At 72.3% G+C, this 56,981-nt stretch carries 56 protein-coding genes (1 of these 56 running past the window's edge); 43 read left to right on the forward strand and 13 right to left on the reverse strand.

Annotation, left to right across the window (positions count from 1 at the left end; genetic code table 11):
- Positions 1–311: 311 nt before the first annotated feature.
- A complete protein-coding gene (locus AB0H12_RS23900; RefSeq protein ID WP_499625368.1) occupies positions 312–1,250 on the reverse strand; it encodes an aminoglycoside phosphotransferase/kinase family protein in 939 nt (312 codons plus the stop codon).
- A gap of 128 nt (positions 1,251–1,378) precedes the next feature.
- On the opposite strand from AB0H12_RS23900, the gene AB0H12_RS23905 reads away from it, so the two are divergent.
- The gene (locus tag AB0H12_RS23905; RefSeq protein WP_499625370.1) at positions 1,379–2,230 is read left to right on the forward strand and encodes a hypothetical protein; all 852 of its coding nucleotides are present in this window, start codon (positions 1,379–1,381) and stop codon (positions 2,228–2,230) included.
- Here AB0H12_RS23905 and AB0H12_RS23910 read toward each other — a convergent pair.
- Entirely contained in the window at positions 2,217–5,474 is a 3,258-nt protein-coding gene (locus AB0H12_RS23910; protein ID WP_499625371.1) for an ATP-binding protein, read from the reverse strand. The genes AB0H12_RS23905 and AB0H12_RS23910 overlap by 14 nt on opposite strands.
- A 175-nt stretch (positions 5,475–5,649) precedes the next feature.
- On the opposite strand from AB0H12_RS23910, the gene AB0H12_RS23915 reads away from it, so the two are divergent.
- From AB0H12_RS23915 to AB0H12_RS23995, 17 genes are all read left to right on the forward strand, one after another.
- Entirely contained in the window at positions 5,650–6,810 is a 1,161-nt protein-coding gene (locus AB0H12_RS23915) for a trypsin-like serine peptidase (protein WP_499625373.1), read from the forward strand.
- Positions 6,811–7,119: 309 nt separating this feature from the next.
- Positions 7,120–7,416, forward strand: a complete 297-nt coding sequence (locus AB0H12_RS23920) for a hypothetical protein (RefSeq protein WP_499625375.1) — start codon at positions 7,120–7,122, stop codon at positions 7,414–7,416.
- 152 nt (positions 7,417–7,568) lie between these two features.
- Positions 7,569–8,762 (forward strand): NAD(P)/FAD-dependent oxidoreductase, encoded by a 1,194-nt coding sequence (locus tag AB0H12_RS23925; RefSeq protein ID WP_499625377.1) that lies wholly within the window; start codon positions 7,569–7,571, stop codon positions 8,760–8,762.
- A complete protein-coding gene (locus AB0H12_RS23930; RefSeq protein WP_499625379.1) occupies positions 8,762–9,019 on the forward strand; it encodes a (2Fe-2S)-binding protein in 258 nt (85 codons plus the stop codon). Before AB0H12_RS23925 ends, AB0H12_RS23930 begins: the two co-directional genes overlap by 1 nt.
- On the forward strand, positions 9,012–10,418 hold the full coding sequence (locus AB0H12_RS23935) for an FAD/NAD(P)-dependent oxidoreductase (RefSeq protein ID WP_499625381.1): 1,407 nt from the start codon (positions 9,012–9,014) through the stop codon (positions 10,416–10,418). Before AB0H12_RS23930 ends, AB0H12_RS23935 begins: the two co-directional genes overlap by 8 nt.
- Positions 10,415–11,347 (forward strand): dihydrodipicolinate synthase family protein, encoded by a 933-nt coding sequence (locus tag AB0H12_RS23940; RefSeq protein WP_499625383.1) that lies wholly within the window; start codon positions 10,415–10,417, stop codon positions 11,345–11,347. The genes AB0H12_RS23935 and AB0H12_RS23940 overlap by 4 nt, the downstream gene beginning before the upstream one ends.
- A gap of 1 nt (position 11,348) precedes the next feature.
- Positions 11,349–12,350, forward strand: a complete 1,002-nt coding sequence (locus tag AB0H12_RS23945; RefSeq protein ID WP_499625385.1) for a proline racemase family protein — start codon at positions 11,349–11,351, stop codon at positions 12,348–12,350.
- A gap of 173 nt (positions 12,351–12,523) precedes the next feature.
- Positions 12,524–13,192 carry a GntR family transcriptional regulator gene (locus AB0H12_RS23950; RefSeq protein WP_230565214.1) on the forward strand — a complete coding sequence of 223 codons (669 nt, stop codon included), beginning with the start codon at positions 12,524–12,526 and terminating at the stop codon, positions 13,190–13,192.
- A 322-nt stretch (positions 13,193–13,514) separates the two neighbouring features.
- Positions 13,515–14,774 (forward strand): beta-L-arabinofuranosidase domain-containing protein, encoded by a 1,260-nt coding sequence (locus AB0H12_RS23955; RefSeq protein ID WP_499625387.1) that lies wholly within the window; start codon positions 13,515–13,517, stop codon positions 14,772–14,774.
- Positions 14,775–15,085: 311 nt separating this feature from the next.
- On the forward strand, positions 15,086–15,781 hold the full coding sequence (locus AB0H12_RS23960) for a hypothetical protein (RefSeq protein ID WP_499625389.1): 696 nt from the start codon (positions 15,086–15,088) through the stop codon (positions 15,779–15,781).
- 190 nt (positions 15,782–15,971) lie between these two features.
- Positions 15,972–17,435 carry a S8 family serine peptidase gene (locus AB0H12_RS23965; RefSeq protein WP_499625390.1) on the forward strand — a complete coding sequence of 488 codons (1,464 nt, stop codon included), beginning with the start codon at positions 15,972–15,974 and terminating at the stop codon, positions 17,433–17,435.
- A 57-nt stretch (positions 17,436–17,492) separates the two neighbouring features.
- Positions 17,493–18,632, forward strand: a complete 1,140-nt coding sequence (locus tag AB0H12_RS23970; protein WP_499625391.1) for a hypothetical protein — start codon at positions 17,493–17,495, stop codon at positions 18,630–18,632.
- A 161-nt stretch (positions 18,633–18,793) separates the two neighbouring features.
- Complete coding sequence (locus AB0H12_RS23975) at positions 18,794–19,723, forward strand: ABC transporter ATP-binding protein (protein WP_499625393.1); 930 nt, start codon at positions 18,794–18,796, stop codon at positions 19,721–19,723.
- Positions 19,716–20,576 (forward strand): hypothetical protein, encoded by an 861-nt coding sequence (locus tag AB0H12_RS23980; protein ID WP_499625395.1) that lies wholly within the window; start codon positions 19,716–19,718, stop codon positions 20,574–20,576. Before AB0H12_RS23975 ends, AB0H12_RS23980 begins: the two co-directional genes overlap by 8 nt.
- Positions 20,573–21,484 (forward strand): ABC transporter ATP-binding protein, encoded by a 912-nt coding sequence (locus tag AB0H12_RS23985; RefSeq protein ID WP_499625396.1) that lies wholly within the window; start codon positions 20,573–20,575, stop codon positions 21,482–21,484. Before AB0H12_RS23980 ends, AB0H12_RS23985 begins: the two co-directional genes overlap by 4 nt.
- Positions 21,481–22,203, forward strand: a complete 723-nt coding sequence (locus tag AB0H12_RS23990; RefSeq protein ID WP_499625398.1) for an ABC transporter permease — start codon at positions 21,481–21,483, stop codon at positions 22,201–22,203. The genes AB0H12_RS23985 and AB0H12_RS23990 overlap by 4 nt, the downstream gene beginning before the upstream one ends.
- Positions 22,204–22,269: 66 nt before the next feature.
- On the forward strand, positions 22,270–22,503 hold the full coding sequence (locus AB0H12_RS23995) for a hypothetical protein (RefSeq protein ID WP_499625400.1): 234 nt from the start codon (positions 22,270–22,272) through the stop codon (positions 22,501–22,503).
- 93 nt (positions 22,504–22,596) lie between these two features.
- Here the strand turns inward: AB0H12_RS23995 and AB0H12_RS24000 are convergent, their stop codons facing one another.
- Positions 22,597–24,174 (reverse strand): MFS transporter, encoded by a 1,578-nt coding sequence (locus tag AB0H12_RS24000; RefSeq protein ID WP_499625402.1) that lies wholly within the window; start codon positions 24,172–24,174, stop codon positions 22,597–22,599.
- Between the two features lie 69 nt (positions 24,175–24,243).
- Here AB0H12_RS24000 and AB0H12_RS24005 point away from each other — a divergent pair, with 69 nt between their 5' ends.
- Together AB0H12_RS24005 and AB0H12_RS24010 are read left to right on the forward strand one after the other, a co-directional pair.
- Positions 24,244–24,819, forward strand: coding sequence for a helix-turn-helix domain-containing protein (locus tag AB0H12_RS24005; protein WP_499625404.1), 576 nt, complete (start codon positions 24,244–24,246; stop codon positions 24,817–24,819).
- Between the two features lie 109 nt (positions 24,820–24,928).
- A complete protein-coding gene (locus AB0H12_RS24010; RefSeq protein WP_499625405.1) occupies positions 24,929–25,786 on the forward strand; it encodes a class I SAM-dependent methyltransferase in 858 nt (285 codons plus the stop codon).
- Positions 25,787–25,840: 54 nt separating this feature from the next.
- Here the strand turns inward: AB0H12_RS24010 and AB0H12_RS24015 are convergent, their stop codons facing one another.
- Positions 25,841–26,407: a class I SAM-dependent methyltransferase gene (locus AB0H12_RS24015; protein ID WP_499625407.1), complete on the reverse strand. Its 567-nt coding sequence runs from the start codon at positions 26,405–26,407 to the stop codon at positions 25,841–25,843.
- Complete coding sequence (locus AB0H12_RS24020; protein WP_499625409.1) at positions 26,404–27,552, reverse strand: substrate-binding domain-containing protein; 1,149 nt, start codon at positions 27,550–27,552, stop codon at positions 26,404–26,406. Before AB0H12_RS24020 ends, AB0H12_RS24015 begins: the two co-directional genes overlap by 4 nt.
- 96 nt (positions 27,553–27,648) lie before the next feature.
- On the opposite strand from AB0H12_RS24020, the gene AB0H12_RS24025 reads away from it, so the two are divergent.
- The 4 genes from AB0H12_RS24025 to AB0H12_RS24040 all read left to right on the forward strand — a co-directional run bounded on the left by AB0H12_RS24025 (position 27,649) and on the right by AB0H12_RS24040 (position 30,647).
- On the forward strand, positions 27,649–28,380 hold the full coding sequence (locus AB0H12_RS24025) for an ABC transporter ATP-binding protein (RefSeq protein WP_499625410.1): 732 nt from the start codon (positions 27,649–27,651) through the stop codon (positions 28,378–28,380).
- Positions 28,377–29,168 (forward strand): ABC transporter permease, encoded by a 792-nt coding sequence (locus AB0H12_RS24030; RefSeq protein ID WP_499625412.1) that lies wholly within the window; start codon positions 28,377–28,379, stop codon positions 29,166–29,168. Before AB0H12_RS24025 ends, AB0H12_RS24030 begins: the two co-directional genes overlap by 4 nt.
- A gap of 232 nt (positions 29,169–29,400) precedes the next feature.
- Positions 29,401–29,982 (forward strand): RNA polymerase sigma factor, encoded by a 582-nt coding sequence (locus AB0H12_RS24035; RefSeq protein ID WP_499625413.1) that lies wholly within the window; start codon positions 29,401–29,403, stop codon positions 29,980–29,982.
- Positions 29,979–30,647, forward strand: a complete 669-nt coding sequence (locus AB0H12_RS24040; RefSeq protein ID WP_499625415.1) for a hypothetical protein — start codon at positions 29,979–29,981, stop codon at positions 30,645–30,647. The genes AB0H12_RS24035 and AB0H12_RS24040 overlap by 4 nt, the downstream gene beginning before the upstream one ends.
- 68 nt (positions 30,648–30,715) lie before the next feature.
- Here AB0H12_RS24040 and AB0H12_RS24045 read toward each other — a convergent pair whose 3' ends face one another.
- Entirely contained in the window at positions 30,716–30,979 is a 264-nt protein-coding gene (locus tag AB0H12_RS24045) for a DJ-1/PfpI family protein (protein WP_499625417.1), read from the reverse strand.
- Positions 30,980–31,398: 419 nt separating this feature from the next.
- Here AB0H12_RS24045 and AB0H12_RS24050 point away from each other — a divergent pair, with 419 nt between their 5' ends.
- Entirely contained in the window at positions 31,399–32,394 is a 996-nt protein-coding gene (locus tag AB0H12_RS24050; RefSeq protein ID WP_499625418.1) for a phosphotransferase family protein, read from the forward strand.
- Positions 32,395–32,421: 27 nt separating this feature from the next.
- Here AB0H12_RS24050 and AB0H12_RS24055 read toward each other — a convergent pair whose 3' ends face one another.
- Positions 32,422–32,877: a DUF1877 family protein gene (locus AB0H12_RS24055; protein WP_499625420.1), complete on the reverse strand. Its 456-nt coding sequence runs from the start codon at positions 32,875–32,877 to the stop codon at positions 32,422–32,424.
- Between the two features lie 145 nt (positions 32,878–33,022).
- Positions 33,023–33,625, reverse strand: coding sequence for a hypothetical protein (locus tag AB0H12_RS24060; protein ID WP_499625422.1), 603 nt, complete (start codon positions 33,623–33,625; stop codon positions 33,023–33,025).
- Positions 33,626–33,822: 197 nt separating this feature from the next.
- Between AB0H12_RS24060 and AB0H12_RS24065 the strand changes: the two genes are divergently transcribed.
- Entirely contained in the window at positions 33,823–35,064 is a 1,242-nt protein-coding gene (locus AB0H12_RS24065; protein WP_499625424.1) for a PQQ-dependent sugar dehydrogenase, read from the forward strand.
- A 96-nt stretch (positions 35,065–35,160) separates the two neighbouring features.
- On the opposite strand, the gene AB0H12_RS24070 is transcribed toward AB0H12_RS24065, so the two are convergent.
- Both AB0H12_RS24070 and AB0H12_RS24075 read right to left on the reverse strand, forming a co-directional pair.
- A complete protein-coding gene (locus AB0H12_RS24070) occupies positions 35,161–36,600 on the reverse strand; it encodes a carboxylesterase/lipase family protein (protein WP_499625426.1) in 1,440 nt (479 codons plus the stop codon).
- A gap of 25 nt (positions 36,601–36,625) precedes the next feature.
- Complete coding sequence (locus AB0H12_RS24075; protein WP_499625428.1) at positions 36,626–37,543, reverse strand: MBL fold metallo-hydrolase; 918 nt, start codon at positions 37,541–37,543, stop codon at positions 36,626–36,628.
- Between the two features lie 128 nt (positions 37,544–37,671).
- Here AB0H12_RS24075 and AB0H12_RS24080 point away from each other — a divergent pair, with 128 nt between their 5' ends.
- Positions 37,672–38,574 (forward strand): helix-turn-helix domain-containing protein, encoded by a 903-nt coding sequence (locus AB0H12_RS24080; protein WP_499625429.1) that lies wholly within the window; start codon positions 37,672–37,674, stop codon positions 38,572–38,574.
- 18 nt (positions 38,575–38,592) lie between these two features.
- Here AB0H12_RS24080 and AB0H12_RS24085 read toward each other — a convergent pair whose 3' ends face one another.
- Positions 38,593–39,621, reverse strand: coding sequence for a LacI family DNA-binding transcriptional regulator (locus AB0H12_RS24085; RefSeq protein ID WP_499625431.1), 1,029 nt, complete (start codon positions 39,619–39,621; stop codon positions 38,593–38,595).
- Between the two features lie 172 nt (positions 39,622–39,793).
- On the opposite strand from AB0H12_RS24085, the gene AB0H12_RS24090 reads away from it, so the two are divergent.
- From AB0H12_RS24090 to AB0H12_RS24115, 6 genes are all read left to right on the forward strand, one after another.
- Complete coding sequence (locus tag AB0H12_RS24090) at positions 39,794–41,959, forward strand: alpha-galactosidase (protein ID WP_499625433.1); 2,166 nt, start codon at positions 39,794–39,796, stop codon at positions 41,957–41,959.
- Positions 41,956–42,846 carry a carbohydrate ABC transporter permease gene (locus AB0H12_RS24095; protein ID WP_499625434.1) on the forward strand — a complete coding sequence of 297 codons (891 nt, stop codon included), beginning with the start codon at positions 41,956–41,958 and terminating at the stop codon, positions 42,844–42,846. The genes AB0H12_RS24090 and AB0H12_RS24095 overlap by 4 nt, the downstream gene beginning before the upstream one ends.
- 11 nt (positions 42,847–42,857) lie before the next feature.
- Positions 42,858–43,748 (forward strand): carbohydrate ABC transporter permease, encoded by an 891-nt coding sequence (locus AB0H12_RS24100; protein ID WP_499625436.1) that lies wholly within the window; start codon positions 42,858–42,860, stop codon positions 43,746–43,748.
- Positions 43,749–43,784: 36 nt separating this feature from the next.
- The gene (locus tag AB0H12_RS24105; protein ID WP_499625438.1) at positions 43,785–45,131 is read left to right on the forward strand and encodes an ABC transporter substrate-binding protein; all 1,347 of its coding nucleotides are present in this window, start codon (positions 43,785–43,787) and stop codon (positions 45,129–45,131) included.
- 36 nt (positions 45,132–45,167) lie between these two features.
- Positions 45,168–47,774 (forward strand): carbohydrate-binding protein, encoded by a 2,607-nt coding sequence (locus tag AB0H12_RS24110; RefSeq protein ID WP_499625439.1) that lies wholly within the window; start codon positions 45,168–45,170, stop codon positions 47,772–47,774.
- Positions 47,775–47,982: 208 nt separating this feature from the next.
- A complete protein-coding gene (locus tag AB0H12_RS24115) occupies positions 47,983–48,549 on the forward strand; it encodes a hypothetical protein (RefSeq protein ID WP_499625441.1) in 567 nt (188 codons plus the stop codon).
- 162 nt (positions 48,550–48,711) lie between these two features.
- Here AB0H12_RS24115 and AB0H12_RS24120 read toward each other — a convergent pair whose 3' ends face one another.
- A complete protein-coding gene (locus AB0H12_RS24120; protein ID WP_499625442.1) occupies positions 48,712–49,164 on the reverse strand; it encodes a MarR family transcriptional regulator in 453 nt (150 codons plus the stop codon).
- Between the two features lie 72 nt (positions 49,165–49,236).
- Here AB0H12_RS24120 and AB0H12_RS24125 point away from each other — a divergent pair, with 72 nt between their 5' ends.
- Positions 49,237–49,566 (forward strand): hypothetical protein, encoded by a 330-nt coding sequence (locus AB0H12_RS24125; protein WP_230565250.1) that lies wholly within the window; start codon positions 49,237–49,239, stop codon positions 49,564–49,566.
- Positions 49,567–49,600: 34 nt separating this feature from the next.
- Entirely contained in the window at positions 49,601–50,065 is a 465-nt protein-coding gene (locus AB0H12_RS24130) for an anthrone oxygenase family protein (protein ID WP_499625444.1), read from the forward strand.
- Positions 50,066–50,068: 3 nt separating this feature from the next.
- Here AB0H12_RS24130 and AB0H12_RS24135 read toward each other — a convergent pair whose 3' ends face one another.
- Positions 50,069–51,001, reverse strand: coding sequence for a helix-turn-helix domain-containing protein (locus AB0H12_RS24135; RefSeq protein WP_499625446.1), 933 nt, complete (start codon positions 50,999–51,001; stop codon positions 50,069–50,071).
- Between the two features lie 513 nt (positions 51,002–51,514).
- Between AB0H12_RS24135 and AB0H12_RS24140 the strand changes: the two genes are divergently transcribed.
- The 8 genes in view from AB0H12_RS24140 to AB0H12_RS24175 are tightly spaced (at most 36 nt apart) and all read left to right on the forward strand, a layout consistent with a single transcriptional unit that may run on beyond the window.
- On the forward strand, positions 51,515–51,973 hold the full coding sequence (locus tag AB0H12_RS24140) for a nuclear transport factor 2 family protein (protein WP_499625447.1): 459 nt from the start codon (positions 51,515–51,517) through the stop codon (positions 51,971–51,973).
- The gene (locus AB0H12_RS24145; protein WP_499625449.1) at positions 51,961–52,374 is read left to right on the forward strand and encodes a nuclear transport factor 2 family protein; all 414 of its coding nucleotides are present in this window, start codon (positions 51,961–51,963) and stop codon (positions 52,372–52,374) included. The genes AB0H12_RS24140 and AB0H12_RS24145 overlap by 13 nt, the downstream gene beginning before the upstream one ends.
- Before the next feature lie 36 nt (positions 52,375–52,410).
- A complete protein-coding gene (locus tag AB0H12_RS24150) occupies positions 52,411–53,682 on the forward strand; it encodes a beta-ketoacyl-[acyl-carrier-protein] synthase family protein (protein WP_499625451.1) in 1,272 nt (423 codons plus the stop codon).
- Positions 53,679–54,893: a beta-ketoacyl synthase N-terminal-like domain-containing protein gene (locus AB0H12_RS24155; protein WP_499625453.1), complete on the forward strand. Its 1,215-nt coding sequence runs from the start codon at positions 53,679–53,681 to the stop codon at positions 54,891–54,893. Before AB0H12_RS24150 ends, AB0H12_RS24155 begins: the two co-directional genes overlap by 4 nt.
- A gap of 11 nt (positions 54,894–54,904) precedes the next feature.
- A complete protein-coding gene (locus AB0H12_RS24160) occupies positions 54,905–55,153 on the forward strand; it encodes an acyl carrier protein (RefSeq protein ID WP_499625454.1) in 249 nt (82 codons plus the stop codon).
- Positions 55,143–55,937 carry an SDR family NAD(P)-dependent oxidoreductase gene (locus AB0H12_RS24165; RefSeq protein ID WP_499625456.1) on the forward strand — a complete coding sequence of 265 codons (795 nt, stop codon included), beginning with the start codon at positions 55,143–55,145 and terminating at the stop codon, positions 55,935–55,937. The genes AB0H12_RS24160 and AB0H12_RS24165 overlap by 11 nt, the downstream gene beginning before the upstream one ends.
- 14 nt (positions 55,938–55,951) lie before the next feature.
- Positions 55,952–56,854 carry an aromatase/cyclase gene (locus tag AB0H12_RS24170; RefSeq protein ID WP_499625458.1) on the forward strand — a complete coding sequence of 301 codons (903 nt, stop codon included), beginning with the start codon at positions 55,952–55,954 and terminating at the stop codon, positions 56,852–56,854.
- Positions 56,855–56,856: 2 nt separating this feature from the next.
- Positions 56,857–56,981: the beginning of an MBL fold metallo-hydrolase gene (locus AB0H12_RS24175; RefSeq protein ID WP_499625460.1), read on the forward strand. 802 nt of this gene lie beyond the right edge of the window; 125 of the gene's 927 nt are visible here — the first part of the coding sequence; it begins with the start codon at positions 56,857–56,859; the stop codon falls past the right edge of the window.

The raw sequence follows: 56,981 nt of genomic DNA on the forward strand, positions 1-56,981 counted from the left end.
ACGTCACCACCGAGCATGGGATCACCACGAACCGGCGTCGGGGATCTTGTCCGGCGTGTCTCCAACCCGGTGAACGTATGTGGTCAACGCACTAGCCGATGACGTCACCGGTCGCCTTCCGCTCGAGCTCCGGCAGCGCGGTCGACGACGGCTGGTGTGCGCGGATCACGTTCGGTCCACGGCTCGTGCTGGACCGCTGCCTCGGCCGCCCGCCACGGCCGGAGAAGCAGGCGATCCGTCTTGAGCACGACCTCGCGCCCCGGTGTCACCTCGGCTGCGACGACCGCGACCTCTCCCTCGGCCGGCCGGCTTCACTTCGCGGCGAAATCCCCATCCTGCCAGGGCTCGGTGGCCCGCCAGGCCGCCAGCGACGAGGACAGGCCGTCGACCAGGAGCGGGAGTTGCGGGGCCAGCGCCAGGCAGGCGACCACCTGGAGGTCGCGCAAGCGCTCCATGGCGCGCAACACGCCCGTGTCGACCGTGCGCAGGCCCAAGTCGGCTGCGGCGGCGTTGTAGGAGGAGATCGCCTCCTCGCCGGTGCGCGCGAGGTCCCACTCGACCGGGGCGACGCCGACGTGCTCGTAGTCGGAGTACAGCAGGGCGTCGGCGGTCTCGATCAGGTTGTAGAACGGGGCGTCGCCGTGGACCACCTGGACGGGGACGCCGGGGAACGCCCGCGCGAAAGCGGCGGGCGAGGAGATGACGGGCGACAGGACGGCCCACTCGGCACGGGCACGGGCCAGGTCGGCGGCGGGCAGCAGGTCTTCCCGACCTTCGAGGTCGTCGAAGGCGAGGTCGACGTACCCCTGCATCCCCGGGAAGAAGCCGGTCTCGCCCGGGTACTCGGCCAGGATCGAGTGCAGGCGGGCGACGACGGGCATGCGCTTCACCACGTCGTAGTCGGTGGGGGTCGCGCCCTCGACCTTCTCCCAGAAGGTCATCGCGAAACCGTCGCGCTCGACGGGCTCCGCCGGGACGAGTCCGCTCGGCACGACGGTCGGCTCGCCGCGTGCGGCCAGCCACCTCGACACGTCGAGTTCCGTGCGCTGGAAGCCCGTCGACGTGGTGCCGCGGGGGGTCACCACGGGCACGCGTGCGACGACGGGAGCCGGCGCGAGGTCCACCACCACCGAGAAGACGTCGTACAGGACCTCCGCCTCGGAAGCGTCCAGCCCCAGCGCCGTCGCGGCGGCGACGGCGGCGTCGCAGGCGCGTCGTGAGCGGGCGGCGCGTTCTTCCTCGGTGATCATGAGCGCCACTCTAGGACTTCGCACCGGAGGCGGCCGGCCAGGCGACTTTAAGACCACCGTAATCCGCGGCCCCATCCTGGTTCGTGGCGTCGCGGGTCACGGCCGCGCGCGGAGATCAAGGGGGATCGATGACGAGGACGACGTGGTGGACGCGGGTGGCGACGGGCTGTCTCGCGGTGGGGCTGGCGACCGGGCAGGCGAGTGCGGCGACCGCCGCGTCCGCCGCCGTGGACGTCCAACTGGTGGAGGCGGTGAGTCCGTCCACCGACTCCGACAAGTCCGTGAGGGCGCTGTGCCCGCGAGGCACGAAGCTGTACTCGGCGGGCGGTGCGGTCGACAACCGGTCGGGGGACGTGGTGATCGACTCCATCTGGCCGGTGGCGGACCTGTCGGGGGTCGTGGTGCGGGCCAGGTCGCGCACGACGACGTCCGCGTGGGCGGTGACGGCCTACGCCCTCTGCGCCGAGGGCAACCCCGAGCCGGCGCGCGAAGAACCGTTCGGCACGGCGTCGGTCGACCTCAAGGAAGCCTCGGACCACTGCGCGGTCGCCGGCAGCCTGACCGGTCTCGGTGGCAAGATCGTCGGGAACGACGCCGAGGACAAGGCGGCCCTGTACGGGCTGGTGCCCGACGAAGGGTTGACCACCGCCACCGCGATGGGGTCCGGGCCGGCGAACGCGCAGTGGACGGTGGAGGCGACGGCGATCTGCGACGCCACGATGGCCGGCAGCCTGGTGCGCGTGGTGGCCGAGGCAGGCGAGTTCCCCGACGTCGAGCCGCAGAAGGCCACCGCGACCTGTGACGACGGGTTCCAGCTCATGGGCGGTGGCGGCCTGGTGACCGGTGAGACGCCCGACTCCGATGCGGTCCTGGTGAGCGCCAAGCCGGACCCCGGTGCCGACTCGATGACGGTGATCGCGCCGGACGGCGCCAGCCGGTGGAACGTGGAGGCCTACGCGATCTGCCTCAAGGAGGCGTGAGCCCGGCGCCGCGCGGCGGCGTGGAGTCGGGGAAGGGACTCGGCTCCACGTCGATCTCGCGCATCCGCGACACGTATGCCCGGTAGCGTCGCCGCGCTTCGCCGTGGCTGCCCGACGCCGTCAAGGCCCGGACCAGCGTCAGGTGCGCGGTCTCGTCGTGGCCGTCGCGTTCCAGGACGCGCAGGCAGTACCGGGCGGTCGCGACGTGGTCGCCGGCGGCGGCGACGTGCTCGGCCAGCGCCGAGGCGACCTGGAGGTAGGTGAGGCGGGTGTCCTCGCGCAGCTCCGCCGCCCAGTCGGCGTAGGGGTCCTCCTCCAGGAAGTCGCCGGTGTAGGCGGTCTCCGCCGAGGCGAGCAGCGCAGGTGACCGGCCCGCCAGCCCGGCCTTCGCGTCGGCGTGGAACCGGAGCACGTCCACGTCGACCACGGCCGGGTCCAGGCGCACCTGGTCGGTGTCGGCGACGATGCCGTGCCGGTCGCACCGGTCGGGGTCGAGCACCAGGCGCGCGGTGGACAGCGCCACCGAGAACCGGTTGGCCACGCGTTCCGGCTGCTCGTCCGGCCACAGCAGCGCCATCAGCGCCTCGCGGGTCGCGGGCCGCCCCTGGCGCGCGACGAGGATCTTGACCAGGTCGCGCGCCTTCTTCGACTGCCACGCGGTGGCCGGGACCGCCGCGCCGCGGATCAGCACCTGGAACCCGCCGAGGGTCCGGATCGACACCGCGGGCCCGGTCGACCGGCGGCAGGACTCGGCGACGGCCGCGGCTTCCGCGACCAGCCCGCGGGCGCCGATGCGGCCGGCGGCCTGGCCGGCCACGGTGACCAGCGCCAGCCCGTCCGCCCCGCCGAGCACCCGCGCCTTGGCGATCGACACCTCGATGCCGCCGATGGGGTTGCCGATCTCGGCCCACGCCGCGGCGGCCTGGGCCAGCAGCGACAACGCCTCGTCGCGCCCGCTCCGGGCCCGGCCGAGCAGTTCGAGTGACGCGGCGACGGCGGCGCGGTCGCCACGACGGGCGGCCACCGCGTGGGCCCGGCCCGCGTGGGAGGCGGCCTCGTCGGGCTCACCCCGGGCCAGCGCCAGCCGGGCGGCGGCCAGCAGCGCCGCCGGGTAGCCGGGGCCGGTGCCGCACGACAGCGCGCGGCGCACCAGGTCCTGGGCGGTCCCGGGCTGCTCGTCGGCCAGCACCCGGGCCAGGCCCGCCAGCGCGGGCACCAGCTGCGGCACGGCGTCGTTCTCCTCGGCCAGCCGCACCGCCTCGGTGAAGGCGTCCCGGGCCAGCGCCCGTTCGCCCCGGAGCCGGTAGACCTCCCCGAGCGACTCCAGCGCCAGGCTGGCGAGTCGCGAACCCGTCCTGGTGTACACCTTCCGCGCCGCGTGCAGGTCGGCCGCGGCTTCGTCGAGCCGCCCCAGCCCCAGCCACGCCGCGCCCCGGTTGTTCAGCGCGAGCGCCCGGTAGCTGGTGAACCCGGTGAGGTCGGCCAACCGCAACGCGGTGTCCAACTCGGCCAGCGCCTCCGCGTGGTCCGCCTCGTGCACGAGGTGGGCGGACCGGTTGACCCGGATCCTGATCTCGGCCAGCACGTCGCCGGCGAGCCGGGCGTGCGCCAACGCCCGCGCGTAGTGGTCCGCGATCGCCGGGCGGTCGCCCTCCGCGTCGGCGATCATGGCCAGCACGGTGTGCGTGGCCGCCAAGGCCGCGTCGTCGCCCGCTTCTTCGGCCAGCGCCGACGCCGCGGCGATCTCGGCCCGGCTCGACGCGACGTCGCCCCGTGCCCAGTGCGCGCTCGCCGCCAGGCCGCGCACCCTGGCCTCGGCCGCCGGGTCGGCTCCGGTCGTCGAGCACTCCTTGCAGGCCGCCAACGTCCGGTCCGGCGCACCGCTGAAGTAGTGCATCGCGGCGATGCGGGCCGCCAGCGCCGGGGGTGTGCGGGCTCCCGGCGGCGTCGCGCGCCGCAGGCACGCCAGCGCCAGGCCCCACTCGCCGCGCACCTGGTGCGCCACGCCGGCCAGCTGCCACGTGACCGGGTCGCGGTCGTCGGGCGGGATCTCGGCCACGGCGGCGATCACGGTGTCCGCACCGCCCCGCTGCAGCAGCTCCTCGCCGCGTTCGGCCAGCAGGGCGCCGACGACCCGGTGCTCGCCGAGCCCGGACAGCGCGGCGAGCGCCTCCCCGAGGCGGCCGTGCTCGGCGAGCCACGCGGCGGCGGCCGTGCCGAGCCGACGTCGTTCGGCGGCGTCCAGCGCGGCGCGGCTCGCGACGAACACGCGCGCCAGCGGGATCAGGCCGAGCCGGCCGGGGTCCGCGACCAGCCGCTCGACGAACAGCCCGCGGGCCAGCAGGTCGGCGAGGACCCGGGCGGCATCGGCGAACCCGAGCGCCGCCAGCAGGTCCGCGTCGAAGCGGTCGAACAGCGCCGCGACCGCCAACAGCTCGCGGACCGGTCGCGGTTCCCGGTCGAAGACCTCGTGGGCCAGGTAGTCGTACAGCGCGCGGTTGTGCGGCAGCGCCGCGGGCGGCGCGTGCCGCGTCGTCGGTCCGGGCCCGGCCGCCGGGTTCCGGCCCAGCGCCTCGGCGGCCAGCCGCACGGCAACCGGCCAGCCGCCGGACAGGCGGTGGACCTCCGCGGCGGCGCGGTCGTCGGCCACCAGCTCCCGCGTCTCCCGTTCGGTGAACGCCAACTGCGCGGCGGTCACCTCCAGCGGCCCGGAGGGCCCGGCCGGCCGCTGCACCGGGAACGGCGGCGGCTCGCGGCCGGACAGCACGACGCGCAGGGCCGGTGGCGCCTGCAGGCACAGCGCTTCGAGCACACCGCACGCCCGGTCGTCGCGGCCGATGACGTGCAGGTCGTCCAACACCAGGAGCAGCGTCCGCCCGCCGGCGGCGGTGGCCTCGGCGATCGCGTCGCACAGGGAGGCGGCCATCGCGTGCGCCCGGTCGGTCCGCCCGGCCTCGCCCGCGGCCTCGTCGTCCGCCAGGACCGCGGGCGGCTCGCAGCGGAGCGAGGGCAGGACGACGCGCAGGGCACGGGCGAGGCGGACGAGCAGCGGCTGGGCCGAGCGGTCCTCCTCGGTGACGGTGTGCCAGGCGACCTCCGCCCGCCCGGCCCACCCGGCCAGGAACGTGGTCTTGCCGTACCCGGCGGGCGCCACCACCGTCGTGATCCTGCTCGAACGCGCCGCGGCCAGCAGGTAATCAAGGCGAGGCCGCACGACGGTGTCGGGGGTCCCGGTCGTCGTCACACGTTATCCATCGCACATCGATGGCGGTTGGTGCGCGGTCGTCGGCGGATTCACCCGATGTGATCAGCCCCGGTGGCCGGTCGGTCGCGCCGCCTTATGCCGACGTTAAGGCCACCGGAAGGCGCGTGACGACCGTGGTGCGCGACCACGTCACCCGACCTTCGAAGGGACACCGATGAACCTCCGGACATCCTGCGGAAAACGACACCTGCCGGCCCAAGCGGTCGTGCTGCTGCTGATCGCGGCGCTGGCGCCCGTGGTGACCGCGTCGGTCGCCAGGGCTGAGGACCCGTGCGCGGACCGTCCCGCCACCGAGTTGGACCGGCGCGCCGACTGGCGTTGCGTCGGGCTGGCCACCTACGCCGATCCCGGCGCCGAACCGCGGCCGGTCGCGCTCACCGACGAGGAGGCGCAGCGGCTCGACGTGGCCCAGCCGGAGAGCTGGGAGCTCGGCGTCGCGGTCTCGCCGGACGGACGCCTGTACCGGCAGATCACGCCGTCACCGGTCGGCCCGGAGGAGAGCCGCCCGGTCAACCCGATGCCCCCGGACGTGGACCCCGAGGGCGAGCCGCGACCGGACACCACCGCTCCCGCGGCGGGTGACGATCTCGGCGCCCGGACGGTGTTCGACGCCGACGACCGGGTGCTGCGGACGGCGACCACGAGCTACCCGTGGCGGGCGATGGGCTCGATCTCGGCGCCCGGCTCCACCACGTCGCACTGCTCCGGCTCCCTGGTCGGGCCTCGGCACCTGCTGACCGCCGGCCACTGCATCCACCAGGGCGGCGGGGGCGAGGGCCAGGGCTGGTTCCCGAACCGCAAGGTGGCTCCGGGCCAGCACGGGATCGGGACCTACCCGAACGGCCTCAAGAACTCCACCTGGTACTTCAGCGTCTCCGGCTGGTACGACTGGGGCAACCCGGCCTACGACTACGGGATGATCGTGCTGGAGGACCAGTCGTCCACCGCGCGGCTGGGCTGGCTGGGCTGGCGTCCTCGCGGGTACTGGGGCGGGCACTGGACGTTCGGCTACCCGGGCTGGAGCCACACCTGCGCGGCCTCGCCCTCGGCGGACGGGCAGTGCGACAACCACCTGTACGGCGACGACAACTCCACGAAGCTCGTGCTGGCCAAGATGATCAAGACCCACGCCGACAGCCAGACCGGTCAGAGCGGCTCGCCGATCTACCAGTACAACGGCGGTGACCGGCGGGTGATCGCGATCATGGCCTACCACGGCAACTGGGGCACCAAGGTGACCGGGAAGAGGTCCGACAACTTCTGCCACTGGATCCACCTGTCGCCCAGCGCGTTCAACGATCACGCGTGCGAGTAGAACTCCGGGCGCCGGGCGCCGGGGGCCCGTCGCGGCCCTCGGCGCCCGCGTTCGGGGCGATCCACCACCGGAGCCACGACTGGCTGACCCGCGCGTCGGGTCGTGAGCCGAGGTCGTGGCGGTCGGGGAGGGCCGGTCGCGTTCGGATCTGTTCGGATCCGTTCGCACCGGCCCTCGCGGCGTCGCGGACCGGATGTGCTCCTCGGCGGCCCGACGGTGCCCAGGACGGGAACGCCCGTGCGCTCACGCAGACGCCCCGGCCGGGGTCGCTCGTCCACACCGGGAACACCACCGAGGTCCCGCGCCGCGTTGGCGGTCGGGCTCGTGCTCGCGCTGGTGTCGAGCCTGCTCAACGTCCCCACCGCGTTCGCCGATCCCGCGCCCGGCAAGGGCGACCTGTGCTGGGACCGGCAGGCCGCGCGCATCGTGCTGCCCGGCGACGACGGCGAGCACTGGCTGGTCACCGGCCCGGACGGCACGCGGTACGCGTTCGGCTCGGACGGCGCGGCGAAGTCGGCGTGGACGGTCCCGGCGTTCGGCAACGACGCGGGCGAGCCGAGCGGCGGCCTGATCGACGCCCGGAGCCTCCAGTTCGGCGCGGGGTGATCCGCCGGCCCGGGTGGTTCATTCCCCTCCGGTGCGCCGGCATCGGCGCCGAACCCCAGTGGTGCAATGTCACCGCCGCGAAGTGAGGTGAACCCAGGCCTGAAACCGCCGAGTCTTCCCAACTCCTCGCACCATGTGACATGGTACTGACCGTGTCCACTCCTCTTCGGGCAGTCGTGGTGGGTGCGGGCATCATCGGCGCGGCGATCGCCCGGGCACTGGCCCGCGAGGGCTGCGCGATCACCGTCGTCGACCGCGGCGCCGTCGCGGGCGGCACGTCCGCCGGCGGCGAGGGGAACCTCCTCGTCTCCGACAAGGAGCCCGGTGCCGAACTCCGACTCGCGCAGCGCTCGCTCACGTCGTGGCTGGGCGTCGAGGACGAGTTGCGCGACGAGCTGCCACCCGACTTCCCCGGCCTGGAGCTGGAGCGCAAGGGCGGTCTCGTCGTCGCCACCACCGAGGCGGGCGCGGTGGCGCTCCGGGAGTTCGCCGACGCCCAGCGCGCCGTCGGGGTCCGGGCCGAGGAGCTCGGCGACGACCGCGTCCGCGACCTCGAACCCGACCTCACCCCGAACCGCACCGCCGCCGTGTTCTACCCCGACGACATGCAGGTGCAGCCCGTCGTCGCCACCGAGGCGCTGCTCGCCGCCGCCCGCCGCCGCGGCGCCCGGGTGCTCCAGGGCGTCGAGGTCACCGGGCCGGTGCTCGACCGGGGCAGGCTCGTCGGGGTCGACACCACGGACGGCGTGCTGACCGCCGACGCGGTCGTGCTCGCCGCCGGACCCTGGTCCGGCGCGGTCGCCGAGCGGCTCGGGGTCGTGCTGCCGGTCGCGCCCCGACGCGGCACGGTGCTGGTCACCTCCCGGATGCCCCAGCGCGTGTGGCACAAGGTCTACGACGCCGACTACGTGGGCGCGGTCGGCTCCGGCGCGGCCGACCTGCGGGTCTCCAGCGTGGTCGAGTCGACGGCGGCGGGCACCGTCCTCATCGGTTCCTCCCGCGAGCGGCGCGGGTTCGACGAGCGGATCGAGTCCCGGGTCCTCTCCGCGCTCGCCGCCAAGGCGCTGCTGCTGTTCCCCTTCCTCGCCGACGTCCAGGTCATGCGCGCCTACGGCGGCTTCCGCCCGTTCGTCCCCGACCACCTGCCCGTGATCGGCCACGACCACCGGCTGCCCGGCCTGTGGCACGCCACCGGCCACGAGGGAGCGGGCATCGGCCTGAGCCTCGCCACCGCCGAGCTCCTCCGCGACCAGGTCCTGCGCGGCGGGCGCGGCGACGACCCGCTGGCCGCCGAGTTCCGCCTGGACCGCCCGACACTGCTCCCACACCTCGAAAGGGCCGCCTGATGACGCAGATCCACATCGAGGTCGACGGCGCCCCGGTCGAAGGTGTGGCGGGCCAGAGCATCGCCGCGCTCCTGCTCGCCACCGGCCGCAGCTCCTGGCGCCGCACGCGGGCGGGCCGCCCGCGTGGTGTGTTCTGCGGTATCGGCACCTGTTTCGACTGCGTCGTCACGGTCAATGGCTTGCGCGACGTTCGGGCTTGTCAGCGTCGTGCCGCCGATGGTGACCGCGTCGAGTCGCAGGAGGACGACCGTGCCTGAGGTCGTCGTGGTCGGCGGCGGACCCGCCGGGATGGCCGCCGCGCTCGCCGCCCGCCGCAACGGCGCGCGGCGGGTCGTCCTCCTCGAAGCGGGCGACGACGTCGGCGGCCAGTACTGGCGGCACCTGCCCGCCCGGCGCGCCGACCCCGACGAGGGGAGGTGGCACCACGGCTGGCGCCGCTTCCTCGACCTGCGCGCCGCCCTGCTGCGCGACCCCGGCTGCGAGGTCGTCACGAACGCACACGTGTGGTCCGTCGACCGCCGCGACGGCAGGCCCCCGCTCGTGCACGCCCTCGTCGGCGAGGCCGACGGGCGGAGCCGCGCGTCGCGCACCTTCGACCCCGGAGCGCTCGTCCTCGCCACCGGAGCGCACGAGCGCACGCTGCCGTTCCCGGGTTGGGACCTGCCCGGCGTCTACACCGCGGGCGCCGCGCAGGCGCTGGCCAAGGGCGAGCGGGTGGCCGTCGGGCGTCGGGTCCTCGTCGCGGGCTCCGGCCCGTTCCTGCTGCCCGCCGTGGCCGGCCTGGTCCGCGTGGGCGCGCAGGTCGTCGGCGTGGTCGAGGCCTCCGGTCCCGCGCGGCTCGCGAAGGGCTGGGGCGCCAAGCCGTGGCGACTGGCCGCCACCGGCGGCAAGGCCGTCGAGCTGGCGGGATACCTGCGGGTCCTCGCCGCCCACCGCGTCCCCTACCGGCTGGGCGCGGGCGTCGTCGAGGCCCACGGCGCCGACCGCGTCGAGGCCGTCACCGTCGCGCGGCTGACCCCCGACTGGTCGCCGGTCCCCGGCACCGGGCGGCGCGTCGAGGTCGACGCCGTCTGCGTCAGCCACGGCTTCGTCCCGCGCGCCGAACTGGCCATCGCGGCCGGCTGCGCGCTCGGCGAGGGCGGCGCCGTCGAGGTCGACGACCGGCAGCGCACTTCCGTGCCCGGCGTCCTCACCGCGGGCGAGCTGACCGGCATCGGCGGTGTCGACCTGGCGCTCGCCGAGGGCCTGGTCGCCGGGGCCGTCGCCGCCGGGGGAGAGCCCGCGCCCGCCGCCCTGCGCCGCCGCGCGGTCTTCCGCGAGTTCGCCACCCGGATCGACGCCGCCCACGCCGTCCGGCCGGGCTGGCGGTCCTGGGTGGACGACGACACCGTGGTCTGCCGCTGCGAGGACGTCACCGCCGGAGCCCTGCGCCGGGCCGCCGAGTCGACCCGTTCCAGGGGGCTGCGCTCGCTCAAGCTCACCACCCGCGCGGGCCTCGGCCTGTGCCAGGGCCGCACCTGCGGCCCGGCGGTCGAGGACCTGCTCACCGGCGTGCTCGATCCCGGCCGCACCGCCCACCGCCCCGTCGCCGTACCGCTGCGCCTCGGTGAGCTCGCCGACCACAGCCGCACCAGCAACCGAGAGGACGCCCCATGAGTTCCGGACCGGCTTCCCTGCGCGGGGTCATCGTCGCCACCGCCCTGCCGTTCAAGGAGGACCCCTCCGCGCCCGCCGGTCTGGCGGTCGACTACGACCGCTTCGCCGAGCACTGCGACTGGCTGATGGCCAACGGGTGCCACGGCGTCGGCCCCAACGGCTCGCTCGGCGAGTACTCCGCGCTGACGGACGCCGAGCGCCGCCAGGTCGTCCGGGTCGCGGTCGAGGTGGTCGGCGACCGCGGCGTCGTCGTGGCGGGCGTGCACGGCCCCGGCTGGCACCAGGCCAAGCACTGGGCGGAGCTGGCCGCCGAGGACGGCGCGCACGGCGTGCTCGCCCTGCCGCCCACCATGTACCGGGCCGGTCGCGAGCAGGTGATCGAGCACTACACCAAGATCGACGAAGTCGGTCTGCCGATCATGGTGTACAACAACCCGATCGACACCAGGGTCGACCTCGTGCCCGACCTGGTCGCCGAGCTCGCCGAGCTGCCCAACGTCTCCGCCATCAAGGAGTTCAGCGGCGACGTGCGCAGGCTCTTCGGGATCGCCGAGCTGTGCGACATCGACGTGGTCGTGGGCGCCGACGACGTGCTGTTCGAGCTGATGGCCGACGGCGCCGTCGGCTGGTTCGCGGGCTTCCCCAACGCCCTGCCCGCCGAGTCGGTCGCCCTCTACGAGCACCTGCTCGCGGGCCGCCTCGCCGAGGCCAGGGAGCTGTACAAACACGTGGTCGCCCTGTTCCGCTGGGACTCGCGCACGGAGTTCGTGCAGGCCATCAAGCTCGGCATGGACGAGGTCGGCCGCTACGGCGGACCGTGCCGCCCGCCGCGCGGCCCCCTCACCGCCGAGCACGCCGCGAAGGTGCGCGCGGACGTCCGCCGGGCGGTCGCCGGGATCGAGGGGCTGCGCGTGGCGGGGGTGGCCTGAGGTGCGCGCCTCCCGGATGTTCGCGGCGGTCGACTCGCACACCGAGGGCATGCCGACCCGCGTGGTGACCGGCGGCGTGGGGGTCGTACCCGGCGCCACCATGAACGAACGGCGGCTGCACTTCGTCGAGCACCTCGACCACGTGCGGCGGCTGCTGGTCAACGAGCCGCGCGGCCACTCGGCGATGAGCGGCGCGATCCTGCAGCCGCCCACGCGTCCCGACGCGGACTTCGGCGTGCTCTACATCGAGGTGTCCGGCTGCCTGCCCATGTGCGGGCACGGCACCATCGGGGTCGCCACGGTCCTGGTCGAGACCGGCATGGTCGAGGTGACCGAGCCGGTGACCACGATCCGGCTGGACACCCCGGCGGGGCTGGTGGTGGCCGAGGTGGCCGTCCGCGACGGTCACGCCGACGGCGTGACCCTGCGCAACGTCCCGTCGTACTGCGACCGGCTCGACGACGTGGTGGACGTGCCGGGGTTGGGCGCGATCCGCTACAGCCTGGCGTTCGGCGGCAACTTCTACGCGATGGTCGACCTCGACCAGGTCGGGCTGCCGTTCGACCGAGCCCGGAAGGGCGAGATCCTCGCCGCCGGGCTGGCGATCATGGACGCCGTCAACACCTCCGCGCCGCCGGAGCACCCGGAGATCGAGGGCGTCGACCACTGCCACCACGTGGAGTTCATCGCGCCCGGCTCGGACGCGCGGTACTCGCGGCACGCGATGGCCATCCACCCCGGTTGGTTCGACCGCTCGCCGTGCGGCACGGGCACGTCCGCGCGGATGGCCGAGCTGCACGCGCGCGGCGAGCTGCCGCTGGAGCAGGACTTCGTCAACGAGTCCTTCATCGGCAGCCGGTTCACCGGCCGCCTGGTGGGGGAGACGACCGTCGGCGGGCGGCTCGCGGTGCTGCCGACCGTCACCGGGCGCGCGTGGATCACCGGGGTCGGCCAGTACCTGCTCGACCCGACCGACCCGTACCCGGCGGGTTTCGAGTTCTGAAGGGGTGTCCGCCGGCGGGACGGCGGACGGTGCACCGGGCACTGGCCACGAAGGACCGAATCGCGAACACGCGGGCACGGGGGTGGGATACTCGGCAGCTCCATACCGGTAAGGTCAGCGCTGTGTGACATTGCAGTGCGGGGCATGCCCCACGACAGCGGGAGGCCGCAGAGGTGAGTCCGTCGACCATCAACCCGTTGGCTGTGGGCGCGAGCCTGCGCGGCACGGTGGAGGACGCGGTCGCCGCCGCCATCGTCTCGGGCGAGCTGGCGCCGGGCACCCTGGTCACGGCGCCGACGCTGGCCGCCCGCTTCGGCGTGTCCGCGACCCCGGTGCGGGAGGCGATGCTCAACCTGCAGAAGCGCGGGTTCGTCGACGTGGTGCGCAACAAGGGCTTCCGCATCACCGACGTCAGCGAGCAGGACCTCTGGGAGATCGTGCGGCTGCGCCAGCAGTTGGAGGGCCCGCCGATGCGCGAGATCGCCAGGACGATGCAGCCCTCGACCGTGGCCGAGCTGCGGGTCAAGGCCCAGGCGATCGTGGACGCCGCCGCGGCGGCCGACCTGGCCGCCTACCTGGCCGCCGACCTGGACTTCCACCTGCGGCTGCTGGAGCTGCACGGCAACCGCAGGCTCATCGCGATCGTGAAGGACCTGCGCCAGCAGACCCGCATGGTCGGGCTGGCCGGCATGGTCGGCACGACCGAGCTGGCCAGGTCCGCGGCCGAGCACCACAGCCTGGTCGACCTCCTGGAGGCCAGGGACGGGCGGGGCGCGGAAGCCCTGCTGACCGACCACATCGGCCACGTCCTCGGCTGGTGGAGCGGCAACTCCGAGGACTGAGACCGAACCCGCCCGCCGCGACCGTCCCGGGGTCCCCGCGCCGGGCCCACCGACCGAGCCCGTCGAGGCCGCCCACCGGGTCTGCCCACCTGGCCCGCCCTCCGAGTCCTGCGGACGCACGGCGGGCTCGTCCCCCTGTCCGGGTTCGAAGGGCTGTCCGCGCCGTTGCTGGCCGGCCCGCGTGATCGTTCCCGGGGCGGATCACCCCCGGCTGGAAATATCGCGCCAGCGTGTCCAGGTGCGAGGTGTGACATACTACTGTCGGTCCTGTCGGTGATCCCGGTCACTGCTTCCTCTCCCGCGTGACCTGAACTTCTTCGGCGTGCTCGTCCCGCACCGCATGTTCGCCCACGGCGGCGTGGGCGGCAACTACCCCGGCTCGAACAACGACCTCGAGCTGTTCCAGAACCGCGGCAACGTCGCCAACGCCATCGCCACCAGCGGCGCGGAGACCTGCACCACCTACAACCTGCTCAAGCTGGCCCGCAAGCTGTTCCTGCACGAGCACGACCCGGCGTACATGGACTACTGCGAGCGCGGCCTGCTCAACATGATCACCGGGTCGCGGGCCGACACCGACGCCACCCACGACCCGCAGGTGACCTACTTCCAGCCGGTCGGACCGGGCGCCGTGCGCGGTTACGGCAACACGGGGACGTGCTGCGGCGGCACCGGCCTGGAGAACCACACGAAGTACCAGGACACGGTCTTCCTCCGCTCCGCCGACGACAGCGCGTTGTGGGTCAACCTCTACGCACCCGCCACGCTCACGTGGTCCGAGAAGGGCTTCACCGTCACTCAGGAGACCTCTTTCCCGCGCCAGGACCACTCGAAGCTCACCGTCGACGGCAACGGCAGCCTGGACCTCAAGCTGCGGGTCCCCGCGTGGGCGCAACGCGGGTTCCACGTCACCGTCAACGGTCTGCGGCAGGAGCTGGACGCGCGGCCCGGCGCCTACGTGACGCTGAGCCGCGACTGGAACCGCGGCGACGTGGTGGAGATCCGGATTCCGTTCAGCGTCCGGGTCGAACGGGTCATCGACCGCCCCGACACCCAGGCCGTCTTCTGGGGCCCGCTGCTGCTGCAGATCATGGACGACCCGGGCGGCGGAGCGTTCCCCGAGCTGTCGCTGTACCGGCACCTCAAGCGGGACGGGGACTACGGCCGCGCCGCGATCACGGCCGGCGCGGTCACGCCTGCCGGTGACCCCACGTTCACCGCGGGCGGCTTCACGCTCCGGCCCTACCACATCAGCGACACCCAGGCCGCGTCCTCGTACTTCCGCCGGGTCGAACCGACGATCGTCTTCGGCTCCCTCGACACCGGCGTGCCCAACCGCAAGCGCGACGACGGCCTCCCGCGCTACGACGTCCCGTCGACGGCATCACCTCGCCCGGCGACGACGGCCCGACCTTCCTGGACCTGCTCTGGGACCAGGCCCCTTCGCCAACCACGGGCGGTTCGTCGCCGCCGTCACCGCTCTCGCCAACGCCTTCGTCACCGCCGGCGCGTTCACCACGGCCGAGCGGGAGTTGTAGGCGGCAGATCTCCGCGCAGTGCTCCGAGCGTTCCGGCCTCCTGAGCACGGGCGCCTCTTCCCGTTCGGCGGATGTGTTCGCCGCTCTTCCGCCATGCCGCCGGTAGACCATGGGTGCGCCACTCGATCGGAGCAGGCTCGCCTTCCCGCCCGAGCGGGCCACGCCTGGAGGGCCTCCACTGTGGAACCAGTTCCGAGGCATTGCCGAAAGGATTTTCGGCTGCCACAGTGCTCAGTAGCGCACTCGTCATCGGGCACCGGGCCGGTTGTCGAGTCGATGCGTCCTGTGTGGACGATGCGTCCTCCGCCGCCTCCCGACACACCGATCAGCTCTCGCGTGAGGATGTGAGGATTCGATGAGGCGTTTCACCAGAGTGGTCATGCCGGTGCTGGCCGGCCTGCTCGCGGGTCTCGTGACGTGGCCCGGCGCGGCACGGGCGGCGGACGGCCCGGTGGTGATGGCACCGCCGACCGGGACTGTCCGGGTGCACCTGCTGGTCCCGTCCGACGTGCCGCACGACCAGCGCCACGTCGACGGCATCACCCGGGTCGTGGTGGAGGCCCAGCGCTACTACAAGCAGGAACTGGGCAGGACGTTCCGGCTGAACAACCCGGTGGTCGAGGTCATCACCGGCGAGCGCGTCCGCAGTTGGTACGAGAACACGCCCAACGGCCCGGAGCGCTATTGGTGGACGGTGTTCAACATGCAGCAGGAGTTGATGCGCAGGCTCGGCCTCGGCGCGCCGGACCGGCGGTGGCTCAACGTCGGCGAGATCCGCGCGGAGGGTCCCGGCGCGGGCGGCGGTGGCGGCAACGGTTGGGTGATCCTGTCCGGGCACGACGCCGACGGCGCGGCCGGGGCGAACGGTCCGATGAACCGGTGGTACGGCGGCATGGTGCACGAACTCGGGCACGCGTTCGGCCTGCCCGACTCCCGCTACACCGACGGCACCCCGATGTCGGCGTCCTTCTACGACTACCCGAACACGCACTTCGACCAGAGCCAGAAGAACGCCATCCTCAACGGCCCGTACGGCAGCTTCCTGTACTGACACCGGGCCCTGGGCACCGAGCACCGCTGAGCACCGAGCGTCCCGCAACCGGGCACGCCCGCCGGCGGCGCGCGCCGCCGCACTCAGGTCACGCCTCATCCCTGCGCTTCCACAAGAGGTCTCCGTGGTGAAGAACCTGCGAACGACCGGTTCCCGACGCCGGACGCGAACCACTGCCCATTGTCTCCTGGTGGCGCTCTCCCTCGCGTCCGCCACGCCCGCCCAAGCCGCCGGGCCGGGCTCGTCGACGTCCGATGACCGTTACACGGCAACGGAGAAGCCGATCGCGACCGTCCTCACGGCGAACGACTCCCGTGCGCACGTGCACGTGAAGTTCGCGGAAGGGAGCCAGGTCCGGCTGCGTGGCGACGGGCTGACGTCGGCCGCGGGCACGGACCTCTCGGCGGTCCGGGACGTGCTCCGGTCCGGCTCGGTCTCGGCGGTGCGGCGGCTGTTCACGACGTCCGAGGAGACGTCGCGGACGTTCACCGACCAGGCCGCGGCACGCTCGGGCCGCCGGCAAGCCGACCTGAACCTGTGGTACCGCCTGGACCTGCGCCCGGGCGCGGACCCGGCCGCGGTGATCGACGCGCTCAACGCCCTGCGCGAGGTCGAGATCGCCTACGCCGAACCGCTCGCCGTGTCACCGCCGATCGCGCCGGACTTCACCCCTCGCCAGGGTTACCGCTCCGCCGCCGCCGGCGGCGGTGTCGACGCCGACTACGCGCGCACGATTCCCGGCGGCACCGGCGCGAACGTGCGCGTGGCCGACATCGAGTACGCCTGGAACTTCGCCCACGAGGACCTGTCGAAGCTGCGCGCCCCCGGCGCGTTCGTCCGCAACGGCACGGCGAGGGACCCGTTCGACGACAACAACCACGGCACCGCCGTGGCGGGCATCCTCGTCGGCGACGTCAACGCGGGCGGCGTGACCGGGTTGGTCCCCGACTCCCCGATCTACGTCACCAACGCCGCCAACGCCGAGCGCGGGTGGGACGTCGCGAACTCCGTCGTCGTCCTGGCCCGCGCCCTTCGGCCCGGTGACGTGCTGCTCATCGAGCAGCAGACGTCGGGCCCGGCCGGCTGCACCGGGTACGTCGCCCCCGAGTGGGTACCCGCGATCTACGACGCGATCGTCGCGACCACGTCCTCGGGCATCACCGTGGTCGAGACGGCGGGCAACGGCTCGATGAACCTGGACAACCCGTGCTTCGGCAGCAGGTTCCCGCGCGGCAAGCCCGACTCCGGCGCCATCATCGAAGGCGCCGGCTCCGCTCCCGGGTGCGGCACCGCGCGCACCCGACTGAACTTCTCCACCTACGGCAGCCGCATCGACGTGCAGGGCTGGGGCAACTGCGTGGTCAGCACCGGGTACGGCAGCCTCCACAGCAGCGGCGGCGCCACCGCCTACTACACGGCGACGTTCGGCGGGACGTCCAGCGCCGGTCCCGTCGTGGCAGCCGCTGCGGCCTCCCTGTCCAGCATCGCCAAGCAGCGGGGCATCACCCTCAGCCCCGGCCAGGTGCGCGCCATCCTGAAGTCCACCGGGACCCCGCAGGTGAACCCCGGCACCGGGAACATCGGCCCCCTGCCCAACCTGCGCGCCGCGATCGCCGCCCTGCCGACCGGCGGCAACCAACCCGCCCCGCGCTGACCGGCCGTCGCCATCCGGCTCGACCCTGCCCGACCCCCCTTGGAGGTCCGAGTGTCCATGAAGAAGCTCCTCGCGGTGATCGCCTCCGGCGTGGTAGCCGCGTCCGTCCTGTCAGTGCCCGGCGCGGCTGCCGCGAGCACCCCGGTTCCCGTCGCCACCGCCCCCGATCAGACCCTCGAAGACCACGACCACGCCGAGGACGCGGGTCCGCACTCGCACGGGACGCCGGCCGCGGAACGCTGTCACCATGCCGATGAGTTCGCACCCGTGGCCGGGCTGGGTGACCGCGTCTGCGCGATGGGCGACGGCGAGTTCAAGGTGCGCACGCCCCACGGCGACCACGTGACCCACTTCGACGCCCCGCTCGCCAAGGACAAGGGTGTGCGGGACGCGGTGACCCCGCAGGCGATCACGCCCCTGGCCGCGCGTTCGCACCACTGCGCTACGGACTCGTACCGCATCCAGCTCGTGTACATGATCCCGGCGGGTGCGCCCGACGCGTCGGCGACGATGGTGCCGCTGATGAGGCAGCACTTCATCGAGTCCAACGCCATGGTGTCCAACCGCGCCGCGCAGTACGGCGGGGACCTGTCGTTGCGCGTCGCGTGCGACGCCGCGGGCCAGCCGGCCGTTCGGGTCATGCGCAGCAGCCACGACAACAGCGCGATCGGCGCCATCGACCAGGAGGTCGCCCGCCAGGGCCAGCGGATCACCGGTCAGGACAACGTCGTGTACTGGGGAGACGGTGGTTGCGGCGGCGGCGTCGCCTACGGCAGCGGCGACACGCGACCCGGCGTGGAGAACGGCGTCAACAACGCGCCCGGTATCGCGGTGGTCTACGGGCGGTGCCCCTTCACGTACATGCTGCACGAGCAGGGGCACTCGATGGGCGCCGTGCTGCCGAACACGCCCAACAGCTCGGGCGCCGGTCACTGCAACGACGACGCCGACGTCATGTGCTACAAGGACGGTGGTCCCCGCTCGGGCAACTACCGCTCGAACGTGTGCCCGTCCCCGAACGGCAACCTGGACTACTACTGGGACTGCAACGTCAACGACTACTTCCACCCCAACCCGCCGGCCGGGTCGTTCCTCGCGACGAACTGGAACCTGGCGAGCTGCGCCAACCGGATGGTGCACCGCCCGAACTGCGGCGCGGCGCCACGGACGGCCGAGGTCGGCCGGCCCCGGTCGTAGACCGGCGGACCGAGCGCGACGAAGCCCTTCCGCCGCGCGGCGGAAGGGCTTCGTCGGGCGGCCACCTCCACCACTCGCGGCCGACCCCTAGGGGTCGCGAGGCCGCCGGACTCAGGGTGCGGCCGGATGTGCGGGTGGACGGACGGCCGTAAGGTCCTCGTGTGCCACTCATCGAGACGTCCGCGCTGGGAATGCGCTACGACGGCAAAGTCACCGCCCTGGCGGATCTGACGTTGGACATCGAGGCCGGGGTCGTCGGCTTGGTCGGGGTCAACGGGGCGGGGAAGACCACGCTGATCAAGCTCGCGCTGGGGCTGCTCACGCCCACCAGTGGGCAGATCCGCGTGCTCGGCCTCGACCCGATCGCCGACGGGGAGCAGGTCCGGGCGAAGGTCGGCTACATGCCCGAGCACGACTGCCTGCCGCCGGACATGGTCGCCGCCGAGTTCGTCACGCACATGGCGCAGGTCAGCGGCCTGCCCGCGGCGGCGGCGCGGGAGCGGGCGTCGGAGACGTTGCGGCACGTGGGCCTCTACGAGGAGCGCTACCGCCGGATCGGGGGCTACTCCACCGGCATGAAGCAGCGGGTCAAGCTCGCCCAAGCGCTGGTCCACGACCCCGAACTGCTGCTGCTCGACGAACCCACCAACGGGCTCGACCCGGCGGGCAGGCGGGCGATGCTCGACCTGGTGCACCGCATCGGCACGGAGTTCGGCATCTCGGTGGTGGTCTGCTCCCACCTGCTCGGCGAGATCGAGCGGATCTGCACGTCGCTGGTCGCCATCGACGCGGGCACCCTCCTGCGCTCGGCGACGCTGTCGTCGATGACCGAGCACAACGACCTGCTCGTCGTCGAGATCGACGAGGGCGCCGAGCGGCTGGCCGTCGCGCTCACCGCCGAAGGCCTGGACGTGCGCCACGACAACCGCGTGCTGACCGTCCGCCTCGGCGAGGACGACGGCGCGGTGTACGACCTCATCCGCGACGCCGTCGCGGACCTCGACCTCTGCCTGCACCGGCTCGAACGCCAGCGGCACCAGGTCGCCGACCTGTTCCGCGACCGCCCGGCCGAGGAGGTGTCCCATGTCTGAACCCGGCGTCATCCACGACATCGGCTACCAGCGCTACACCGGCCCGAGGCTCGGCCCCGCCTACTCGGCCCGCGCGCTGTACGTGCACAGCCTTCGCAGCGCCTACGGCCTCGGCCGCAGCCCGTGGGCGAAGGTGCTGCCGTTCGGGCTGATCGGCCTGGCCTCCATCGCCTCGCTGATCATCGTGATCATCAACAGCCAGGTGCCCGAGCCGATCCTCGACTACGTGGGCATCGCCTCCACCTTCACCTTCGCCGCGGCGGTCTTCGTCGCCGTCGTCGCGCCCGAGCTGGTGTCGGTGGACCTGCGCACGAACCTGTTGCAGCTCTACTTGTCCCGCCCGCTGGGCCGGTCGAGCTACGCGCTGACCAAGGTCGCCGCGCTGGCCACCGCGACGTTCCTGGTGTTCGCGGCGTCCATGCTGATCATGTTCATCGGCATGGCCTTCGGCACTGACAACGGCGTCCCAGGGGTGTTGGAGGAGTTCGGCGGACTGCTCGTCGGCCTCCTGGCGGCGGCCGTCCACGCCGCGCTGCTGGCGGCGCTGGGGTTGCCGATCGCGTCGCTGTCGGGGCGCCGGGTGTTCGCGTCCGGCATGATCATCGGCGTCTTCCTGCTCACCGCCCCGATCTCGGGGATCCTGAGCGAGCTGGACTCCGGGACGATCGGCCTGCTCGCCGGGCTGCTCGACCCGACGAGCCTGCTCAACGGCGTGGACCAGTGGCTGTTCGGACTGGAACTCGACATCGTCGACATCGGCTCGTTCGGACCGGTGTACGGCGTGGTCGCGGTCGCGTTGACCGCGCTGGGCACGATGGCCGCGGTGTGGCGGTACAAGGGGATGAAGTCATGAACACCGTCGAACTCTCGGGCGTCTCCCGCTGGTACGGCAACGTGGTCGCGGTCAACGACGTGACCCTGTCGATCGGCCCCGGGCTGACCGGCCTCCTCGGACCCAACGGCGCGGGCAAGACCACCGTGCTGCACCTGATGGCGGGCCTGTTGGCCCCGTCCCAGGGCGAGGTCGTGATCGGCGGTGAGCCCGCGTGGGCCAACCCCGGCGTGTACCGCAAGCTCGGCCTGGTCACCGAGCGCGAGAGCGTGCCCGGGTTCCTCACCGCGTGGGAGTTCGTCCTGGCCAGTGCCAAGCTGCACAAGCTCCCCGACCCGACGGCCGCCGCCCGCGCCGCGCTGGACGTCGTGGACCTGCGCGACGCGCAGGACCGCCGGATCTCCACCTACTCCAAGGGGATGCGCCAGCGGAGCCGGGTCGCCGCGGCGCTCGTGCACGACCCGGACGTGCTGCTGCTGGACGAACCGTTCAACGGCATGGACCCCCGGCAGCGGATGCAGATGATGGAGCTGCTCGACGGCATGGCCGCGGAGGGGCGGACCATCGTGTTCAGCTCCCACATCCTGGAGGAGGTCGAGCAGCTCTCCGGCACGGTGCAGGTGATCGTCGCGGGCAGGCTCGCCGCCTCCGGCGACTACCGGCACATCCGGCGGCTGATGACCACCCGCCCGCACGTGTTCACCATCGCCTCCTCCGACGACCGCCTCCTCGCGACCGCGCTGATGGCCGAGCCGTCGGTCTCCGGGGTGAGCATCGCCGAGGCGGGCCTTCAGGTGCACACCAGCGACTACGGCGCCTTCACCCGTGCCCTGGCCAAGCTCGCCAAGGCGAGGGGTATCCGGCTGACCACGATCCTGCCTTCGGACGAGTCCCTCGAGAAGGTCTTCTCCTACCTGGTGACCACATGAACCCGACGATCATCCGCCTCACGGCGAGGGCGCTGCTCGGCCGCAAGCGCGTGTTGCTGCTGCTCCCCATGCCGATCATCCTGATCGGGCTGACCCTGCTGGGGGTGAGCAGCGAGGACGAGTACGTGACCCCGTCCGACTGGGGCCCGCTGGTCTTCTCCAACCTGGGTCTCGCGGTCATCCTGCCGCTGACCGCGCTGATCGTCGGCAGCAGCGCGCTCGGCCTGGAGATCGACGACGGCACCATCACCCACCTGATCACCAAGCCGCTGCCGCGCTCGGAGATCATCCTGTCCAAGCTGCTGGTGGCCTGGTCGGTGACCACCGTGGCCACCGCCGTGCCGCTGGCCCTCGCGGCCCTGATCGCGGGCTCCGGCACGCTGGCGGTCGGCCTGGTCGTCGGCACGGTCCTCGGCGCGTTGGCCTACGGCGCCCTGTTCCTCGCGCTGAGCGTGATGACCAAGCGCCCGGTCGCGGTCGGCCTCGTCTACATCGTGCTGTGGGAGAACCTGTTGGTCTCGTTCGTCGACGGCGCCCGCGTGTTCAGCATCCGCCAGCACGCGACGGCCATCGCGGACGCGATCGGCGACACCCCGCTGATCTCCTCGACGATGTCGGTGCCGACCGCGTTGATCATGGTGTCGGTGTTCGTCGTGGTGGGCACGGTCGGGGCCACCCGGCGGCTGCGGTCCTTCGCGCTGACGGGCGAGGCGAACTAGCGCGCCGCACAACGGGGTTTGATTGCTGCGGTCAGGCACCTGCCGGACCGACGGTGCAACGGGTACATGGGCAACAAGCTGCCGCACGAGCTGGACGACCTCGTGGAGTCGGTCGTGGCCGGGTCCCCCGACTCGACGCCCGCCGCGCGCCAGTACATCCTGGACGCGATCCCGCCACGCGCGGCGGGCGTGCTCTGCGTGTTCGGTCAGCGGATGGCGACGGTGGCCGTGCGGACCGACTCGCCGGCGCCGGTCTACCGCGGCATCGTCGAAGTTCCTGGCGTTCGACCGGCGCGATGAGCGGGACGAGTCGCTCCCGGCGTTCGCGATGGCGGCCTACGGGTCCGGTACGGACACGGCTCCACCCTGGCGTGAGGGCGGGGCTGCAAGTCGTCATCCGGCGCCGACCGTCTCGGCGGCCTCGTCCACCGGCACGGGGTTCTTCGGGCCGCGCAGGACGATGCAGACGAGCAGCGCGCCCATGACGGCGACGCCCGCCCACATGGCCTGCTGCCAGCCGTCGACGAAGGACTGGTGGGCGGCGTGGACGATCCGCCGCTCGTGCGGGCCGGCGCTGCCCGAGACCTCGACGGCGTTGGCGATGCCCGCGCGGGCTGTGTCCGCGGCGGCTCGGGGGACGCCGTGCAGCCGGTCGTCGATCGCGCTGCGGTAGCCGGCGGACACGAGCGCGCCCAACACGGCGACGCCCAACGCGGTGCCGAACTCACGGGTGATGTCGTTGAGCGCGGAGGCGACGCCCTGCTTGCCACGCGGCAGCGATCCGGTGATGGCCTCGGTGGCAGGCGTCATGGACAGGCCCATGCCGGTGCCCATGGCGAGCATGCCCGGCAGGATGCCCGGGTAACCGCCGTCCACGGAGACGAACAGCGCCATCAGCGCCAGGCCCGCACCGGCCAGGGCGATGCCCGCCGCGATGGTCGAGCGGGAGCCGATGCGGGCGGCCACCCGGGGGGCCAGGCCGGAGGCCGTCATCATCATGACGGCCATCGGCATCATGGCCGCCGTCGACAGCAGTCCCGACCAGCCGAGCACCGCCTGGAAGAACGGGAACAGGACCACGGCGACGCCCGCCTGGACACCGAAGACCACCAGCAGCGTGATCGAGCCGCCGGCCAGGCCGCGCTCCCGGAACAGGCGCACGTCCAGCAGTGCCGCGTCGCGGCGGTGCAGCTCCCAGGCCACGAAGCCGATGCCCGAGATCAGGCCGACGGCGAGGCCGATCAGCGTCGCGGGAGCGGTCCAGCCGCGTTCGGGCCCTTCCTGCAGGACGAAGATCAGGCCGACGACGGCGACGGTGGAGACCAGCGCGCCAAGGGTGTCGAAGGAACGGGCCGAGCGCTCACGGGAGTCGGGCACCGAAGTCAGGGTCATGCCCAGCGCCACGACGACCAGGGCCACCGGCAGCACGAACAACCAGCGCCAGTCGGCGACGTCGACCAGGAGGGCGGAGAGGAACATGCCCAGGACGCCGCCGCCTCCCGCGACGCCGGTCCACACGCCGATCGCCCTGCCGCGCTGCTCCTCGGGGAAGGTGGAGGTGATGACGGCGAGGGTGATCGGCATGATCATCGCGGCGCCGACGCCGCCTGCCACCCGGGTCGCGATCATGACCTCGGCGGTCGGGGCGAGGCCCGCCGCGACGTTGGCGACGCCGAAGACGCCGAGCCCTGCGATCAGCACGGGCTTGCGGCCCAGGCGGTCGCCGATCGCGCCGAGCGGAAGCAGCAGGGCGGCCAGGGCCAGGGTGTAGGTGTTGATGATCCACAGAACCGCGTTCTGCGAGGCCCCGAACTCGACGGCCAAGTGGGTCTGGGCGACGTTCAGCCCGGACACCGACGCGATGACGGCCATCAGCGCGACGGAGACGGCGATCAGGATGGTGCGGAGCTCACGCGCGTCCGGTGCGCCGGTTTCGGCGGTGGTTTCCTGCGCTGGCTGGTTCGTACTCATGGATTCGACGTTAGGCGGAGGTTGCGCCGAGGGCATATCATCTTGTCCATGACGCAAGAAGAAGGTTCGTTGGACGGCCTCGTGCGCAAACGCATCCGTGCTCTGCGCGTGGCTCAGGGCCTGTCCCTGGAGGAACTGGCCGGCCGTGCCCACCTCAGCCAGTCGTCGCTGAGCCGCATCGAGAACGGGCAGCGCCGCTTGGCGCTGGACCAGCTCGTCACGCTGGCCCGCGCCCTGGACACCACCCTCGATCAGCTCGTCGAGAACGCCGCCGACGACGTCGTCATCAGTCCCATGATCCACGGCGCCCACGGCGTGAGCTGGCCGATGAAGGGTGACCCGGCCATGAGCGTCATGCGTCGACGGCTGACCGAGCCGCCGCCCGACAACCCGTCCAGGATGCGCGCCCACCCGGGCCGGGAATGGCTCGTCGTGCTGTCCGGCACCGCGATCCTGATGCTGGGCGACCGCCGCTTCCGCATCGAGACCAACAAGGCCGCCGAGTTCCCGACCATGATGCCGCACGCCATCGGCGCGGAGGGTCGCCCTTGCGACATCATGTTCATCTTCGACCGGGACGCCCGCCGTGGACATCGCGAGACCGACGACCAGCCCGAGAACGGCGACGCGCAACGCGGCCAGTAGTCGCACCGGCGGCCCGCACCCTTGCGCGGTCCGCTGCGCAACAAGACAGTTCCTTGCGTAATGCGCAAGATGCCGTGCTCAACACGCATAAGGCGCTTAACGTGGCCGTATGCCGCAGACACACACCCACGAGCACGGGCACCACCAGCAACGCGACGCGGACAGCGGGCAGGCGGAGATCCTCGACCTGGACGCGGAAGTCCTCGCCGAGCACATCGCCGCGATCACCGAGTGGCTGCCCTTGAAGAGCAGCCCCCGCCGGATCGTGGACCTCGCCTCCGGCACGGGAGCGGGCACCTTCGCGCTCCTCGACCGCTTCCCCGAGGCGCACGTCACCGCCGTCGACGCCTCGCCCGGCCACCTGCGACGGCTGCGTGAGAAGGCACGGGCCCGCGCCGTCGACGAGCACGTGCGCACCCTGCCGGCCGACCTCGACGACGCCACCTGGCCCGACCTCGGCACGCCCGACCTCGTGTGGGCGTCGGCCTCCATGCACCACCTGGCCGACCCGGACCACGCCCTGCGCGCCGTTCGCGACCTGCTCGCGCCCGACGGCCTGTTCGTCGTCGTCGAGCTCGCCGGCCTCCCGCGCTTCCTGCCCGAGGACGCCCCCGCCGACCGGCCCGGACTGGAAGGCCGCCTCCACGCCGCCACCGACCGCTTCCACGCCGAGCACGTGCCCCACCGCGGCGCCGACTGGGGAGCGAAGCTGACCGCCGCCGGCTTCGCGGTCGAAGGCGAGCTCACCGTCGCCGTCGACGTCGACGGGTCCCGCAACGCGGTGATCGGCCGCTACGCCTCGGGCGTGCTGCGGCGCCTCCGCGACGCCGTCGGCGCGGAGCTCGCGGCGGACGACCTCGTCGCGCTCGACCGGTTGCTCGACACCGGCAGCCCGCACGGCATCCTGCGCCGTGACGACCTCGCGGTGCGCACCGAGCGCACCGTCTGGGCCGCGCGCCGCGACTGACGTTCCATCCCGGGGCGACAGCCCCGCGCCCGAGGGCGGCCGACGCCTCCGGAGTCAGGACGGGGCGTTCCAGACCAGGCCGCACAGGTAGCGGTCGGGGGTGTCGTCCAGGCACGCGCCGGGAAGACCTGCCGGTAGTGGGCGTGGCAGTCGTCGCGCGTCGGCGGGGTGTTCCGCGTCACGTGCTCCAGCCAGGTCGGGTGCAGGCGCAGGCGGAGGACGTCCAACGCCACGGCGGGTGACCTGTGCCGCACGGCCATCATGGCCACCACCCGGAACGCCTGCGCCCGGTGCCACGTAAGGACGGCGTGCCGGCGGGTTCACCACGTCGATCACCACCAACCGGCCGCCCCGGGCGATGAGCGACCGGACGTGCGGCAGGACGCGGCCGCAGTCCCGCACGGCGAAGAGGGTGTTCACCGCCGGCACCAGGTCGAAGCGCCCGTCCCGGTCCGGTGCCACGTCGAACAGGTCCCTGGCCTGGTAGGTGATGTCGGGCCGGGCGTTGTCGGCCTCCGCCAGGGCGATGACGACACCGGCCAGCCATGGCAGGTAGAGCAGGTCGGTGATCTCCGCGTACCGTCGGCAGCGGCGGGCCAGGATGTCGAAGTGCGCGGTCACCAGGCGATCGTCGGGTCGACGAACGCGTTGCTCACCAGGTCTTCCGCCTTCAGGCCGGCCGGGACCGCGCGGCGTTCGGCTTCCTGCAACGGCTTCAGGTCCTCGACGAGCTTCGCCACCCGGGCCTGGTCGAAGTCGCCGACGGTCGGCGTCACGCCGTCGTTGCCCAGTCCCAGGCCGCGGATCTGCTCGCCCGCGTACTCGGCCCGCGCGACGCTGTACTCGGTGCCCGCGTTGAGTTCTCGGACCATCCGCACCAACGCCTCGTTGGTCTCCTCCGGCTCCGCCGAGTAGGCACGCGTGCTGCGTTGCAGGATCGGCACGAGCTTCGTCAGGCACGGGCTCAGCCGCTCGACCTCCGCCGACGACACCGCCAGCGTCTCCGGGTAGATCGGATAACCGCTGTCGTGCACCAGCGCGAAGTCCACCGGCCGCTTCCAGGCGTCGATCTCCCGCTCGTAGCGGTAAGGCTCGTTGGTCGCGTACCCCTGTTGCGCGATCGCGCCGTCGGCCGAGACGAACCGCGCCGGCGCGCCGTCGTAAGAGCCGTCCACCTGCGCTTGCTTCAACTGTCCGCTCTGGACCAGGTAGTCCATGTAGGACGCGCCGGTGGCGTACACCACCGTGGTGTCGGTGCGGCCGATGTCGGCGATGGACTCCCAGTCCGGGTGGTGCTCCTTCGACCACATGATCATCTGCGGGCTCTTGTCCAACGGCGCGAACACCGCCGTGGTCGGGAACGTCCCCGCCTCCTGCACCGCCTCGTCGGTGGCGACGCTGCCCAGCGTGATCGACGGGTCCGCCGCCATCAGCGCCGACACCCGCTGGAACCCGGTCACCGGCCCGCCCGCGCGGACCTGGAGCCGCACGCCCGTGTCTCGCCCGTCGTCCAGCAACGGTCCCTCGACGGCCTTGCGCTCGCCGTCGACGGTGAAACCGCTGCCCAGCAGCCGGTACAGGCCGCCGTGCTCGGCCTGCGGGAACCAGTTCATCTGCACCACGACGGTGTCGGGGCACGTCCCGCGCAACGACTCGGCGGCAGGTGGCAACGGCTCACCGCCCTGGCCGGCGTCGGGCGTCGTGCAGGCCGCCAGCAACAACACCGATAGCGCGACCAGTGATGACGCACGGCGGGCAGAGGGCATGAAGCTCATCTTCGCATAGCGGCGAACCAGGTCGTGCGCCGTTCTCCCGTGTGGCGATTCTCCTGTGTGAGAGTCTCCCCGGGGAGGAAGGTGGCGATGGGGGAGTTGCTGGCACTGTCCAAGGTCGACGTGACGTTCCCCGGCGGGGTGCACGCGGTGGACCGCGTGGACCTGGACGTCCGCGCCGGCGAGATCGTCGCGCTGATGGGTCCTTCCGGGTGCGGCAAGAGCACGGTGTTGCAGGTGGCCGCCGGGTTGCGCGCCCCGACGTCGGGCACGGTCACCCGGCGCACCGACCGGGTCGGCTACGTCTTCCAGGACCCGACCCTGCTGCCCTGGCGGACCACCCGGCGCAACGTCGAGCTGTTCGGCGAGCTGGACGGCCTGGCCAAGGCCGAGCGCCGCGCCCGTGCCGACCGGGTGCTGGCGGCGGTCGGGCTGGCGGAGTTCGGCCACGTCCGGCCCGCGCGGCTGTCCGGCGGGATGCGGATGCGGGTCGCGTTGGCGCGGGCGCTGCTGGTGGAGCCGGAGCTGTTCCTGTTCGACGAGCCGTTCGCCGCGCTGGACGAGCTGACCCGGCACGAGCTGGGGGAGGAGTTGCTGCGGCTGTCCGCCCGGCACGGGTTCGGGGCGTTGTTCGTCACGCACTCGGCGGGCGAGGCCGTGTACCTGGCGGACCGGGTGCTGGTGATGTCGCCCCGGCCGGGCCGGATCGTGGACGAGGTGGCGGTGCCGTTCGGCTACCCGCGTCCGCCGGGACTTCGGTCGAGCGGCGAGTACGCGGCGTTCGTGGGGTCGGTGTCGGAGACGGTGGTGCGGGCCTCGTGAAGATCAAGCGGGTCGCGCGGACGGTGGTGCCGCCGTTGGCGGTGTTGTTGGTGGTGCTGGGCGCGTGGACGTTCGTCAGCCACGTCGTGCTGTCACCGCGCCGCCGGTTCCTGCTGCCGCCGGTGGACGAGGTGCTCCGGGTCGGGTTCGGTGATCCCGACAACCTCGCCGAGCTGCTCGCGGCGTTGTCGCTGACCAGCCGGGTGGCGGGGTTGGGACTGCTGATCTCGGTGGTGCTCGGCGTGGGGCTGGCCGTGCTGATGGCGCAGTCGCGGTGGCTGGAGCGCGCGGTCTACCCCTACGTCGTGGTGGTGCAGACGATCCCGGTGTTGGCGCTGGTGCCGTTGTTCGGGTTCTGGTTCGGCTTCGGGTTCTCCAGCCGGGTGCTGGTGTGCGTGCTGCTCTCGCTGTTCCCGTTGGTGGCCAACACGTTGTTCGGCATCCGGTCCGTGCCCGCGGCCCAGCACCAGCTCTTCGACCTGCACCGGGCGGGGCGGTGGACGCGGCTGTGGAAGCTCCAGCTGCCGGCCGCGCTGCCCGCGATGTTCACCGGCTTGCGGATCGCGTCGGGCGGGAGCGTCATCGGCGCGGTGGTCGGCGACTTCTTCTTCCGGCAGGGCGAGCCGGGCCTCGGCGTGCTGATCGACCAGTACCGGTCCCAGCTCGCGTCGGCCCGGATGTTCGCCGCGGTGGTCCTGGCGAGCGCGCTGGGCATCGCGGTGTTCGTGGTCTTCGGCGCCCTGGCCCGCTGGGTGGTCGGCCGGTGGCACGAGTCGGCCGACGGCTGACGGCCGCCTGATCCGTGACGGGATCCGAAGCGGCCCGCCGGTCGGCGCCCGTGCCGGCGACTGCTCGCGGGTGGGCACCGGGTCCACGTCGGGTGGAGCGCCGGCTCCGGAGGTGGGGGATCGGCAGCCGAGACGTCCGTGCCAGGGCATTTCGCCGCGGACCGGGCCGCGACCGTGAGCAGCTCGGCTGACGCCTCGTAACGGGGTGGCGGGATCTCGGCAACCTTGTGGTGTGAGCGAGACAATGGCAGACGCGGTGGCGGACCACGTGGAGCCACTCCAGCACCCACCGCCCGGGAAACGAGCCGCGGCCGAGTTCGAGAAGGTCTACCGGGCGAACGTCGGCATGATCACCGCCTACTTCGCGCGGCGCAGCGCGGACCCGCAGACGGTGGCCGACCTGACCGCGGACACCTTCGTCCGGGCGATCACGTCGTTCGCCACCTTCGACCCGGTCAAGGGCAGCGCCCGGGCCTGGTTGATCGGCATCGCGAGCCGGGTGTTCGCCCGGCACTGCGAAGCGCACAGCCAGCGCACCGACAGCACGCGCCGGATCGCCGGACAGCGCCCGCTCGACGCCGACGTGGTGGACGACCTGCTCGACCGGATCGACGCCGAGCAGGCGGCGGGCGCGCTGCTCGCCAGACTGGCCGAACTGCCCCGGCTCGACCGCGAGGTCGTGGAGCTGGTGGATCTCGACGGCCTGAGCCCGAAGGAAGCCGCCGAGGCGTTGGGCGTCTCGGCGGGCGCTGTGCGCATTCGACTGTTCCGGGCCCGAACGAAACTCCGCAAGACGACAGGGAGGGAACGATGATGGCCAAGTTCGAGGATCAGCTCTTCGAAGACCTGATGCGCAGCCACGGAGCAGAGCTGGACGCCGTGCCCGACCGGGCGACGACCGGGCGGCGCGGGATCGGCCGCACGGTGGGCATCGGCGGCACCGTGCTGGGCGTGGCGGGTGTGATCGCGCTGACCGGCACCGTGCTCCCCGGCGGGGCGCCCGCCGCCTACGCGGTCACCAAGGGAGCCGACGGCGTGGTGAGGGTGTCGATCACCGACCTCACCGGCGTGACCGGCGCGAACGAGGAACTGCGCAGGCTGGGCGTGCGGGCGGTCGCGGTTCCGATGCGCGACGGCTGCGTCGAGCTGCGCAGCCTGCCGGTCGACACCGACCGCTTCGACACCGGGCTCAACTCGACGGTGGAGGAGGTGGGCGGGCTCGGCACCGGCACGCTGTCGTTCGACGCCGACGGCATCCCCGAGGGTGACACGCTGCTGCTGGCCGCGGCGCAGTCGCCCACCAGCGTCTCCCTGGCCGCCGCGCTGATCAAGGGTCCCGCGCCGGACTGCGTCAGCGTGCCGACGCCGCCGGCGGGCGGCCCGACCGATCCGGCGGGCGGCCCGACCGATCCGGAGTCGGGCCAGGAGGTCCGGCCGGGAACGCCCGCGGCGAGCGCCGTCCAGCAGGGCGGCAGCTGATCCTGCCGGGAACGCCCTGGGAAGCGCGTCGCCGCTCCCCAGGGCGTGTTCGTCGTGGATCAGCCGGGTCAGGCGCGCCAGACGGTGCCGCGGCGTTCGCACTCCAGGAAGGTCTCCACCTGCTGGGCGTGCCGCGGGCCGAGGAAGCCTTCGACCAGCCACAGCGCCACGTCCAGGCCGGAGGTGACGCCGCCGCCGGTGACCAGGTTCCCGTCGTCGACCACGCGGGCGTCGACGACGGTCGCGCCTTGCGCGTCCAGGTCGGCCTTCGCGCGGTGGTGGGTGGTCGCGTTGCGGCCCCTGGCCAGTGCTCGGGTCGGTGCAGCGGCCACCGCCTTGGCACCACCAGCACGTCCGCCAGCGAACCTCCCGGGTTTCGTCCCTGTCCGGGAAGTCGTGTCGCGCCGGCCGCGGGGTCCCGGCACTCGGCGCGAACGGCCAGCTCGCGCCGAGTGCCGCCGCCGGGGCGGGGCACCCGGATGCCCTCGATCACCGGGACGAACCGCGGGCTGTCGCCCCGTCGGTGCCGGGCGGCCGCCGATCACCCACCTTTGGAACACGCGCTCGCGGGATTCCTCGTCACCCCGACCCGGCGGACCACCTGGCCAGTCGCCGGATCACGACGGTCGCGTGATGCGCGATCGGGCAGGGCGGTCGGTGAACGGATCGCGCCGGGTGCTCTTGACTGGACCGCGGCCGGGCCGCATTGTGGGAGCGCTCCCGTGATCCCCGCCGTCGAGAGTGGAAGTCCGTGCAAAGCCAGACCAAGCGCCGCCTGTCTCCCGAAGACCTCGATGCCCTCGTGTCCGGCGCCGTCGGCGTCGGGTGCAGGCTCGAGACGGAGCTGACCGACGGCTGGTTCAACACCGCCTACCGCGTCCTGCTCGACGACGGCCGTCTCGCCGTGGTCAAGGTCGCCCCGTCGGCCGATGCCCCGGTCCTGCGGTACGAGCGCGGCATCCTGGGGACGGAGGCCATGGCCTACCGGCGGATCGCGGCCCTGCCCGGTGGCGGTGTGCCGACACCCGAACTGCTCTACGCGGGCCGGGAGTTCCTCGCCGTCTCCCTCCTGGAGGGTGAACCGTGGGACAAGGCGGGCGGCCGGATACCCCCGCCCACCGGGCGTGAGCTGCGCCGCGAGCTGGGCGCGATCAGCGCCCGCCTGCACACCCTGGCCCCGGAGGACGGCCGGTTCGGCTACCCGGCCGCGGAGTCCGGGCTCTCCGCGCCGGACTGGAGGACGGCCTTCACCGCCATGGTGGACGCTCTCCTCGACGACGCCGCACGCTGGCAGTCCTCCCTGGGCGTGACGCCCGCCGAGATCCGGGCCCTGGTGGCCGAGGGCGGAGCGGCCCTCGACGAGGTCACCGAGCCCCGGCTGGTCCACTTCGACCTGTGGCCGGGCAACATCTTCGTCGACGTCACCGGCGACGGGAACCGGCCGCCCCGGATCGTCGGCCTCATCGACCACGAGCGGGCGTTCTGGGGTGATCCGGCGGCCGAGCTGGTCTCCCTGGCCTTCGGCGGCGACGCTGGGCCCGACAGCGACCTCGTCGCCGGGTACGCCGAAGCCGGCGGCGTCCTCGACTTCACCCCCGCCTTCCGGCACCGCCTGGCCCTGTACCAGCTCTACCTGGGCCTGCTGCTCGTCATCGAGTGCGGCCCCCGCGGCTACGGCCCGGATCACCTCGCGTTCTGCGGTCGCTACCTGGCCGACAGCCTCGACCGGTTGCGGGCACTGGGGTAGGAGGCGACCCCGGTGACGTGAGCGCGGTCAGAAGCTGATCACCCGGATCAGCGCGCCTCCCGAGGCGGCCGTCTCCGCGAAGAACTCGACGAGGTCCGCGTAGTCGTCCCGCAGGTCGTCGATGCCGTCGTCGTCCCAGAACTGCCGCCAGGGATAGACCTCCTGCTCGCTCAGCCGCCGCGGGTCGTAGTTGCCGGCCAACACCTCGAACGGCGTCGCGCCCAGCGTCGTGGCGGCCTCGGCGACCATGCTGTCGCTCCACCCCGAGAGGACGCCCTCCGTGTCGATGATGAAGCCGTCCTCGTGCAGCTCGATTCTCACCTCGGCCGCGTCCAACAGGAACTGGATGCCCGCCCACGACTTCTCCAGGGAGTAGCAGGGCAGGTCCTCGTCCTGCAGGTGCTCCAGCGCCCACTCCGGATCCTTGATCGCCCGGTCCAGTTGCCCAGGGGTGACCTGGGTGAACGCCAGTGTCGTGCTCATGTGCCCCACCATCCCGCGCTGATCTTGTGCGGTCACCAACCTGCACAGGATCTCCGGCGCCGTCAATCGGTCGATCAACCGACACCGTTGCGGCGCCGTGCCGTCAACTGCGCGAATCGAGAACGTGAGCCACCACGTGCTTCGGTCAGCGGCTCGCCGGCGTGTAGCCCAGCTGTCCGTCAGCCGGCAGCAGGTAACCGTTCCAGCGTTCGTCGGGCACTTCGCCGTCGAGTTCGGCCGCGGTGACGTGGTCGAGCTCGAAGCCGATCAGGCCGAGCCGGAAGTCGACCTCGCGGAACACCTCGTCCGCCACACCGGCCAGCCAGGTGTCCAACGGGGCCCGCCAGGTCAGGGACTCCGCCCCACCCTCCGGTCCGAACGGGAAGCCGCCGACGCGCCGGTCCGCTCGGGCCAGCGCGCCGAGCGGGAGGTACCACGTCAACCAGTCCTCGGCGTCGTCGATGCGGGTGGCGAAGCAGCCGCACACGACTGGACCCGCCAGCGGCGGTCGTGCGACACCGCGCAGGAAGCCGAACTCCTCGAGGGACGCCACGGTGCCGGGTACCGCGACCTGGTCGGCCGGTTCCCGGTCCCGGTCGGGGTAGCAGCCGGTGACGGCGGCTGCCCGCCACAGCGCGGTCAGCGCGCGTTGAAGACGTTCGTCGTCGCGGTCGCCGATTTCCAACGCCAGCTCGTAGAAGCCGCCGGACCAGTTCTCCGCGTCGGTGAACGCCATCGGGTCATGCACCACCGCAGTGTTCCAAACGACCACGCGTCCGTCGCGCGTCCTTCCCAGCCGGACCGCTCGTGCCGCCGCCGGACGTTCCGGGGTCGACGAGGGGACGGAGGACGGGGCAAGACGGCGACTGGATGTCACGGGGAAGTCGCGGTACGTTTGGGAGCGCTCCCAGAACGTGTCTTCCACCCTGCCCTAGGAGCCGAACCATGTTGCGACGGCGTAGTCGCCTGGCCACCTTGCCGACCGGCCTGCTCGTGCTGGCCCTGTCTGCGTTCCTCTTACCCGCGGTGTCGGCGAGCGGCAGCGCCGCGGCCGGCACGCCCGGCGCCCGCGCGGTGCCGCTCACCGAGCTGACCGTGGCGTCCGAACAAGTGGCGTTCGGCCTGCGGCGTCCGATCGCGATCACCGGCCTGCCGGACGGCCGGATGCTGATCGGGGAGAAGGGAGGCACCGTCCGCGCCTACCACCCGGACACCGGCCTGGCGGCCGAGCCGGTGCTCGACCTGACCTCCCGGATCGACGCGTCGGACAACGAGCGCGGGCTCCTCGGCATCACGCCCGCGCCGAACTTCGCCCGGACCGGGATCCTCTACGTGGCGTACACGAGCCTGCCAGCGGGCGAGCTGACCCTGGCGCGAGTGCCCATCGGCGCTCCTGAACGCGTGCAGGTGCTGCTCACCCAGGAGCACGCGGAGTACGGCAACCACAACGGCGGCCAGGTGGCGTTCGGCCGCGACGGCTACCTCTACTGGTCCCTCGGCGACGGCGGCGGCGCGTACGACCCGTTCAAGGCCGGTCAGGACCTCGGCACCCTGCTCGGGAAGATCGTGCGGATCGACGTCAACCGCACCTGCGCGCCGAAGCCCTACTGCGTGCCCACGAACAACCCGTTCGTCCGCGTGTCGGGCGCGCGGCCGGAGATCTGGCTCTACGGGCTGCGCAACCCGTGGCGGTTCTCCGTCGACCCGGTCGACGGCTCGCTGTGGATCGGTGACGTCGGCCAGGGCCTGGTCGAGGAGGTCAACCACATCCGCCCGTGGCAGGGCGGGGCGAACCTCGGCTGGTCGTGCAAGGAGGGCACCCCGGTGTTCGACCCGCAGCAGTGCCGGCCGGGCGGGCGGTACACCGACCCGGTCTTCGAGTACGACCACTACAACGACAACTGCTCGGTGACCGGTGGCGTGGTGTACCGGGGGTCCCGGACCCCGGAGGCGTGGGGGACCTACGTCGCGGCCGACTACTGCTCGACCCGCGTGTACGCCGTGCGCCCGAAGTTCGACGGCAGCTACGAGTCCGCCGCGATCGGCCACCTCCCCACCCAGCCGAGCGCGATCGCCACCGACGTCCGCGGCGAGCTGTACACGCTCAGCGACCTCCCGGGATACCTGAGCCGAGTGCGGTTCGAGCGGGTCCAGCCGACCCTCGGCAGCGGGGTGGCGAACCGCTGACGGGGCACGTGCCCGCATCCGCGAGAACTCCGGGGACGGCCGCTTCCGGGCGGCCGTCCCCGGCTCGTTTCCCGGCCTCCGCCAGGGCCGGCAGCTTCAGCTCCCGAGGGTCTCCGCCACGGGGTGCCGCAGGTCGTACGCGGCCCAGCCCGGGTCGCCGGTGCGGGCGAACGCGACCCAGGCGGCGTGCACCCGGGCCGCGAGGCCACCGGGGGCGGGGTCGGGGCCGAGCAGGCCCGTGTCGCCGTGCAGCCAGGGCTCGTCGGCGACGTCGAAGACGAAGGGCAGCTCGACGGCGTGGGTGGCGCCGAGTTGCCCGTTCAGGGCCGTCGAGCGATGCCCGAACGAGTAGACGTGCGTTCGGCCGCCCGAGATCCGTGCGTGGGCTCGGGCCAAGCGGGCCGTGCCGGCCCCGAACAAGGCCTCCCCGAGCACCGCGGAACGCAGCTCGCCCGGTGTCGCGTTGGGCAGTGCCGCGCGGTGCGCGGCGACCGTCGTCTCCGGGTCCGCGTGCACCCTGGAGGCGATGGCCAGCACGTCGGCCTCCGTGGAGGACTCCAGTTCGCCCTGCGGCACGAGGTAGAGGTGTCCCTCTTCGGTGTTGGTGCCGATCAGCAGGTCGACGTCGCCGGCCGGGCCGAAGGTGAGACCGTCGGCGGGTTGGGCCGCGAGGACCAGGCTGAACGGGCTGAGGCCGACCAGCGGGTCCGTGGCGGTGCCGGTGCGCAGGTCGAGGCCGGCCAGCACGGGCAGGACCTCCAGGAAACGCTCGTCCGGGATCGCGGCGAACGCTGCCGCGGTCGGGTCGACGCCCAGCGCGGCGGCAGCCGCGGCGGTGACCCGTTGCGCCTGTTCCGGGGTGAAGGCGCCGGTGCCACTGCCGCTCTGGACGATCGCCCGCCGGAACAGGCCCTTGGCCTCCGGGGTCGCGAGCAGCGCTCCGACGAGCGTGGCGCCCGCGGACTGGCCGAAGACCGTGACGTTGTCCGGGTCGCCGCCGAACGCCCCGATGGCGGCGCGCACCCAGCCGAGCGCGGCGAGCACGTCGAGCAGCCCGCGGTTGGCCGGAGCGCCCTCCAGGTCGAGGAAACCGGGGATGCCGAGGCGGTAGTTCACCGTCACGAGGACGATGCCGTCGCGGGCGAACGCGCTGCCGTCGTAGAGCGCGGCACGGGTCGAGCCGGTGACGAATCCGCCGCCGTGCACGAAGACCATGACCGGGCGCTTGCCGCGGTCGGCGGCAGGTGTGCGGACGTCGACGGTCAGGTACTCCTCGCCCCGCACCCAGCCCGGCCCGAAGTAGGGGGTCATGTCGAGCCCGCCGAAGTCGCGGACCGGTTGGGGAGCCGTGGGCGAAGGCCGGGTGCCGTCGCGGACGCCGGACCAGCCCGGGTGCGGCGCGGGCGGTGCGAAACGGCGGGCGCCGATCGGCGCTGCCGCGTAGGGGATGGCACGGTAGAACTCGCCGGAGTCGACACGGATGCCGCGCACGGCGCCCGCCGGGAGCTCGACGACCGGGTCTGCGTGGTGGGTCAAGGGAAGCGCTTCCTTTCCGGGAGGATCAGGAGGTGCGGGAGAAGGCCGCCCACTCCTTGATGGCGAACTTCGACCCGTTGCGCTCGACCTGCGCGGCGCCGTGGCCGCCGAAGTGCGCGGGGAAGACGAGCGCGTTGTTCTCGGCGGCGTGGCCGAGCAGCGCGTGCCGGGTGGCCCGGGACTCGGCCGGGGCCTCACAGAAGCAGGAGTTGGTCCGCGGCTCCGCGATCTGCAGGGGGGTGTGCACCAGGTCCCCGACGAACAGGGCCCGATCACCCCCGGACTCCAGCGCGAGCACGGACGAGCCGGGGGTGTGCCCGGGTGCGAGGTCGAGCCGCAGGTTCCCGTCGATCCGGTACGACCCCTCCCACAGCCGCGTCAGGCCGGCCTGGTGGACCGGCGTGACGCTGTCCTCGAAGACGTTCTGGTTGCCGCGGCCCAGCACGGACCTGTTCTCGTTGGCCGGGTCCCAGAACTCGAAGTCCCGCCGCGTCATCAGGTAGGTGGCGTTCGGGAAGGTCGGCACCCACGTGCGGCCGTCGAGCCGGGTGTTCCAGCCGACGTGGTCGACGTGCAGGTGCGTGTTGACCACGATGTCGACGTCCTCGGGCCGCACGCCGGCGGCGGCGAGGTGGTCGAGGTAGCCCGTGTCCAGGCGACTCCACACCGGCGAGTACGGCCGGTCCTTGTGGTTGCCCACGCCGGTGTCGACGAGGATCGTGCGCCCCTCGCTGCGCAGCAGCCAGGACTGGATCGCCGAGTGGCACTCGTCCGTCCCGGGATCCCAGAAATCGGGCGCGAGCCAGTCGCGGTGCTCGTCCCACGAGCCGTCCGGGCTGTCCGGGAAGAACTCGCCCGGCGTCAGCTCGACCGAGCCGTAGAACTCCTCGATGCGGGTGACGGTGACGTCGCCGAGGGTGATCTCCTCGGGGGTCTGCTGCATGCGGTCCGTCCTCGGTCCAGGGGAATGAGACCGAGCCTGGGCACGTGGGCGCGCACGAACCACTCCCGCGTTGTCCTACCCCTCGCAGGGTGTGGTCGGGATCGGGCCGCGCCCCGGATACTGGGGGCATGGACGGACCAGGCCCACTCGGCGATTTCCTGCGGGCCAGACGGGCGCTGCTGCGACCGGAGGACGTCGGTCTGCGCGACTTCGGGCCCCGCAGGCGGGTCGCCGGGCTCCGGCGGGAGGAACTGGCCCGGCTGGCGGGCGTCAGCGTGTCGTACTACACGAGGTTGGAGCAGGGCTTGTCCCGCGGCGCCTCGGCCGAGGTGCTCGACGCGATCGCCCGCGCGCTGCTGCTCGACGACCACGAGCGCGAGCACCTCGACCGGCTCGCCGGGGCCGCCCGCCGCACGCCCCGCGCGCGTCGCCCCCGGCCCGAGAAGCTCGCCGACGAGACGCGGGACCTCTTCCGCGCCGTGGACGGCGTCCCGGCGCTGGTGCTCGGCCGGCGTGCGGACGTGCTCGCGTGGAACACCCTCGGGCACGCCCTGCTGGCCGGTCACCTGGACTTCCACAGCCCGGACGACCCGACGGGGCGGCCGAACATGAGCCGGCTGCTGTTCCTGGACCCGCACTGCCGGGAGCTGTACGCGGACTGGGAGCGCAAGGCCCACGCCGTGGTCGGCAACCTGCGGATCACCGTCGGCAAGCACCCGCAGGACCCGCTGCTCGCGGAGCTGGTCGGCGAACTGACGATGAAGAGTCGTGAGTTCGTCGCGCTCTGGGGCGACCACCGCGTGGCGCCCTGCGACGCCGCGTCCTACGAACTGCGCCATCCCGTCGTCGGCACGGTGACCGTGACGCAGCAGACCCTCTCGATCGCCCGCTCGCCGGAACAGGTGCTGATCGTGTGCACGACCCCCGCCGGTTCCTCCTCCGAGGAAGCCCTCGCGCTGCTCCGCCAGACGACCAGCGGCCGGACGCCTTACGCGGACGACGTCGTCGCTCCTATGCGGACACTCCGCTAGTTGCGCGGGGTGCCCCGGTCAGGCGCTGCCGCCGCGCACCAGTTCGGTGGGCAGGAGGAGGCCCGGTTCGTCGTCGCGTCCGTGCTCGACCTGGCGCAGGCAGCGGGCGATCAGTTCGCGCGAGATGCGCTCGACGGGGATGCGCGCGCTGGTCAGGGTGGGTTCGGTGACGAGGCCCACGGCGCCGCCGTCGAAGCCGGTGATCGCCACGTCGGAGCCGACCCGCAGGCCCAGCGAGTGCGCGACGCTGAGCACGACCGCGGCGACGGCGTCGCTGCCCGTCACGATGGCGCTCGGCGGGTTCTTGCCGGTGAGCAGCTGGTGCGCGCGGCGGCGGACGCCCTGGTCCGGGCCTCGGAAGACCGACGTCTTGGGCAGGCGGAGGCCGTGGTGGGACAGCCGCTGGCGGAAGCCGTCGAGGCGTTCGGCCTTCCAGTACTGGTCGCCGTCGATGCCGAGGTAGGCGAACCGCCGGTGGCCCTCGGCGACGAGCATGTCCACCACCGCGCGCATGCCCGCCACGTTGTCCACGTCCACCCAGTGCTGCGGGAGGTCGGGGGAGAGGCGGCCGAAGGAGGCGAAGGGGATGTCGCTGTCGGCCAGGAAGCGGGCCCGCTCGTCCTCCACGCTGGACTCGGACAGGACCACCGCGTCCACGGCGTGCCGGGCGACGAGGTCCTTGAACACGCCGAGGGGGTCGTCGCGGTGGTGGGTGAAGACGAGCACCTGGTGGTCGACGTCGGCGCCGGCCTTCACGAGGGCGAGCAGGAAGTGCAGCGTGAAGCCCTGCGCCCGGTCCAGCTGCTCGCCGAAGATGTGGTAGCCGATCTGCATCGTCCGCCGTGAGCGCAGGGTCTGCGCGGCGCGGTTGGGCTGGTAGCCCAGTGCCCGCATGGCGCTGGTGACCTTCTCGTGGGTCGCGGCGGAGTAGTACTCGTCGCGCCCGTTGAGGACGTTGGAGACGGTCTGCCTGGACACGCCCGCGGCGGCGGCCACGTCCACGATGCCGACGCGCCGCTTCCCCTGCTCCGCACCCTCTCTGGGCACCGGGTCCACCTCCTCGTACCGGGACATCATTCACCCTAGGTGACGACGGGGTTGCATTGAACGTTCAATGTTGCCTACTCGTTACCGCCGCCCCCGTTGACCCGCCGCCGATCGTGCTGACATCTTCCATGGAACGTTCAATGTGATGAGTGCTCCACCGCCTGGAGGTCGTGTGTCCACCGCACCACCGGTCACCGCACCGGCCGTCGACGGCGTCGGCCGGATCGTCCACTTGCGAGCCGACGGCGTGAGCTTGGTGCTGCGCTGCAAGGACTCCGGGCTGCCGCAGGTCCTGCACTGGGGCGCGGACCTCGGCCCCGACGCCGGTCTGGACGCGTTGGCGTCGACGAGCGTGCCGGCAGTGGTGCCGAACGCGACCGACAAGCCGGGCGCCGTCGCCGTGCTGCCGGAGCACGCGACCGCCTGGCCGGGGCTGCCCGGTCTGCGGGGCCACCGGGAAGGGCGCGACTGGTCGCCGTTGTTCACCGTCGAACGGGTCGTCGAGGACGGCGACTCGTGCCTGGTCCACGCCGTCGACGCGGAGGCCGGTCTCACCCTGGACCTGGAGGTCGGGCTCACCCCTTCCGGGCTGGCACGCCTGCGCGCCACCGTGCGCAACACCGGTGACACGGCCTACACCCTCGACGGGGTGGTGCTCGCGCTGCCCCTGCCGCCGCGTGCCACCGAGCTGCTCGACCTCACCGGGCGCTGGGGCCGGGAACGGACGCCGCAGCGCAGGCCGTTCGGCGTGGAGGCGCACGTGCGGGACAGCCGGCGGGGTCGGACCGGTTCGGACGCCACGCTGGTCCTGGTGGCGGGTGAGAGCGGCTTCGGCTTCCGACGGGGCCGGGTGTGGGGGGTGCACGTCGCCTGGAGCGGCAACCACCGCACCTACGCCGAACGCGTGCCCACCGGCGAAGCCGTGCTAGGAGGCGGCGAGCTGCTGCTGGAGGGCGAGGTGCGGCTGGAGCCGGGGGAGGCCTACTCGACCCCCGAGGTGTTCGGCTCCTGCGGCGACGGGCTCGACGAGCTGTCCGCCCGCTTCCACCGCCACCTGCGGTCGAGGCCCCACCACCCGAAAGGGCCGCGGCGCGTGGTGCTCAACACGTGGGAGGCGGTGTACTTCGACCACGACCTGGAGCGGCTGCGCGCCCTCGCCGACCGGGGCGCGGAGGTGGGCGCGGAGCTGTTCGTGCTGGACGACGGCTGGTTCCGCAACCGGCGCGACGACACCGCCGGGCTGGGCGACTGGCACGTCGACGAGCGGGTCTGGCCCGACGGCCTGCACCCGCTGGTCGACCACGTCCGCGCACGGGGCATGGAGTTCGGCCTGTGGGTGGAGCCGGAGATGGTCAGCGCCGACTCCGACCTCCTGCGGGCCCACCCGGACTGGGTCCTGTCCACGGGAGGTCGTCGCCCGCCGCTGGTGCGCGGGCAGCACGTGCTCGACCTGACCCGCCAGGAGGTGCGGGCCCACCTCCTGGAACGCCTCGACGCCCTGGTGACCGAGTACCGGATCGCGTACCTCAAGTGGGACCACAACCGCGACCTGGTCGACGCGGGCGACTCGCGCACCGGTCGCGCCGCCGTGCACGCCCAGACGCTGGCCGTCTACGGCCTGCTCGACGAGCTGCGCCGCCGCCACCCCGGACTGGAGGTCGAGTCCTGCTCCTCCGGCGGGTCGCGGGTGGACCTGGGCATCCTGGAGCGCGCCGACCGGGTGTGGGCCAGCGACTGCATCGACGCGCTGGACCGGCAGGGCATCCAGCGCTGGACGGGCCTGTTGCTGCCGCCCGAGCTCATCGGCGCGCACATCGGCGCCGGCCGGTCGCACACCACGGGCCGCGAGCACGACCTGGACTTCCGGGCGGCCACCGCGCTGTTCGGCCACCTGGGCATCGAGTGGGACCTCGCCGCGGCCGAGCCGGCGGACCTGGCGGGGCTGGCGCGCTGGGTGGGGTTCTACCGGCGGGTCCGCGACTGGCTGCACCGCGGCCGGGTGGTGCGATCGGACTCGCCGGACCCGGCGATCCTGGTGCACGGTGTGGTGTCCGAGGACGACGCGCAGGCCCTGTTCGCCGTGGTCGCGGTGGCCTCGGGGACGACCACCTCGCCGGGACGGGTGACGCTGCCCGGCCTGCCGCCGGACCGGCGGTTCACCGTCCGGCCCGTCGACCACGCCGGCCTGCCGCCGTCCACGGCCCTGGTCGGAGTCCCGTGGCTGTCCACCGGCGCCTGCCTGTCCGGGCTGGAACTGGCGGAGGTGGGCGTCCAGGTCCCGCCGTTGCACCCCGAGCAGGCGCTGCTGCTGCACCTGGTGCGGGAGGAGCGCGCATGACCGCCGCCCACCCGGTCCGACGCCGCGGCGACCTGCGGGTGGCCTTGCTGTTCCTGCTGCCCGCCGGGTTCGGGTTCGTGCTGTTCTACGCCTGGCCCGCGTTGCAGACGTTCTACCTGAGCTTCACCGACTACAGCCTGCTGGCCGCCCCGAACTGGGTGGGCGCGCAGAACTACCGCGACGCGCTCGGCGACGCGAGGTTCGGCAACGCCCTGCTGGTCACGGTCGAGTACGTCGTGGTCAACATCGGCGTGCAGACCGTCGTGGCGCTGCTCATCGCGGTCCTGATGCACCGGTTGACCAAGTCGTCCTTCGTCCGGGGCCTGCTGTTGCTGCCCTACCTGATCGCCAACGTCGTGGTGGCGCTGGTCTGGTACAACATGCTCGACGCCCAGCTCGGCATCGTGAACGCGCTGCTGTCGTGGGTCGGGATCGACCCGGTGGCGTTCTTCGGCGAGACCTCCACGGCCATCCCGACCATCGCGCTGGTCAACGTGTGGCGGCACATGGGCTACACGGCACTGCTGATCTTCGCCGGGCTCCAGGCCATCCCGAGGTCGGTGTACGAGGCCGCGGCGATCGACGGCGCGTCGGAGTGGCGCGTCTTCCGCAGCGTCACGCTGCCGCTGCTGCGGCCGGTGCTGGCGATGGTGCTGGTGCTGACCGTGATCGGGTCGTTCCAGATCTTCGACACCGTCGCGGTCACCACGCGCGGCGGCCCGGTCGACGCCACCCGCGTCATCTACTTCTACATCTACGAGAAGGCGTTCCAGCAGTTCGACTTCGGCTACGCGGCGGCGCTGTCGGTCGTGTTGTTCGCGATCCTCGCGGGTTTGGCGGTGGCGCAGCTGCGCCTCCTGCGCGCGGGCAGCTCGGACCTGGACTGAAGGAGCCGGTGATGACCTCGACCACGATCGGCCCGAAGTGGCGGCGTGCGCTCGGCTGGGCGGTGCTGGCCCTGCTGGTGCTGATCACGCTGTTCCCGTTCTACTGGATGCTGCGCGTCTCCTTGTCCGACAACCGGGCGCTGGCGGCCAACGCCGACTCGCTGCTGCCCGCGGGGTTCACGCTGGGCGCGTTCGAGCGCGTGCTCGGTCTGGCGTCGCTGGAACAGGCCCGCGCCCAGGGCGGCTCCGGCGCGTCGATCGACTTCGGGCGCTTCCTGCTGAACTCGGTGCTCACCTCGACGATCATCACCGCCGGTCAGGTGCTGTTCAGCTCGATGGCCGCCTACGCGTTCGCGCGGCTGCGCTGGCCCGGGCGCGACGCGGTGTTCTTCGTCTTCCTCACCGCGCTGATGATCCCGCCGATCTTCACCGCGCTGCCCAACTTCGTGCTGATGCGCGATCTGAAGCTGCTCAACACCTACGCGGCGATCGTGCTGCCGTTCTTCTTCATGACGCCGTTCGCGGTGTTCTTCATGCGCCAGTTCATGCTGGGCATCAGCCGCGAGGTCGAGGAGGCGGCGCGCATCGACGGCGCCGGGCACCCGAGGATCTTCTTCCGGATCATCCTGCCGATGAGCCGGGCCCCGTTGGCGACGCTGGCGCTGCTGGCCTACGTCACCGCGTGGAACGAGTACTTCTGGCCGCTGCTGGTCGGCCAGGGTGAGGGCGTGCGCGTCCTCACGGTGGCGCTGGGCGTGTTCCGCTCCCAGACCCCGCAAGGCAGTCCCGACTGGGCGGGCCTCATGGCCGCCACCCTGCTCGCGGCGCTGCCGGTCATCGCGCTGTTCGCCGCCTTCGGGCGGCGGATCGTCGACTCCATCCAGTTCTCCGGCATCAAGTAGCCGTCCGGACACGGGTGGGACAAAGGAGTTTTCACCGTGCACAACAAGTTGTCCAAGCCGGCCGCCCTGGCCGCCGCCGTCTCGTTGGCGCTCGCCGGCTGCGCCGGGGCGCCGAGCGGCGGCGGCGGCTCCGACGAGCTCACCTACTGGCTGTGGGACGCGAACCAGCTGCCCGCCTACCAGGCGTGCGCCACGTCCTTCCAGCAGGCCAACCCGGGCACCACCGTGAAGATCGAGCAGTTCGGGTGGGCCGACTACTGGAACAAGCTGACCACCGATCTCGTGGCGGGCACCGCCCCGGACGTGTTCACCAACCACCTCAACTACTTCCCGACCTACGCGGCCAAGAACCAGCTGCTGCCGCTCGACGAGTTCGTCTCCCGCGACGGCGTGCCCACCGACGTCTACCCCGAGGGCTTGGCCGACCTGTGGACCGCCCAGGACGGCAAGCGCTACGGCCTGCCCAAGGACTTCGACACCGTCGCGCTGTTCTACAACAAGAAGATGCTCGCCGAGGCGGGCGTCGCCGAGTCAGACCTGGCGAACCTCACCTGGAACCCCCAGGACGGCGGCAGCTACGAGAAGCTCATCGCCCGGCTCACCGTCGACGCCAACGGCGTGCGCGGCGACCAGCCCGGTTTCGACAAGTCCAAGGTGGCCGTCCACGGCCTGGGCCTGGACGAGAACAACGGCGCCGGGGTCGGCCAGCAGATGTGGAGCATGTACGCGCTGAGCACCGGCTGGACCTACACCGACAAGAACCCGTGGGGCAGCCACTTCAACTACGACGACCCCCGCTTCCAGCAGACCATGGGCTGGTTCCGAGGGCTGATCGACAAGGGGTACATGCCGAGCCTGGCCATCGCCCGCTCCGGCACCAGCGTCAACGACGGCTTCGGCGCGGGCAAGTACGCGCTGAGCACCAACGGCTCCTGGATGATCAACAGCTACTTCGGCTACGACGGCGTCGAGGTCGGCGTGGCGCCCACCCCGACCGGCCCGTCCGGCAAGCGCGCCACCATCTTCAACGGCCTGGCCGACTCCGTCTACACCGGCACCGACAACCGCGAGGGCGCCTGGAAGTGGGTCAAGCACCTCGCCTCCGCCGAGTGCCAGAAGGCCGTGGGCGAGAAGGCCGTGGTGTTCCCCGCCCTGCCCGAGGCCCTCGCCGTGGCCGAGCGGGCGTTCGCCGCCAAGGGCGTGGACGTCACCGCCTTCACCAAGCCCCTCGACGAGGGCTCCACCCACCTGTTCCCGATCACCGACCACGCCCCGGAGATCTCCGCCGTGATGGGGCCCGCCATCGACGCCGTGCTGACCTCCCAAGCCGACCCCGGCTCGTTGACCCAGGCCAACGAGCAGGTCAACGCGCTGTTCCGGTAACCAACCCCCACCCCCGGTAAACCCTGTGGAGCAACGATGCGACACCGACCGGCAAGATCCCGAATCCCCGTTGGCGCGGTAGCCGCCGCGCTGCTGGTGGCGACCCTGTCACCGGCAGCCCCGGGCGCCTCCGCCCAACCCGAACCCGCCGCCGCCGAGACCCTGAGCGTGGACCTCGGCGCCTCCACCGGGGCGTTCCGCGGCTGCGCCACCGGCATCCTCTACGGCCTGGGCGACCCCGGCGTGCCCGCCCACGACCTCATCGCCGGCATGAAGCCCTGCAGCGTCGCCCAGAAGCCCCCGGACGGCGAGCAGCACCCCAACGGCGACGCGCTCGTGGTCGCCGACGACCTCTTCACCTCCGGCGGCGCCGACGTCTACATCAACTCGCAGGACATCTACAGCGCCTGGCCCTACCAGGACCTGGGCATCGACGACTACATTGCCCGGTTGCGGCCCCAGTTGGAGAAGGTCGCCGCGCGACCGGACCGCGACCGGTTCGTCTGGACGATCTTCAACGAGCCGGACTGGATCTGGTACGGCGACTGGGCCACCAAGAAGGACAAGTTCCTCGCCGACTGGACCAAGGTCTACCGGACCGTCAAGTCCGTGCTGCCCGACGCGCGCATCGACGGGCCGGGCGAGGCCGGCTACAACCCGGGCCGGTTGCGCGACTTCCTCACCTACGCCAAGGCGAACGACGTCCTGCCGGACATCATCACCTGGCACGAGCTGAGCCCGGACTCGCTGAACCACTACCGCGCCCACCACGAGGACTACCGCGCCATCGAGAAGTCGCTGGGCATCGGTCCCCTCCCGATCAACATCACCGAGTACGCCAACCGCCGCGACACCTCCGTGCCCGGTCAGATGATCCAGTGGATCACCATGCTGGAGGACACCAAGGTCGAAGGGCAGATGGCGTACTGGACGCTCGCCGGCAACCTGAGCGACCACGCCGTGCGCACGTCCCGCGCCAACGGCGGCTGGTGGCTGACCAAGTGGTACGCCGACCTGTCCGGCGACACGGTCCGCGTCACCCCGCCCAAGCCCAGCTCCCGTGACACCCTCCAGGGCCTGGCCACGCTCGACCGCGCCGACGCCAAGGCCACCGTCCTGCTCGGCGGCACCGCCAACGCGGTCGACGTCGCGGTCACCGGCCTGGACCGCAAGACCTTCGGCGGGCACGTGGACGTGCGCGTGTCCAAGACCACTTGGTCCGGCTATGAAGGCGACGCCGGGCAGCCCCCGGTGGTGGCCGCCTCACGCGTCCGCGTCTCCGACGGCAAGATCACCGTCAACGTGCCCGGCGGCGACCCGCTGGCCGCCTACCAGGTGATCGTGACCCCCGCCGGCCTCGCCGGCGCGCCGGTCGCGAACGCGCCGTGGACCGCCCGCCACGAAGCAGAGTCCGGCCTGGTGGAGAACGCCAGGGTCGTCGACCAGTCCGACCCGTCGGGCTGGCGGTACACCACGTCCGGCGGCAAGGACATCGGCTACATGAACAACGCCGGCTCCCGGGTCACCGTCGACGTCGACGTGCCGCGCACCGGCGCCTACCGGCTCGGCGTGCTGTACGGCACCGGCGGGTTCGTCGGCAGGCAGGCCCTCTACGTCGACGACGCCCACCACTCCACCCTCACCTTCCCCGCCACGCTGAACTGGCAGTACCGCGGCAGGCTCGACACGCCGGTCCAGCTCACCGCCGGCCGCCACCGCCTCTCGCTGCGCACCACCGACCCGACGGGCTTCCTCGGCCGGCCGGGCGACATCGCGCTGGACCGCATCGACCTCACCGAGATCACCGGCCCGGAGACGAGCACCTACCAGCTGACCGACTCGCGCCGCACCGGCGGCTCGGTCGACCGCGGGGTCCGGGCACTGCGGGCGCTCGTGCCCAACGCCGTGGTCCTGGGGCCGGGCGACACCGTGACCACCTACGTCTCGGCCGCGGAGGACGGCTACTACGGGCTGTCCACCACGTGGTTCGGCGCCGGTCGCAGCGCCCTGGGCCTGACCCTGTCCGACCGGCGCGTCGCGGGCGGCGACCTGACCGCCGACCGGGCGGGCGCGTGGACGGGCCGGGTGACCGCGCACCTCAAGGCCGGCGTCACCGAGGTCGTGCTCTCCAACGAGGGCCGCACCCCGCTGGTCCTGGGCACGCTCACCCAGGTCCGCGACACCGCCGCCGACCGGCACGCGGTCCGCGTCGAGGCCGAGACCGGGCAGCTCGGCGGGGGAGCGGCGATCGCCTCCGGCTCGTGGGCCTCCGGCGGTTCCTACGTCGGCGGACTCGGCAACGGCGGCACCCTGACCGCGCCCCGACCGGCCGCGGTCCGCAAGGCGGGCCAGCACAACCTGACCGTGGCCTACGCCCAAGCCGAGAAGAACACCGGCCACCCCTACAACACCGACGCGGTCACCAGGTTCCTCGGCACCACCGAGGCCGGTGGCGGCACGACCCGTGCGCCGTACCGCCACAACTACACCTGGGACGGCTTCTGGCCGGAAACCTCACCGCTCGACCTGACCACCGCGGGCGGCGCGCTGACCCTCGGCAACGCCACCGGCGCGGGTCCGAACGTGGACTGGGTCCAACTCGCCCCGCTCGTCGTGGCGAACTCGGTCACCCGTCGGTCCTGATCCCGTGATGCCCGGCCGGGTGAGTGCCCGGCCGGGCCATCGGAATTCGGCGGTCCGGTCACGGCGGCGACACCGCGGACAACGAGAATTGCGGCTCCACCGCTCGCGACACCCACGGAAAGTGTCCTGGTATTTCACCTCTTCGGCGCGGTGGCGCGGAGTTAGAGTGGCGATTCATCTGCCGTTCCGGATTCGCGGAGGCGCTTCGATGGGTACCGGTGGGATCAGGGATTCGTGGTCGGGCCTGCGGCGGGCCGTCGCGGGCGTCGTCGTCGCGGTGACGGCCGCGACCGCGCTGGTGGCCGTCGCACCTACGGCCCAGGCGGCGGGCGCCGAGCTGCTGTCGTGCGTGGGCAGCGGCGCCAACACCTACCAGCCCGGTGTGACCGCGCAGATCAGGCCCGTCACGATCACCTCGCGCGCGGACTACGGCCCGTGCGTGTCCAGCGGGTCGCCGGCGATCACGTCCGGCGGGTATGACGTCGTCGTGACCGGGCTGATCTCCTGCCTGGCCGGGAGCGTCTCGATCATGGTGACCATCACCTGGAACACCGGCGAGACCACCACCGTGGCCGCGGCCGGGGTGGTGGTGCTGCGTCCGGCCAACGAGACCGTGGTCGTGTACCAGGGCAGGGTGACCGCGGGCCGGTTCACGGGAGCCCTGGTCGTCATGAACGCGGTGGTGCTCAACACCACGCCGCAGCAGTGCTTGACGCCGGAAGGCGTCACCAGTTCCGGCGGCCCCGCCGACATCGTCATCACCCAATTGGCCTGACGCCGTCTTCTCCCACGCGGAGGACGCGACGGGAATTCGGTGGGAACCGCCGGTTCCTGATAACCGCTCGAGAACAATGACGACCGCCGATCGCCATGCGGAAATACGCGACCTGTCCCGGGGGAGGTCCCCCGGTGGGCGACCGCCGCCCCCTCACCGACGTCAGCCGTCGCCGGTGAGGGGGCGCATCAGCGCGGTCAGGGCCTCGTCGAGCCGGCCGGCCAGGGCCGGGCCGGTGGTGGCGACCAGGCGGGCGTCCACGGTGGCGGCGAAGGCGGTGGCTTCGGCGAGGACCCGGGTGCCGCCCTCGGTGACGGTGAGGATGTGCCGTCGCCGGTTGATCGGGTCCCGCCTGCGCCGGAGCAGTTCGCGCTGCTCCAGGTGATCGACCAGGCGCACGACCATGCCGGGCGTGACCTGCATGAGCGTGGCGACGTCGTCCTGCGTGCGGGCCAACCCGCGGTCGACGACGTCGAGCACGCCGAGGTGCTTCGGCGTCAGGCCCGCCTCCTTGAGGTGCAGCGCGAACTCCTTCTGCACGACCGCTCCGAGCACGGTCAGCCGGAAGGCCAATGAGTCGGAGAGTCGCCCTTCCGGGTGCGTTGTCGCTTCCATGTGGGTACTGTAGCATCACTCAACAGTTGAGTGAGTACACAGTTCAGGGGTGACACAATGACCGTCCTACTCGTGTTGAACACACTGGCCGCGCTGCTCAGCGTGGGGTTCGCCGCGGCGGCAGGAGCTCGGCCGGCGTCCATGAGCGGCTCCACGACCACTTCGGCCGCCGAGCGGTTCTACGCCTACATGTACGCCGCGCGTGCCGTGCCGCTCGGCCTCGTCGCCGCGGTCCTGCCCTGGTTCGAGCGGGGGAGCGGGGTCGCCTGGTTGCTCTTCGTCGCCGCCGCGATCCAGCTGATCGACGTCGGCATCGGCGTCTGGCGCAAGGAGAAGGGGCTGATGGGCGGCGGCGCGGTGCTGGCGGTGATCCATGCGGTCGCCGGGATCGCCATCCTGTAGTGCACTGGACGGGTCCGAGAGGAAGGTGCCCGGGGTGAAGTCGATCTACGCGATCTCCATCGTGCTGTCGTTGCTCGCCACCGGGCTGTACGCCGGGTTGTGCTTCGGCATCGCGTTCAACCCGGGCGTCGCCACCATGGGCCCGAGCGCCTACGTGTCGTACTGGCAGGCGGTGAACCGGGACTACGGGCGGTTCGTGCCACCGTTGTTCGTGGTGGGGATGCTGGCGTCGAGCGCGGTCGCGGTGCTCAGCTTCAGGAAGGACCCGATCGTGCTGATCGCCGGCATCCTCGCCGCGGTGGCGATGCTGGCGGGCATCATCCTCACGATCACGACCCTGGTGCCGTTGAACGTGCTGGCGGACAGCTGGGTCGGTTCGATCCCGGACTCGTGGTCCGCGCACCGCGACAGCTGGCGCCGCTTCCACCTCATCAGGACGGTCGTGGCCACCGCGGGGTTCGCCGCCGCCGCCGTCGTGCCGGTGGCACAGCTGAAGTAGCCCTCAGGGTTCGGTGGTCGACGGCGCGCTGCGGTTGCGGCGGTAGTCGGAGGGGCGCTGGCCGGCTTCCCGCAGGAACGCGTTGTTGAACCCGCGCGAGGTGCCGAACCCGCACAACCGGGAGACCTGCGCGATGGTCAGGTCGTCCCGCCTGCCGTCGCCGAGGATCTCCTGGGCGCGCGCGATGCGCATCCGGCGGAGCGCCGTCATGGGCGGTGTCCCGTCGTCGAAGAGCTGGAACAGGCTGCGGCGCGAGATGTTGAGGGCCGCCGCCACGTCCTCCGCGCTGAGGTCGGCGCGCGAGAGGTTCTCCCGCATGACGGCCAGTGCCCGTCCCCGGAGCGCGGGCCCGGTCTCCGTCAGCTCGACGTCGTCGCCCAGCGCGCTGCGCACCAGCAGCTCGACCAGGCTGACCAGGAACGGCCCGGCCGCCGGGGTCGCGCACCGCGGTGTGTGCAGGATCCTGGTCGCGGACTGGACGAACAGGTCCACCAGGTCCCGGTCGACGGGTAGCGGTGAGAACATCGCTCGCCGGAGCACCTCGACGTCCACGGTCAGCCGCGACGAGTCGATGTCCACGATCAGCTGCCGGTCCGGCTTGTCCCACAGCACGCGCCGCGGCTCGTCGTGGAACTGGAGGTAGAGCGAGCCGGGACCGATCTCGTGCGCGGAGTCCCGCGCGTCGATCCGCGCCCCGTTGCTGCCCGAGAGGATGAGCTGCACCCGGCCGCCGTCGATGCCGTCCGCCCGGCGGCGGTCGACCAGGAACGCCCCCGCGTCCATCCGGCCGGCCACCACACCCGCCTCGCCGACCCAGTGCCCGGTGTAATCGGCCTGGAAACTCGGCTCGGCCACAATCAACGGCATCCCGCTCTTGCCGTACCGAGTGCTCTCGGTCAGCTCATTCCAATAGTCGAGCCGCTCGACCGGGTCCACGTTCCGGTTGTGAATCCTGATGAATCTTGAACGCTCCGCCGGGACCTGCCCCCCAGAAGCTCCCTCGCGCATTGGTACCTCCCCGCACCAGTGTCGCAGTGGTCGTCGGACCAGGTCATGGTAGCCACGGGCGGGCGTCGAGAGCGGGTGAATCGAAAAACTGCGCCAAGATCGGTTCTGGGCGCGCGGCGCCGTCGCGGTGCGGACGCACGCGACAAATAATGAGAATTATTCGGAACAGTCGGTGATCGCACTTCGCGTGGTGGCCTGGCAAAGATCGCCACCTGCTCGGTCCGGCACGCGTGCGCCTGCCGGAACAGGCCTCCCACCTGCGCCGACTCCCCTCAGTGCCTGGGGTTCGACACGCGAGGTGAACAGGAGTGCAGGATTGGCGAACTCCAGTGCAAGGCGATTGCCGTCGCCGGACACCGCGCCATAACGTCGCCGACAACATTGACGAGCCGAACCTCCGGCTTACCGCCATGAACGACCGACGACCGAATCCGGTGGCACATGACGACCTTGAAAATGATCCGACCGCCCGCTCGGGCGGAGGTGTCGCTGCACGAGGAACTCTCCCGGTTCTACGTGAACCACATGGGCGCGCTCGACCGGGGCGACACGGCCGCGTTCGCCGCGGATTTCGTGCCTGAAGCGACCTTCGCGGCGAGCGGATTCGACCGACTCGTGCACGGGCGCGGCGCGATCGAGGCGGCGGCCGCGGCCGGCGTCGAGCAGCGGGCCCGGGACGGCATCACCCACCGGCACCTGGTGTCGATGCTGCGGGTCGTGCCGCGCACCGCCACGCTTGCGCGGGCGAGCAGCTACGTCCTCGTCGTCGAGAGCGGCACGGGCACGCCGCCCGTCATCTACGCCAGCACGCTCTGCGAGGACGTCCTGGTGCGGCGTGACGACCGCTGGCAGGTCCGGGCCCGCAAGGTGACCCGCGACGACAAGCCGTGGCAGTCGTGATGGGCGGGGACGACCGGACCGCGGTCGAGCAGTTCTACGCCGAACAGGTCCACGCGCTCGACCGGGGTGACTTCGACGCCTACGGCGACACGTTCGACGCGGACGCGGAGTTCGTGATCGACGGTCTCCGGACGCTGCGGGGACGTGCCCGGATCGTCGAGCACAGCCGGGTCCTCCGGGACGCCAGGTCCGCGCGCGGCGCGGTCCAGCGGCACTTCATGGCGAACTGCGCCATCACGTCGAGCGGTGACGACATCCGGGTGCGGGGCACGGTGCTGGCGGTGGAGTCCGTCGTGGGCCAGGGCTCGCGCATCACCGGCGTGATCGAGTTCGCGGACCTGCTGCGGGGCCAGGGGATCGCGGGACACCGGGTCGTGTCGCGGACCGCGAAGCCGAGCTGACCGATCGTTGATCTCGAGGGGGACGTGGGGTTGAGCATGAGGAGCAATCGAAGGGTCGTGGTGTCCGGCATCGGTGTCGTGGCGCCCGGCGCACCGGGGCGGAAGAACTTCTGGGACCTGATCTCCGAGGGGCGCACCGCCACCCGGATCATGACGTTGGTCGATCCGACGCCGTTCCGGTCGCGGGTCGCGGCCGAGGTCGACTTCGACCCGGCGTCGTGCGGCCTGAGCCCCGCCGAGGTGGCGCGGCTGGACCGGGTCGGGCAGTTCGCGCTGGTCGCGCTGCGGGAGGCGGTCGAGGACAGCGGGATCGACCTGGGCCAGGGCGATCCGGGACGGACCGGCGTCGTGGTCGGGACCGCGGTCGGGTCGACCCCGGCCCTGGAGTCCGAGTACGTGCGGATGAGCGGGCACGGCGGCGCCTGGGAAGTGGACGAGTCCAAGGCGAGCCCGCACTACTACGACTACTACATCCCCAGTTCCATCGCCGCCGAGCTGGCCGTCGAGGTCGGCGCGGAAGGGCCGGTCTCGGTGGTGTCCAGCGGGTGCACCTCCGGGCTCGACGCCGTGGCGCACGCGGTCGAGCTCGTGCGGGAGGGAACGATCGACCGGGCCGTGTGCGGTGCGTCCGACGCGCCGATCTCGCCCATCACGATCGCCTGCTTCGACGCGATCAAGGCCACGACCCCGCGGCTCGACGAGCCGGAACGGGCGTTGCGGCCCTTCGACAAGAGCCGCAACGGGTTCGTGCTCGGCGAGGGCGCGGCGATGTTCGTCATCGAGGAGCTGGAGTCGGCCCGCCGGCGGGGAGCGCCGGTCTACGGCGAGCTCTCCGGCTTCGCGAGCCGGTGCAACGCCTACCACATGACCGGGTTGCGCCCGGACGGCGTGGAGATGGCGGCGGCGATCACCGCGGCCCTGGACCAGGCGGGCCTCGCGCCCACCGACATCGGGTACGTCAACGCGCACGGGTCGGGCACCAAGCAGAACGACCGCCACGAGACCGCCGCGTTCAAGCTCGCGCTCGGCGAGCACGCCTACCGCACCCCCGTCAGCTCGATCAAGTCGATGGTCGGCCACTCGCTGGGCGCGATCGGCTCCATCGAGATCGCGGCCTGCCTGCTGGCCCTGCGGCACCGGTTGCTGCCGCCCACCGCCAACTGGAGCGAGCGCGACCCCGAGTGCGACCTCGACTACATCCCGGTCCACGCCAGGGAAGCGTCTCCGGAGCACGTGCTCAGCGTGGGCAGCGGGTTCGGCGGGTTCCAGAGCGCCATGATCATCTCGAAGGCGGGTGCGACGCGATGAGACCGCACATCACCGGCCTCGGCGTCATCACGCCGTTCGGCATCGGCGTCGACCCGTACTGGACCGCGCTGCTGGAGTCGGCCAACGCGATCGGCCCGATCACCCGGTTCGACGGCGGCAAGTACGCCACCGGGATCGCCGGCGAGCACTCCGGGTTCGACCCGAGGGACCACCTGCCCGTGCGGCTGCTGCCGCAGACCGACCGCGTCACCCAGTTCGCGCTGGTCGCCACCCGCGACGCGCTCGACGACGCCGCGATCCCGGACGGCGCCTACCCCGAGCACGCCTCGGCGGTGGTGACCGCGAACAACGGCGGAGGGTTCGAGTTCGCGCAGAAGGAGATGCAGGCGCTGTGGTCGCGGGGCCCGGCCCACGTCAGCGCGTACCAGTCGTTCGCCTGGTTCTACGCGGTCAACACCGGCCAGATCTCCATCCGGCACAACCTGCGGGGAGCCGCCCGCGCGCTGGTCACCGACGACACCGGTGGCATGGAGGCGATCGGCCAGGCACGACGGCAGTTGCGGCACGACTGCGAGCTCGTGCTCGCCGGCGCCGTGGACACCAACCTCTGCCCGTGGGGCTGGTCGGCCTACACGAGCTCCGGGCTCATGGCGACCGATCCCGATCCGCGCACGGCGTACCGGCCGTTCTCGCCGCACGCCGACGGCTTCGTGTCCGGCGAGGGCGGGGCGATCATGACGGTGGAACGTCCCGATCGCACCGGTTCGCGCGCGGCCTACGCCGAGATCGCGGGCTTCGCGTCCACTTTCGACGGCGTGGCGCGGGACGGCCGCGGCCTGGAGCGCGCGATCCGCGTCGCGCTGCGCGACGCCGAGGTGGACCCGGGCGACGTCGACGCGGTGTTCGCCGACGGGTTCGGCACCCGCGACATGGACGACCGCGAAGCGCGGGCGATCAACGCCGTGTTCGGCCCGGGAGGCGTCCCGGTGACCGTGCCGAAGACCGGCATCGGCCGGCTCGGCTGCGCGGGCAGCGCGCTCGACGTCGCGACGGCGTGCCTGGCGATCGCCAAGCAGGTCGTCCCGCCCACACCGCGCTACCAGCTCTCCGACGCGGCGAGCGCGCTGCGCGTCGTCGACCACCCGGCCCCGGGCCGGGTCCACACGGTCCTGGTGCTCGCCAGGGGCCGCGGCGGCTTCAACTCGGCGATGGTGCTGACGAAGCCGCACACCGAACTCGACTCCGACTGAGGGAGAACGCAATGAACATCCACACCCTGACCGCGGTGCTCCGCAAGGTGGCGGGCGAGGACGAGACCCTCGACCTCGCGACCGACGTCCACCCGGACACCTCGTTCGACGACATCGGCTTCGACTCCATCGCGTTGCTGGAGGTGCTGAACCTGCTCAAGCGCGAGCACGGGGTCCAGCTCGACGACGACGTCCTGGAACACGCCAAGACCCCGGCCGCCCTGCTCGACGTGATCGAGGAGGAGCGCGATGCTGCCTGAGCACACCACCGACGACCGGGTCGCGCTGATCTCCGGCGGCACGAGCGGGATCGGCCTGGCGATCGCCAAGCGGCTGGGCGCCGCCGGCCACCGGGTGTTCCTCGGCGCCCGGGACGCGCGGCGGGTCAAGGAGACCGTCGCGGAGCTCGCCGAGCTCGGCATCACCGCCGACGGCCAGTCGTGCGACGTGCGGCACGAGTCGCAGGTCGAGTCCTTCGTGGCCGCGGGCGTCGCGGCGTTCGGGCCGGTCACGACCCTGGTGAACAACGCGGGCATCCCCGGCGGCGGCGTCACCAGCGGCCTGTCGACCGAGCTGTGGGACAACGTCGTCAACACCAACCTGCGCAGCGTCTTCCTGATGTCGCGGCACGTGCTGACGACCGGCGGGATGACCACGCGCGACGCCGCCCAGATCATCAACATCGCCTCGACGGGCGGCAAGCAGGGCGTCGTCCTGGGCGCGCCCTACAGCGCCTCCAAGCACGGCGTGGTGGGCTTCACCAAGGCCCTCGGCCTGGAGCTGGCCGGCACCGGCATCACCGTCAACGCCGTGTGCCCGGGCTACGTCGAAACCCCGATGGCGCAACACGTCCGAGACAACTACGCCCGGATCTGGGACGTGTCCTCGGCCGACGTCCTGGCCAAGTTCGAGGCCAAGATCCCGCTCGGCCGCTACAGCACGCCCGACGAGGTCGCGGGCCTCGTCGAGTACCTCACCACACCACTGGCCGCCTCCATCACCGCCCAGGCGCTCAACGTCTGCGGCGGGCTGGGCAACTACTGACGCGAGGTCACGCAATGGACACCACGCACGACATCACGATCGACGCCGATCCCCGCGAGGTCTACGCCCTGCTCGCCCACGCCGAGCGCTGGCCCGAGCTGTTCGAGCCGACCATCCAGGTCTCGCACGTCGAGCACCGCGGCACGACGGAGACCTTCCGGATCTGGGCGAGCGCCGGCGAGGAGGTGAGATCGTGGACCTCGGTGCGCGAGCTCGACCCCGGGTCGAGCCGGATCACCTTCCGCCAGGCGGTGCCCGCGCCGCCGATCGCGTCGATGAGCGGCACCTGGGTCGTCGAGGAGGACGGCCCCGGGCGGACCCACCTCCGGCTGCGGCACACGTTCTCGGCGGTCGACGACGACCCGGAGGCGCTCGCCTGGATCGAGAAGGTCACCGACGAGAACAGCCGGACCGAACTGGCCAACGTCAAGGCCGTCGCCGAGCGGGGGAGGGGCGAGGTCCGGACGTTCGCCGACTCGGTCCGGATCGCCGCCGGGGCCGACGCGGTGCACGCGTTCCTGTGGGAGGCCGAGCACTGGACCGACCGGTTGCCGCACGTCGCGGCCGTGCGGCTGGACGACTACGGCACGCACGACGTCCAGTCGCTGCGGATGACGACCCTGTCCAAGGTGGGCGAGCACGAGACGATGTCCATCCGGATCACCGAGGGCACCAGCCGCATCGGCTACAAGCAGCTCGACCTGCCGCCGCTGCTCGACCTGCACCTGGGCAGCTGGACCATCCGGGCCGGGCAGGGCGAGACCGTGCTCACCTCCGAGCACACGATCCGGCTGCGCCCGGAGGTCGCCGGGGACCAGGCGAGCACCGCGGCGAACCTGGCCAAGGCGCGCGACGCGCTCAGCGCCAACAGCATGGCCACGATGCTGATCGCGAAGTCGCTGCTGGAGGGGGTCTGACCGTGTCACTCGTGCGGATCGACCTGCCACCCGCGCCGACGCCGGTGGAGCTCGCGCCGGGGGTGTTCGCCTACCTGCAGGAGCACGGCGGCTGGTGCGTCAACAACTGCGGTGTCCTCGTGGGGGC

The sequence above is a fragment of the Actinosynnema sp. NPDC023794 genome (assembly GCF_040639675.1).
GTDB classification, from domain to species: Bacteria; Actinomycetota; Actinomycetes; order Mycobacteriales; family Pseudonocardiaceae; genus Actinosynnema; species Actinosynnema luteola.

Bases quoted from the DNA above. Each gene is read 5' to 3' on its own strand.
- AB0H12_RS23900 (WP_499625368.1), bottom strand. From the start codon at position 1,250: ATGATCACCGAGGAAGAACGCGCCGCCCGCTCACGACGCGCCTGCGAC.
- AB0H12_RS23905 (WP_499625370.1), top strand. From the start codon at position 1,379: ATGACGAGGACGACGTGGTGGACGCGGGTGGCGACGGGCTGTCTCGCG.
- AB0H12_RS23915 (WP_499625373.1), top strand. From the start codon at position 5,650: ATGAACCTCCGGACATCCTGCGGAAAACGACACCTGCCGGCCCAAGCG.
- AB0H12_RS23930 (WP_499625379.1), top strand. From the start codon at position 8,762: ATGACGCAGATCCACATCGAGGTCGACGGCGCCCCGGTCGAAGGTGTG.
- AB0H12_RS23940 (WP_499625383.1), top strand. From the start codon at position 10,415: ATGAGTTCCGGACCGGCTTCCCTGCGCGGGGTCATCGTCGCCACCGCC.
- AB0H12_RS23960 (WP_499625389.1), top strand. From the start codon at position 15,086: ATGAGGCGTTTCACCAGAGTGGTCATGCCGGTGCTGGCCGGCCTGCTC.
- AB0H12_RS23970 (WP_499625391.1), top strand. From the start codon at position 17,493: ATGAAGAAGCTCCTCGCGGTGATCGCCTCCGGCGTGGTAGCCGCGTCC.
- AB0H12_RS23980 (WP_499625395.1), top strand. From the start codon at position 19,716: ATGTCTGAACCCGGCGTCATCCACGACATCGGCTACCAGCGCTACACC.
- AB0H12_RS23985 (WP_499625396.1), top strand. From the start codon at position 20,573: ATGAACACCGTCGAACTCTCGGGCGTCTCCCGCTGGTACGGCAACGTG.
- AB0H12_RS23990 (WP_499625398.1), top strand. From the start codon at position 21,481: ATGAACCCGACGATCATCCGCCTCACGGCGAGGGCGCTGCTCGGCCGC.
- AB0H12_RS23995 (WP_499625400.1), top strand. From the start codon at position 22,270: ATGGGCAACAAGCTGCCGCACGAGCTGGACGACCTCGTGGAGTCGGTC.
- AB0H12_RS24000 (WP_499625402.1), bottom strand. From the start codon at position 24,174: ATGAGTACGAACCAGCCAGCGCAGGAAACCACCGCCGAAACCGGCGCA.
- AB0H12_RS24010 (WP_499625405.1), top strand. From the start codon at position 24,929: ATGCCGCAGACACACACCCACGAGCACGGGCACCACCAGCAACGCGAC.
- AB0H12_RS24020 (WP_499625409.1), bottom strand. From the start codon at position 27,552: ATGCCCTCTGCCCGCCGTGCGTCATCACTGGTCGCGCTATCGGTGTTG.
- AB0H12_RS24025 (WP_499625410.1), top strand. From the start codon at position 27,649: ATGGGGGAGTTGCTGGCACTGTCCAAGGTCGACGTGACGTTCCCCGGC.
- AB0H12_RS24040 (WP_499625415.1), top strand. From the start codon at position 29,979: ATGATGGCCAAGTTCGAGGATCAGCTCTTCGAAGACCTGATGCGCAGC.
- AB0H12_RS24055 (WP_499625420.1), bottom strand. From the start codon at position 32,877: ATGAGCACGACACTGGCGTTCACCCAGGTCACCCCTGGGCAACTGGAC.
- AB0H12_RS24065 (WP_499625424.1), top strand. From the start codon at position 33,823: ATGTTGCGACGGCGTAGTCGCCTGGCCACCTTGCCGACCGGCCTGCTC.
- AB0H12_RS24075 (WP_499625428.1), bottom strand. From the start codon at position 37,543: ATGCAGCAGACCCCCGAGGAGATCACCCTCGGCGACGTCACCGTCACC.
- AB0H12_RS24080 (WP_499625429.1), top strand. From the start codon at position 37,672: ATGGACGGACCAGGCCCACTCGGCGATTTCCTGCGGGCCAGACGGGCG.
- AB0H12_RS24095 (WP_499625434.1), top strand. From the start codon at position 41,956: ATGACCGCCGCCCACCCGGTCCGACGCCGCGGCGACCTGCGGGTGGCC.
- AB0H12_RS24100 (WP_499625436.1), top strand. From the start codon at position 42,858: ATGACCTCGACCACGATCGGCCCGAAGTGGCGGCGTGCGCTCGGCTGG.
- AB0H12_RS24110 (WP_499625439.1), top strand. From the start codon at position 45,168: ATGCGACACCGACCGGCAAGATCCCGAATCCCCGTTGGCGCGGTAGCC.
- AB0H12_RS24115 (WP_499625441.1), top strand. From the start codon at position 47,983: ATGGGTACCGGTGGGATCAGGGATTCGTGGTCGGGCCTGCGGCGGGCC.
- AB0H12_RS24120 (WP_499625442.1), bottom strand. From the start codon at position 49,164: ATGGAAGCGACAACGCACCCGGAAGGGCGACTCTCCGACTCATTGGCC.
- AB0H12_RS24140 (WP_499625447.1), top strand. From the start codon at position 51,515: ATGACGACCTTGAAAATGATCCGACCGCCCGCTCGGGCGGAGGTGTCG.
- AB0H12_RS24150 (WP_499625451.1), top strand. From the start codon at position 52,411: ATGAGGAGCAATCGAAGGGTCGTGGTGTCCGGCATCGGTGTCGTGGCG.
- AB0H12_RS24155 (WP_499625453.1), top strand. From the start codon at position 53,679: ATGAGACCGCACATCACCGGCCTCGGCGTCATCACGCCGTTCGGCATC.
- AB0H12_RS24160 (WP_499625454.1), top strand. From the start codon at position 54,905: ATGAACATCCACACCCTGACCGCGGTGCTCCGCAAGGTGGCGGGCGAG.
- AB0H12_RS24165 (WP_499625456.1), top strand. From the start codon at position 55,143: ATGCTGCCTGAGCACACCACCGACGACCGGGTCGCGCTGATCTCCGGC.
- AB0H12_RS24170 (WP_499625458.1), top strand. From the start codon at position 55,952: ATGGACACCACGCACGACATCACGATCGACGCCGATCCCCGCGAGGTC.